The 57671-nt window shown below is 35.1% G+C and carries 58 protein-coding genes and 2 tRNA genes (1 of these 60 running past the window's edge); 34 read left to right on the top strand and 26 right to left on the bottom strand.

Going from position 1 to position 57671, the window contains the following annotated elements:
• Window positions 1-706: the 5' portion of a glycosyltransferase family 4 protein gene (locus Q8L85_09455; GenBank protein MDP1724911.1), read on the bottom strand. 542 nt of this gene lie to the left of the window's left edge; the window shows 706 of its 1248 coding nt (coding positions 1-706); its start codon is at window positions 704-706; the stop codon falls past the left edge of the window.
• A gap of 164 nt (window positions 707-870) precedes the next feature.
• The gene (gene hisC, locus Q8L85_09450) at window positions 871-1983 is read right to left on the bottom strand and encodes a histidinol-phosphate transaminase (GenBank protein ID MDP1724910.1); all 1113 of its coding nucleotides are present in this window, start codon (window positions 1981-1983) and stop codon (window positions 871-873) included.
• Window positions 1984-2307: 324 nt separating this feature from the next.
• Here hisC and Q8L85_09445 point away from each other — a divergent pair, with 324 nt between their 5' ends.
• The 7 genes from Q8L85_09445 to Q8L85_09415 all read left to right on the top strand — a co-directional run bounded on the left by Q8L85_09445 (window position 2308) and on the right by Q8L85_09415 (window position 9493).
• The gene (locus tag Q8L85_09445; GenBank protein MDP1724909.1) at window positions 2308-2811 is read left to right on the top strand and encodes a YbjN domain-containing protein; all 504 of its coding nucleotides are present in this window, start codon (window positions 2308-2310) and stop codon (window positions 2809-2811) included.
• Window positions 2811-3611 carry a pyrroline-5-carboxylate reductase gene (gene proC, locus Q8L85_09440; GenBank protein ID MDP1724908.1) on the top strand — a complete coding sequence of 267 codons (801 nt, stop codon included), beginning with the start codon at window positions 2811-2813 and terminating at the stop codon, window positions 3609-3611. Before Q8L85_09445 ends, proC begins: the two co-directional genes overlap by 1 nt.
• Window positions 3612-3862: 251 nt before the next feature.
• Window positions 3863-4420, top strand: coding sequence for an ankyrin repeat domain-containing protein (locus tag Q8L85_09435; GenBank protein MDP1724907.1), 558 nt, complete (start codon window positions 3863-3865; stop codon window positions 4418-4420).
• Window positions 4421-4940: 520 nt separating this feature from the next.
• Window positions 4941-7550, top strand: coding sequence for a hypothetical protein (locus Q8L85_09430; GenBank protein MDP1724906.1), 2610 nt, complete (start codon window positions 4941-4943; stop codon window positions 7548-7550).
• 394 nt (window positions 7551-7944) lie between these two features.
• Window positions 7945-8538: a hypothetical protein gene (locus Q8L85_09425; GenBank protein MDP1724905.1), complete on the top strand. Its 594-nt coding sequence runs from the start codon at window positions 7945-7947 to the stop codon at window positions 8536-8538.
• Between the two features lie 60 nt (window positions 8539-8598).
• Window positions 8599-8874 carry a hypothetical protein gene (locus Q8L85_09420; GenBank protein MDP1724904.1) on the top strand — a complete coding sequence of 92 codons (276 nt, stop codon included), beginning with the start codon at window positions 8599-8601 and terminating at the stop codon, window positions 8872-8874.
• A gap of 343 nt (window positions 8875-9217) precedes the next feature.
• Window positions 9218-9493, top strand: a complete 276-nt coding sequence (locus Q8L85_09415) for a hypothetical protein (GenBank protein ID MDP1724903.1) — start codon at window positions 9218-9220, stop codon at window positions 9491-9493.
• Window positions 9494-9563: 70 nt separating this feature from the next.
• Here the strand turns inward: Q8L85_09415 and Q8L85_09410 are convergent, their stop codons facing one another.
• The 5 genes from Q8L85_09410 to Q8L85_09390 form a co-directional block, all read right to left on the bottom strand.
• Window positions 9564-10772, bottom strand: a complete 1209-nt coding sequence (locus Q8L85_09410; protein MDP1724902.1) for an MFS transporter — start codon at window positions 10770-10772, stop codon at window positions 9564-9566.
• Window positions 10773-11055: 283 nt separating this feature from the next.
• Complete coding sequence (locus tag Q8L85_09405; protein MDP1724901.1) at window positions 11056-12264, bottom strand: MFS transporter; 1209 nt, start codon at window positions 12262-12264, stop codon at window positions 11056-11058.
• A gap of 658 nt (window positions 12265-12922) precedes the next feature.
• Window positions 12923-13417 (bottom strand): hypothetical protein, encoded by a 495-nt coding sequence (locus Q8L85_09400; protein MDP1724900.1) that lies wholly within the window; start codon window positions 13415-13417, stop codon window positions 12923-12925.
• A 17-nt stretch (window positions 13418-13434) separates the two neighbouring features.
• Window positions 13435-13863, bottom strand: a complete 429-nt coding sequence (locus Q8L85_09395) for a hypothetical protein (GenBank protein MDP1724899.1) — start codon at window positions 13861-13863, stop codon at window positions 13435-13437.
• A gap of 105 nt (window positions 13864-13968) precedes the next feature.
• A complete protein-coding gene (locus Q8L85_09390; protein ID MDP1724898.1) occupies window positions 13969-14448 on the bottom strand; it encodes a hypothetical protein in 480 nt (159 codons plus the stop codon).
• 84 nt (window positions 14449-14532) lie between these two features.
• On the opposite strand from Q8L85_09390, the gene Q8L85_09385 reads away from it, so the two are divergent.
• The 4 genes from Q8L85_09385 (at window position 14533) to Q8L85_09370 (ending at window position 16370) form a co-directional block, all read left to right on the top strand.
• Window positions 14533-14730, top strand: a complete 198-nt coding sequence (locus Q8L85_09385; GenBank protein MDP1724897.1) for a hypothetical protein — start codon at window positions 14533-14535, stop codon at window positions 14728-14730.
• 297 nt (window positions 14731-15027) lie between these two features.
• Entirely contained in the window at window positions 15028-15390 is a 363-nt protein-coding gene (locus Q8L85_09380; protein ID MDP1724896.1) for a hypothetical protein, read from the top strand.
• Between the two features lie 294 nt (window positions 15391-15684).
• Window positions 15685-16002: a hypothetical protein gene (locus Q8L85_09375; GenBank protein MDP1724895.1), complete on the top strand. Its 318-nt coding sequence runs from the start codon at window positions 15685-15687 to the stop codon at window positions 16000-16002.
• Window positions 16003-16019: 17 nt separating this feature from the next.
• Window positions 16020-16370, top strand: a complete 351-nt coding sequence (locus Q8L85_09370; protein ID MDP1724894.1) for a hypothetical protein — start codon at window positions 16020-16022, stop codon at window positions 16368-16370.
• Here the strand turns inward: Q8L85_09370 and Q8L85_09365 are convergent.
• Both Q8L85_09365 and Q8L85_09360 read right to left on the bottom strand, forming a co-directional pair.
• On the bottom strand, window positions 16367-17113 hold the full coding sequence (locus Q8L85_09365) for a pseudouridine synthase (GenBank protein ID MDP1724893.1): 747 nt from the start codon (window positions 17111-17113) through the stop codon (window positions 16367-16369). The genes Q8L85_09370 and Q8L85_09365 overlap by 4 nt on opposite strands.
• Window positions 17103-17804 (bottom strand): gamma-glutamyl-gamma-aminobutyrate hydrolase family protein, encoded by a 702-nt coding sequence (locus tag Q8L85_09360; GenBank protein ID MDP1724892.1) that lies wholly within the window; start codon window positions 17802-17804, stop codon window positions 17103-17105. Before Q8L85_09360 ends, Q8L85_09365 begins: the two co-directional genes overlap by 11 nt.
• 185 nt (window positions 17805-17989) lie before the next feature.
• Here Q8L85_09360 and Q8L85_09355 point away from each other — a divergent pair, with 185 nt between their 5' ends.
• From Q8L85_09355 to Q8L85_09295, 13 genes are all read left to right on the top strand, one after another.
• Window positions 17990-18634 carry a ribonuclease HII gene (locus Q8L85_09355; GenBank protein ID MDP1724891.1) on the top strand — a complete coding sequence of 215 codons (645 nt, stop codon included), beginning with the start codon at window positions 17990-17992 and terminating at the stop codon, window positions 18632-18634.
• Window positions 18628-19287 carry a phosphatidylserine decarboxylase gene (locus Q8L85_09350; protein MDP1724890.1) on the top strand — a complete coding sequence of 220 codons (660 nt, stop codon included), beginning with the start codon at window positions 18628-18630 and terminating at the stop codon, window positions 19285-19287. The genes Q8L85_09355 and Q8L85_09350 overlap by 7 nt, the downstream gene beginning before the upstream one ends.
• Before the next feature lie 23 nt (window positions 19288-19310).
• Window positions 19311-20081, top strand: a complete 771-nt coding sequence (gene pssA, locus Q8L85_09345; GenBank protein ID MDP1724889.1) for a CDP-diacylglycerol--serine O-phosphatidyltransferase — start codon at window positions 19311-19313, stop codon at window positions 20079-20081.
• A 295-nt stretch (window positions 20082-20376) separates the two neighbouring features.
• The gene (locus Q8L85_09340) at window positions 20377-20640 is read left to right on the top strand and encodes a hypothetical protein (protein ID MDP1724888.1); all 264 of its coding nucleotides are present in this window, start codon (window positions 20377-20379) and stop codon (window positions 20638-20640) included.
• Between the two features lie 269 nt (window positions 20641-20909).
• A complete protein-coding gene (locus tag Q8L85_09335; protein MDP1724887.1) occupies window positions 20910-21035 on the top strand; it encodes a hypothetical protein in 126 nt (41 codons plus the stop codon).
• A gap of 133 nt (window positions 21036-21168) precedes the next feature.
• Window positions 21169-22431 carry a tRNA (N(6)-L-threonylcarbamoyladenosine(37)-C(2))-methylthiotransferase MtaB gene (gene mtaB, locus Q8L85_09330; protein MDP1724886.1) on the top strand — a complete coding sequence of 421 codons (1263 nt, stop codon included), beginning with the start codon at window positions 21169-21171 and terminating at the stop codon, window positions 22429-22431.
• Window positions 22424-23359 (top strand): signal recognition particle-docking protein FtsY, encoded by a 936-nt coding sequence (ftsY, locus tag Q8L85_09325; GenBank protein MDP1724885.1) that lies wholly within the window; start codon window positions 22424-22426, stop codon window positions 23357-23359. The genes mtaB and ftsY overlap by 8 nt, the downstream gene beginning before the upstream one ends.
• Window positions 23360-23448: 89 nt before the next feature.
• Window positions 23449-23808, top strand: coding sequence for a hypothetical protein (locus Q8L85_09320; GenBank protein MDP1724884.1), 360 nt, complete (start codon window positions 23449-23451; stop codon window positions 23806-23808).
• 580 nt (window positions 23809-24388) lie between these two features.
• A complete protein-coding gene (locus tag Q8L85_09315; protein ID MDP1724883.1) occupies window positions 24389-26014 on the top strand; it encodes a peptide ABC transporter substrate-binding protein in 1626 nt (541 codons plus the stop codon).
• 52 nt (window positions 26015-26066) lie between these two features.
• Window positions 26067-26990, top strand: coding sequence for an oligopeptide ABC transporter permease OppB (gene oppB, locus Q8L85_09310; protein MDP1724882.1), 924 nt, complete (start codon window positions 26067-26069; stop codon window positions 26988-26990).
• Window positions 26991-26992: 2 nt separating this feature from the next.
• Entirely contained in the window at window positions 26993-27913 is a 921-nt protein-coding gene (locus tag Q8L85_09305) for an ABC transporter permease subunit (protein MDP1724881.1), read from the top strand.
• Window positions 27888-28916, top strand: a complete 1029-nt coding sequence (locus Q8L85_09300) for an ATP-binding cassette domain-containing protein (protein ID MDP1724880.1) — start codon at window positions 27888-27890, stop codon at window positions 28914-28916. The genes Q8L85_09305 and Q8L85_09300 overlap by 26 nt, the downstream gene beginning before the upstream one ends.
• A 4-nt stretch (window positions 28917-28920) precedes the next feature.
• Window positions 28921-29904, top strand: a complete 984-nt coding sequence (locus Q8L85_09295) for a dipeptide ABC transporter ATP-binding protein (protein ID MDP1724879.1) — start codon at window positions 28921-28923, stop codon at window positions 29902-29904.
• A gap of 550 nt (window positions 29905-30454) precedes the next feature.
• On the opposite strand, the gene dapF is transcribed toward Q8L85_09295, so the two are convergent.
• The 3 genes from dapF to Q8L85_09280 all read right to left on the bottom strand — a co-directional run bounded on the left by dapF (window position 30455) and on the right by Q8L85_09280 (window position 32359).
• On the bottom strand, window positions 30455-31291 hold the full coding sequence (gene dapF, locus Q8L85_09290; protein MDP1724878.1) for a diaminopimelate epimerase: 837 nt from the start codon (window positions 31289-31291) through the stop codon (window positions 30455-30457).
• Between the two features lie 432 nt (window positions 31292-31723).
• Window positions 31724-32023 carry a hypothetical protein gene (locus Q8L85_09285; GenBank protein MDP1724877.1) on the bottom strand — a complete coding sequence of 100 codons (300 nt, stop codon included), beginning with the start codon at window positions 32021-32023 and terminating at the stop codon, window positions 31724-31726.
• Between the two features lie 15 nt (window positions 32024-32038).
• The gene (locus Q8L85_09280; protein ID MDP1724876.1) at window positions 32039-32359 is read right to left on the bottom strand and encodes a hypothetical protein; all 321 of its coding nucleotides are present in this window, start codon (window positions 32357-32359) and stop codon (window positions 32039-32041) included.
• A 245-nt stretch (window positions 32360-32604) separates the two neighbouring features.
• Here Q8L85_09280 and Q8L85_09275 point away from each other — a divergent pair, with 245 nt between their 5' ends.
• From Q8L85_09275 to Q8L85_09265, 3 genes are all read left to right on the top strand, one after another.
• A complete protein-coding gene (locus Q8L85_09275; protein MDP1724875.1) occupies window positions 32605-32883 on the top strand; it encodes a hypothetical protein in 279 nt (92 codons plus the stop codon).
• A 30-nt stretch (window positions 32884-32913) separates the two neighbouring features.
• A complete protein-coding gene (locus Q8L85_09270; GenBank protein MDP1724874.1) occupies window positions 32914-34680 on the top strand; it encodes an AAA family ATPase in 1767 nt (588 codons plus the stop codon).
• A gap of 66 nt (window positions 34681-34746) precedes the next feature.
• Entirely contained in the window at window positions 34747-36156 is a 1410-nt protein-coding gene (locus tag Q8L85_09265; protein MDP1724873.1) for a hypothetical protein, read from the top strand.
• A 352-nt stretch (window positions 36157-36508) separates the two neighbouring features.
• Here the strand turns inward: Q8L85_09265 and Q8L85_09260 are convergent, their stop codons facing one another.
• From Q8L85_09260 to Q8L85_09235, 6 genes are all read right to left on the bottom strand, one after another.
• Window positions 36509-37261: a TIGR02186 family protein gene (locus Q8L85_09260; GenBank protein MDP1724872.1), complete on the bottom strand. Its 753-nt coding sequence runs from the start codon at window positions 37259-37261 to the stop codon at window positions 36509-36511.
• A complete protein-coding gene (locus Q8L85_09255; protein MDP1724871.1) occupies window positions 37261-38184 on the bottom strand; it encodes a sulfite exporter TauE/SafE family protein in 924 nt (307 codons plus the stop codon). The genes Q8L85_09260 and Q8L85_09255 overlap by 1 nt, the downstream gene beginning before the upstream one ends.
• Window positions 38185-38420: 236 nt before the next feature.
• A complete protein-coding gene (locus tag Q8L85_09250; GenBank protein ID MDP1724870.1) occupies window positions 38421-39296 on the bottom strand; it encodes a hypothetical protein in 876 nt (291 codons plus the stop codon).
• Window positions 39297-39421: 125 nt separating this feature from the next.
• Window positions 39422-40207 carry a phenylalanine 4-monooxygenase gene (gene phhA / locus Q8L85_09245; protein MDP1724869.1) on the bottom strand — a complete coding sequence of 262 codons (786 nt, stop codon included), beginning with the start codon at window positions 40205-40207 and terminating at the stop codon, window positions 39422-39424.
• A gap of 81 nt (window positions 40208-40288) precedes the next feature.
• Window positions 40289-40978: a lytic transglycosylase domain-containing protein gene (locus tag Q8L85_09240; GenBank protein MDP1724868.1), complete on the bottom strand. Its 690-nt coding sequence runs from the start codon at window positions 40976-40978 to the stop codon at window positions 40289-40291.
• A gap of 294 nt (window positions 40979-41272) precedes the next feature.
• Window positions 41273-44668 (bottom strand): FAD-dependent oxidoreductase, encoded by a 3396-nt coding sequence (locus tag Q8L85_09235; protein MDP1724867.1) that lies wholly within the window; start codon window positions 44666-44668, stop codon window positions 41273-41275.
• Between the two features lie 142 nt (window positions 44669-44810).
• On the opposite strand from Q8L85_09235, the gene Q8L85_09230 reads away from it, so the two are divergent.
• Both Q8L85_09230 and Q8L85_09225 read left to right on the top strand, forming a co-directional pair.
• Window positions 44811-45233: a response regulator gene (locus Q8L85_09230; GenBank protein ID MDP1724866.1), complete on the top strand. Its 423-nt coding sequence runs from the start codon at window positions 44811-44813 to the stop codon at window positions 45231-45233.
• Window positions 45234-45239: 6 nt separating this feature from the next.
• Entirely contained in the window at window positions 45240-46283 is a 1044-nt protein-coding gene (locus Q8L85_09225) for a response regulator (GenBank protein MDP1724865.1), read from the top strand.
• A 416-nt stretch (window positions 46284-46699) separates the two neighbouring features.
• Here the strand turns inward: Q8L85_09225 and Q8L85_09220 are convergent.
• Window positions 46700-46774 (bottom strand) — tRNA-Gln (locus tag Q8L85_09220).
• 195 nt (window positions 46775-46969) lie between these two features.
• On the opposite strand from Q8L85_09220, the gene Q8L85_09215 reads away from it, so the two are divergent.
• Window positions 46970-48280: a hypothetical protein gene (locus Q8L85_09215; GenBank protein ID MDP1724864.1), complete on the top strand. Its 1311-nt coding sequence runs from the start codon at window positions 46970-46972 to the stop codon at window positions 48278-48280.
• A gap of 2 nt (window positions 48281-48282) precedes the next feature.
• Here Q8L85_09215 and Q8L85_09210 read toward each other — a convergent pair.
• From Q8L85_09210 to Q8L85_09190, 5 genes are all read right to left on the bottom strand, one after another.
• Window positions 48283-48357, bottom strand: a tRNA-Gln gene (locus tag Q8L85_09210).
• 190 nt (window positions 48358-48547) lie between these two features.
• A complete protein-coding gene (locus Q8L85_09205) occupies window positions 48548-49027 on the bottom strand; it encodes a copper chaperone PCu(A)C (GenBank protein MDP1724863.1) in 480 nt (159 codons plus the stop codon).
• 273 nt (window positions 49028-49300) lie between these two features.
• Window positions 49301-50071: an exodeoxyribonuclease III gene (gene xth / locus Q8L85_09200; GenBank protein ID MDP1724862.1), complete on the bottom strand. Its 771-nt coding sequence runs from the start codon at window positions 50069-50071 to the stop codon at window positions 49301-49303.
• Window positions 50072-50227: 156 nt separating this feature from the next.
• Window positions 50228-50557 (bottom strand): iron-sulfur cluster insertion protein ErpA, encoded by a 330-nt coding sequence (gene erpA, locus Q8L85_09195; GenBank protein MDP1724861.1) that lies wholly within the window; start codon window positions 50555-50557, stop codon window positions 50228-50230.
• Window positions 50558-50610: 53 nt separating this feature from the next.
• Window positions 50611-51534, bottom strand: coding sequence for a DMT family transporter (locus Q8L85_09190; GenBank protein MDP1724860.1), 924 nt, complete (start codon window positions 51532-51534; stop codon window positions 50611-50613).
• A 63-nt stretch (window positions 51535-51597) separates the two neighbouring features.
• On the opposite strand from Q8L85_09190, the gene Q8L85_09185 reads away from it, so the two are divergent.
• Together Q8L85_09185 and Q8L85_09180 are read left to right on the top strand one after the other, a co-directional pair.
• Window positions 51598-52140 carry a hydrolase gene (locus Q8L85_09185; GenBank protein ID MDP1724859.1) on the top strand — a complete coding sequence of 181 codons (543 nt, stop codon included), beginning with the start codon at window positions 51598-51600 and terminating at the stop codon, window positions 52138-52140.
• Window positions 52140-52832, top strand: a complete 693-nt coding sequence (locus tag Q8L85_09180; GenBank protein MDP1724858.1) for an alpha/beta hydrolase — start codon at window positions 52140-52142, stop codon at window positions 52830-52832. Before Q8L85_09185 ends, Q8L85_09180 begins: the two co-directional genes overlap by 1 nt.
• A gap of 29 nt (window positions 52833-52861) precedes the next feature.
• Here the strand turns inward: Q8L85_09180 and Q8L85_09175 are convergent, their stop codons facing one another.
• Window positions 52862-53704: a class I SAM-dependent methyltransferase gene (locus tag Q8L85_09175; protein ID MDP1724857.1), complete on the bottom strand. Its 843-nt coding sequence runs from the start codon at window positions 53702-53704 to the stop codon at window positions 52862-52864.
• Window positions 53705-53983: 279 nt separating this feature from the next.
• Entirely contained in the window at window positions 53984-54982 is a 999-nt protein-coding gene (locus tag Q8L85_09170; GenBank protein ID MDP1724856.1) for a tryptophan--tRNA ligase, read from the bottom strand.
• A gap of 254 nt (window positions 54983-55236) precedes the next feature.
• Here Q8L85_09170 and Q8L85_09165 point away from each other — a divergent pair, with 254 nt between their 5' ends.
• Entirely contained in the window at window positions 55237-56250 is a 1014-nt protein-coding gene (locus tag Q8L85_09165; protein ID MDP1724855.1) for an RluA family pseudouridine synthase, read from the top strand.
• A 101-nt stretch (window positions 56251-56351) separates the two neighbouring features.
• Complete coding sequence (rpoH, locus tag Q8L85_09160; protein ID MDP1724854.1) at window positions 56352-57239, top strand: RNA polymerase sigma factor RpoH; 888 nt, start codon at window positions 56352-56354, stop codon at window positions 57237-57239.
• The last annotated feature ends 432 nt before the right edge of the window (window positions 57240-57671 follow it).

Genomic DNA, 57671 nt, shown 5'->3' with positions numbered 1-57671 from the left:
GCCTGCCCAATGTAATCAATCGAATTTTTTGATCAGCACTCGATCCATCATGACCATTGAGCACAGGCGGCTTTATAGGAAATCTTTTAAAATCCAACCCATGATGCACAAGTTGAATTTTTTCTGGATTATCCGTTAGATTACGCAAATATTCTGCGGCTTCATGATGACAAGATGCAACCCAGGTCGCCGCTTTTATTTTACGTTCCAAATCCCAAGTTTCTGATTCCCAAATATCTTTTGCATGCGCTGAAATTGTAAGCGTTTTGCCAGACAGCAAATGTGCATAATAGGCAACACTTGTGGGCGCATGAATAAAATGGCCATGAATATGATCAACGTCTTTAGGACATTCATTCAAAAAAACAAGCGCTTGAAAAAATCTTTTCAACGGCTTCATCGATTTCTGACGTTTCATATCCTGCCAAATTAATGGCAATAAATTTGGATAATTTAATTTTTTTTGATAAAAACGAATTGCTTGTATAAGTCTAATCGGTTCTAAAACTGGATGCTCAAGAAGATACGTGATAGGCGCTTCAACCCAGCTATGAAAATGATGTTTTTTACGATCCTTGGGCTGCTTTAATGCAAAAAGATGAATCTGATACCCTTTTTGTTCGAGCGCATAAATTTCTTGTGCGATAAAAGTTTCGGAAAGACGTGGATATCCTTTTAATATATAAGCAATATTTATTTTTTTCACCTTATCTCCCTCCACTTTTTTACTTGCGTATTATTTATTATATTTAAAATGAATTATCCTACGCTTAAATTCATCGTTAGATGTGCATATTCATGTATTCATGTATCTTAAAGCACACAACGTCACAACTCTAAAGACACAGGATCACTTGCTAAGCTATAGAATTAATTTGAGAGTGCTTTTTTACCCTCATGAAAAAAATCTTTCAACCTTAGAACGAGCTCTTCCATAGCCTCTTGCGGCCCAATCGTAATACGTAAACATGACCCTGATAATCCCGGAAGATTTAATGCGCGCGTTAATATATGACGATCAAGCAAATATTCTTGTAAATCTTGTGCCGTAACACCCGAATTTTCTTTAAAAAGCAACAAACTAAAATTCGTATAAGTTTTTTGATATTCTAGCCCAAGTTGATCCAATTCTTTTTCAAACCAATTACGCCAATATAAATTATGCGCAACGCATTTTTGCACAAACATCTGATCAGCAAGTGCTGCAATTGATACTTCTTGCGCAACAGAATTTACATGAAAAGCAAGCCTGATACGATTGATCACGGAAATTATATCAGTTGAGACATAAGCCCAACCAACACGAAGTGCTGCAAGTCCGTAAATTTTTGATAATGTACGCGTCATCACAACGTTAGGATATTGATCCACCAAAGAAGAACCCGTCCCATACTCACCCTCAACCATATATTCAGCATAGGCCGAATCAATAATAATCAAAACGTTAGAAGGAACAGATTCACATAAACGCTTCAATTCAACTAAAGGCACAAAAGTACCTGTAGGATTGTTAGGATTGGCAATACAAATAATACGCGTTTTAGGTGAAATATTTTCTAAAATTGCATCAATCTGTGTTGTCAGATTATTTTCTTTGGCAAGGACAGCTTTTGCCCCTTGTGCTTTTGTTAAAATGGGAAACAAAAAAAAGCCATTTTCAGAAAGAATGACTTCCTCATCAATCCCAACATAGGCTCTAAACAATAAAGACAAAATTTCATCTGAACCATTCCCCAAAAGAATGTTTTCAGACGATAAATGATGAAGATCGGCAATTGCTTTTTTAAGTGCTACAGCACCTTGATCCGGATAACGATTAAGACGCGTATACGCTTTTTGATAGGCGCTTAAAGTGTGTTGTGATGGTCCCAATAAATTTTCATTGCTCGCCAGACCCCAAATTTTAGAATCCTCAGGTAAAAAACCACCTGCTTTATAAGGTGCAATATCTAAAATACCTGGATTGGGGATCAATTTTAACATCTTTACAGCTCTCTATTCGCTGGCCTATAACACCAAAGCAATTTTTTTATACAAAGTTTTCTAATTGTATACTAAATTTTTAAAAATTATAAGTAGGTGGGCCCATTTTTTTCTTGATTTTACCTAGCATATATGGGACCTTCTTGGGAAACGTAACTACCCACCCCCCCTCTAGACTAACAACCAAGCATATGTGGCAAAGTCTAGAAAAGACGAGAACCGACACGGAATGTACTTAAGTACATGAGTACCGGAAGCGCAGACTTGACGACGAATTTGTCCATAGGGTTGGCTGTTACTTGGAAATAATAAATTTGGTGCTACATGTCTTTATCTCTTGCAGAATCACTCTCTGAACTTAACAATCCTTTGGATTGCATTGAAGAAATTTTAGCTTCTCGCGAATGGAGCTTTGAGCGTATTTCAGAAGATGAACTTCATGTAGATGTTACAGGACGTTGGTGCGATTACAGGCTTCATTTTTTATGGCGCGATGAATTAAGCGTTCTGCATTTTACAGTCCTTTTTGACATTAAAGTCCCTAAACCCAAACGAGCCCCCCTTTATGAATTAATGGCAAAAGCCAATGAAAAACTTTGGTTTGGGCATTTTGCGTATATTCAAGAACAAGGCATTCCTTGTTACCGCCATGCTTTACCTTTCCGGGGCATGCTTAAAATGAGCAATGAACAAATTGAAGATCTCGTTGAAATAGCGCTTGATGAATGCGAACGTTTTTATCCAGCCTTCCAAATGGTTATCTTAGATAATAAAACCACGAAAGAAGCCTTTGAAGTTGCCTTATTTGAAACGCTTGGAGAAGCCTAATGCAACGCCTTTTGCTCATTGGTTGTGGCAAAATGGGCGGTGCTATTCTTAAAGGTGTTGTAGAGCAACATGCGGATTTTCATATAGATATTATAGATCATCACGCAAATGCTAGTCTATTTTCTGAAAATAAAAACTTACATTTCTATACATCAATTGAGCAGGTTAAAAGTAAACCAGATTTAACGATTCTTGCTGTTAAGCCACAACATATGACTGAACTTCTTGAAAACTTACCCAAAATCGTTAAAAACTCAAAAACTTTTTTATCTATTGCCGCTGGCAAAACACTTCATTATTTTGAACAATATTTAGGTTCCCATACGCCTATTATCCGCACAATGCCCAATACACCTGCTTCCATCGGCAAAGGTATCATCGCATGCATCGCCAACAAATTTGTTTCCCCAACTATAATAGATGAAGCAAGCATTTTATTGCAATCCACGGGCGATGTTTTATGGATTGAAGATGAATCCCTTATGGATGCGATCTCTGCCGTTTCAGGATCTGGCCCCGCATATCTTTTTTATTTTACAGAAATGCTTGAAAAAGCAGGAATTCAAAATGGATTACCACCCGAGATTGCTAAAATTCTTGCACGCAAAACAATGATTGGTGCAGCACATTTAATGGAGCAAGATGACACCCCCCTTGAAACATTAAGACGCAATGTCACAAGCCCTAATGGCATGACTGAAGCAGGCCTTAAAGTGCTACAGCATGATGATGCGCTTAACGTTTTACTGAAAGAAACATTGAAAGCAGCGAGTAAACGTTCCAAAGAGCTTGGTGCGTAATCTTACACTCAATATATCTCATTTTATTTTTTATTGCAGAACGTACAAAATTATTAACCTATTGAAAAATAAACAAATACTTAAAATCATCCCTCAAAAAAAATCAAAATCTAAGTATTTTATACGTATATTTTAATTTGAATTAATTTGATAAAATGCCAATCATGCTGATTAAGCATTAATCAGCGTGTTAAAATGCAATGGGTTCATCTTGATGTTTCCCGAGTGTAAAATTATAAAGGAAAATACTTATGACAATTAAAAGTTTTAGAACAATTGTTTTGTCGACAATTTTGTCGGTTACTTTTATGGCCACAAATTTTCAAAATCAAGCAATCTCAATGGAAAGAAATATACAGACCCCAGATGAAGAGCTTATCTTAGCCGTCAAAGGGTATAAGAAAACAGGCGCAGCTGTATTGGTTGGGATGATAAATCCGATCGTAGGCGCCATGATTGCGTGCGCTCCCAATGACGAAAAAGACCGTGATCTCGTTAAGATACAAAAGGCGTTAGATAATGGTGCAGACGTTAATTATAGAGATACTTTTACTTGGACTCCTCTTTTATACGCTGCTTATGGCGGATATCCTAAGATTGCTCAATTTTTACTTGAAAATGGTGCTGACAAAACTTTAGCGCCGACTGAAAGAAATATTCAAGATTGGAGGGGATACACACCTGTGAAAGTTGCTGATTATTACTTAAACGACTATACAAAACATAAGCAAACTTGCGAGCCTGACATGATTGAATATTATGATGAACTAATTCAAAGATATGCTCAGCTTGTAGAGATACTTAAGTAAGATAGAAGAGCTACTAACAATAATATAAAAGGTTGTTGTGGTGGCGATTATATGGTGTTGATATATGGATAAAGTCAAAAAAACACCAGACTTTTCTACATATCAACACCCTTACATTCATAAAAAAAGACCACCAGAATAGTTTAGAAATAACAAATTAGTGTTTAATGACAAAAGTTGATTTTTTAACTGAATTTCCACACCCCCTCCAAAAAAAAAAAAGAAGTAGGATGGTTCGCAAAGACGATATCCTTTTATGTTCTTTTTAATGCAGACTCACACATTTTAATTCAACGACATTTTAATTTCCAAATTCGCCTTCATAGAACACAAAACTATCAACCTATTGAAAAATATATAAACATAAAAATTTTCATCCCAACAAAAATAAAAAACCCAGTATTTTTTACGGGTATTTTCAATAAAACAAATGCTGTATTATAAAATTCATTCAGTTTATTATTTAATAAATATAAATTGATGCAAATTAATCAAATTTTAAAATTAACAAGGCATTAAAATGAAAAAAACACTATTAACATTTTCTATTCTACTTTCATCGCCTGTTTTCAATACATTTGCCGTTGGTGGTGATAATATAATTGAAATCGACTCTTTATCCATAGAACAACTTCAAGCTATCACAAACGATGTATCAAAATCTGAATACGAACGATTGGATGCTTGCAAAAAATTGTTAAACCTTTCTGAAGATAGAATAGAGGAGACTCTATTTTTATCTTTAACTCATGTGATTAACCGTCTTGCTATAGATGGACAAGATTTAAATGTTAAATCTGAAGCTTTTCATGTATTTCATAGTGTAATCGAGCCTAGACTTTTGGAGATTTTACAAAACACTAATGATAAAACTGTCAAATTGGAAGCGCTTGCAGAATTCTGGTATAACCCAGAAGTACGCACTTCATGTCGTGATTTATTAAATCCTATATTGTTAGATCTTATGCAAAATGCAAAAGATGAAACGACTAAATACATAGCCATCGTTACGTTGCTCAGCGACCAAAAATCTATATATGAACACCGCAATGCATTAATCCATACGCTTTTGGATCTTGCACAAAATGCAAAAATTGACACACTCAGATTTTATGCAATCACTACACTGCAGAAATTAGACTATTTAGACTATTATGCATTAATTCATAAAATAAATGCACACCATAATACATTAATGCCTACACTTTTGGATCCTACTCAAAATACAAAAGATGAAAAGGATCCACTCATAGCAATCATTACACTGGAAAATGAAACACAAGAAAAAATTATATATTATAATGACTTAAAATTAGACATTGTTCTAAATGGTTCTGATGGAATAATTCGTGACAAAGCAATAGATTCTATATTATTATCTAGTCCAAAAATTATTACACAGCACGAATTAATATTATGCGATACCTTTAAAAAAAGACTTAATGAAGAACCCGACAATATGAACCTAAAGCTTAAAACCTATCTGATGTTTGGGGCTCCCTTCCAAGAAGAATTTGATTGTTTTATAAAAGAACACTGGCCTATTATGAATAATAATGAAAAAAGTTTCCTTTTGAAGGACTTAATCTCTCTTTTTGGTGCTGAAAATCCCCGCGTCAAAGAATTATTATTCTTATGTGCACACGAAAAGGATCATTATGATAGAGCATTAGAGGTCTATATAGATTTACTTTTAAAACTTGAAAAGCCTTTTACACACAATCCAAACGTTTTCGCATTAAAAATCGAAGGAAAAAATGAAAAAACTCTTCGCTTTGCTATCAATTCAGAAATATTTGATTACTTTACAATAAAAAATCAAGAAGCTTTAGCAACCCTTGATGATGTTGATTTTATCCTTGGCGCCGATACAGATATCACTATAAAGACTATTCGAAACGACTCTGATTTTAAAAGCTATTTCACAGCACCTTTTTCAGAAGAATCTATAATACTTCAAGCCATGATTAAAAAATTTAAAAAAATGGGTGAAAATGGTAAGGAAAAGCTGATCTGTTTAATGTATGATATGCATCAAAACGCACATACCAAAAACAAAGCCATTATTGATCATTATTTAATTGAATCAAAATCTCTTCCTTTAGCTAAACTTAAAAATATAACTGATTGGTTGATTCGTCTTAAAGAAAATTCTTATTTATCAGATGAAGATATAAAAACATCTTTTAATATGTCGAGAAATCAATTAATAACACTCGTTTCAGATATGCTGAAACCTAATCATATACTCCGTAGATATTTGACTGATCTTAACACAGAAGAAGTACAGCTTTTTAAAGCATTATTAGGATCTATTATAGAACTTGAAGAACATACCAATCCGAATGATCAAAAAAAATTAGGGGAAACCTTAAAATCAGCACTTAATATTTTGCTGCAACTGTCTAATTCAAAAGTATACATTAAAAGATACAATGTACCATGTAAAAAACATTACATTTATTCGCAATCAACAAACTCAGAAAATTTTACCAACACACTTAATAAACTATGTGAAGCACATCAAATTTATTTACCTGCGAATACATTTGACGAACAATCATATTCATTAACTTTCGAAAATATAAAAAAGATATTCATAAAAGAATTAATTAATATTAAATATGAAAGTATTAATGAATTAAATGAAAAATTAGTAGGAAAAAAATATTTTATAACACCTTATGAAGTCGAATATATTAAAGATATTCTAGGCGGTGCAATTGGATTACGAAATCCTCATAAAGCACCAGATTTTTGGCAGAGAGCCTCTCTGTTCGATTTAACATCAAAATCTTTGCAAGAAATTTTAGATTTATTTCATGAGGATTTCACCGTAGATAAAATCATTAATTATATTGAGATGCTTATCTCAGATAAATTCCATACTTTTGATTCTGAAACTGGCATAGACACAACTTGGAATGAGATAAGTATTATTGCAAAAGAAGAATTACGCATCAAAGGAATAGATGAATCAATCGTTGATTTGTATATGTTTTACTACAGTGAAAATGGACAATGGAGAAAAAAACTCGCCATGGCTTTGTTTTTAACAAAACTTGGTATTTTAAACGAAGTTGATGAAAACGGTAACCCTGTTGCGGATAATAACGTTATCCTCGATTAGATTTTTACACTTGTTTCCTGGATCTGACTTGACCCAATGGGTTCTGTCCGATTCAGGAAGACAATGATAACACGAACACGGAAATTAACTTCATAGGAAATCTAAGGTTTCCGTCGTTGCGATGAGCCGAAGGTGAAGAAGCAATCCAGAAAAAATGTTCGAAAAACTCAAAATATCGATTTTTAACTGGATTGCCACACCCCCTGCAGGGGTTCGCAACGACGATATCCTTTTATGTTCTTTTTAATTCAAACGGACACACTTTAATTCAGCTATGTTTTAATTTCCAAATTTGCGTTATATAGTCGATAGAGCTGAGATTCATACAAAAAATGATCGTGTATCAATCCGACTCAATCGGCTATAATCAAAACCAAATATCTGGAGAGCCCCTATGAACAACACATCTTTAGCTAAAATCTTAAAGCCGATTTTTGAATTTATAGGTGTTCATGGTTGGAATAATACGTCCCTTTACGCCCTTTCCCAAACAACAGATTTAGGCCTTGCTGATTTTCATGCATTTTTTCCTAACAAAGCAGAAATTCTTAAAAAATTTGGCAATATGATCGACAACGAAATTCTATCGCAATTTGCTGATGACATAAGCAATGATCCCCATGATGCCTTATTCGATATGCTCATGACACGATTTGAACTCATGGCGCCCTATAAAAAAGGTATTCTTGCGATTTACAATGATACAATTGGTCACTTAAGCGTTGATCTTATCAAGACACTCCCCCATATCCTGCAATCCCTTACTTGGATGGGATCTTTGATCCCAAAACAAAATTATGATGCCTTTAAAAAATTTCCCACGCTGAAACTTTCGTATTTATATTTTCAAACAACGCGCACCTGGCTTTGGGACGAAACCGACGAACTAAGTCTTACCATGGTTGAAATTGATGAACGGCTAAAAGAAATCGAACAATTCTCAACGCGCCCAAGTATTTTTTCATTTGTCACAAAATTTTTCAAATAGAACTTTTATTTAAAAATATGATACAATGAATCAAATACAACAAAACACAGGGAGAATATAATGAAAAAAACTTTTATTGCTATGACGCTTGCATTATTTGCAACTCATGCAGCCTATAGCGCGTCAATACTAGCAGTAGATCCAGTACCACCAGCAGATGGATATCAAGCAGCAAAAAATAGCGAAATTTGTTCACAAGACTGGACAACGAACTCAAAAGGTAACACTTCTGTACTTTTTGACGATGGCAAGGGTTATAAGCGTAGTTTTAAAAAAATGGAATACATTGAAGCTTGCAAAAAGGGCAAATTACCCGTCCTTAGCAGCATGAAATAAGTTTTATTTTACAAAAGCTGAGATAATTATATTATCTCAGCTTTATTGTTATATTTACATAAGAATGCATTCCCTTATGCTTTGACAAAATTATGATGCTTTTAAAAAATTTCCCACGCTGAAACTTTCGTATTTATATTTTCAAACAACGCGCACCTAGCTTTGGGACGAAACCGACGAACTAAGTCTTACCATGGTTGAAATTGATGAACGGCTAAAAGAAATCGAACAATTCTCAGCGCGCCCAAGTATTTTTTCATTTGTCACAAAATTTTTCAAATAGATTGTTTAATAAAACATATGATATAATTAATTGAATGAAACAAAATACAGGGAGAATATCATGAAAAAAGTTTTTATTGCTATGACGCTTGCATTTTTTGTAACTCAAGCAGCCTATAGCGCACCATTATCATCTGTACAGCCAGCACCCGTTAAAGGCGTTCAAACGGCAAAGGATGATGCGACTTGCCAAAGTGATTGGACAAAATACTCAAAAGGCAAAGACTATGTCAAATTTGCTGTAGGCGGATTTGTAGGTGTACGCAGCTTTACAAAAGACAATTACATCAAAGCGTGCAAAGAAGGTACATTACCTGCCACTAAACCTATGTCGTAAAATATATTTTACAAAGCTGATTAGACACTCTATATCAGCTTTGTTATTATTCAAGATCACTATACGTAAATTAAACTCTTTTAGCCTTCATACGTTCTCTAAAAGCTATATAAAGAAATCCCCCAACACCAACACTCAATGCGATCGGAATAATAGAGATCCCATATGAAAATGCTTCAGCAGCATCTACATCATCCATAAAATCAATAATATATCCAATAATTGTATGAAAGAAATAGCCAAAGCTCATAATAATCATGTTGGAAATGGCTGTTGTAAGCCCCACAATTTCTTCTCGTACATAGGTTGAGGCTTTATACAAAGCAAGAATTTGATAAGCACAACATATGCCAATAAGAATAAAAACAATATTCATTATTAAAGGTGACATTTCACCTGAGAGCAATGCAATAAAACCAATAGCCATCACAAAACCCGCAACAATAAGTGTCATCATATATTGTCCTGTTTTTTCTGCGATTAAACTTAAAATTGGTCCCCCAAAGCACATCCCCATAAAAATGCGAGACGGTAATGTTGATGCTATTGCATCGTCATAAGAATATACCTCTTTCAAGAATTGCGTCCCCCAAGCATCTGCAAAACCTTCTAATGGACCAACCATTAAACCAGCAAACAATGATAAAAAAATAACTTTAGGCTGCGATAAAACTTCTTTAATATCAGATACAATACTTGCCCGAGACGTTTTTTCAATATAAGGCATGATTAAATAGGTAACAACAGCAAGCGCAACACCCATTATTGCAAATATGCCCACAACTTTTTGATATCCCATAAGCGCGCATAAATCGCTTAAAGGTCCACCTGCATAAATAGCACCAATCAAACCAATCGTGACTGAAAAACTAAGCATACGCGAAAAATGCTTCTCGGCAAAAATCATACGTATAATTTTAAACAGACAAATCGCTGCAGCTGAAGATCCAACACCCATTAAGGCACGCCCTATTAGGGGGTAAATCCAATTTTCAGCAAATAATATTGGCAAAAGACCAATAACCATAAGCAAAATACAAATAGGCATCACTCTTTTAGGTCCAAAACGATCGAGCATAATACCAATAGGCAAATGAACTAAAGCATATGTAATATAATAAATACCTGACAATTGACCAAATATTGTTGCATCAATTTGAAACTGATTCATAATATCATCATACATGATATTTGGCATTACCCTTAAAATATATTGATAGGCATAGAATATTGATGCCAAAAGCCAAACTATCCATACAATAAAACGTGATGCAGACATTTATTATCTCTTTTTTTAAATTGTTTAACTTTTTGTAGATCAAAATTAGAACGAGGCTTTTTTAGGAACATTAAAAAAATACTATAAAAATGAAAAAAAATACAAACATTAATTTACAGTTTTTTAATTAAGCCTTTTCTGCTCTGTTATTATAAAAAATAAATAGATAATGAATTATACTAAAAATTAATTTATAAATCAATAATAAGTTAACTATATTTACATTAACATAAATAATGAATTATAAAAAACATCCAAAGAACAATTATCTTAATACTATCGATTAAGCTTTTTTTAGTCTCATACGTTCTTTTAAGGCAAGCAAAACGAAACCAACAACACCTATACTCAACATAACAGGGATAATGCCAACGCCATAAACAAAGGATTTAGAAGGACCTTCATTTTCCATTAAATTAATAATAAGCCCAATAAAAGTATGAAAGACATACCCAAAACTCATAATAATCATATTAGCAACAGCTGTTGTAAGCCCTACAACGCCCTCACGTACATAAGTTGACGCTTTGTAAATAGCAATAATTTGATAGGCACAACAAATACCTACAAGAATAAAACTAAACCCAATAATTGTGGGGGTCATTTGACCTGAAATCAAAATGAAGAAACAAACGGCCATCAAAAGCCCAGCACCTATAACTGTCGCCAAATAATGACCCGTTTTTTCAGCAATCAAGCTTAATATTGGCCCTCCAAAGCACATCCCAATAAAAATCATTGATGACAAACTTGAAGAAACAACACTGTCAAAGGAATACACATTCTTCAAAAATTCTGTTCCCCAAACATCTGCAAAACCTTCTAATGGACCAACCATGAAACCAGCGAAAAGACACAAATAAATAACACGAGGTTCCGACAAAACTTCTTTAACATCTGAAAGAATTGCAGTTTTGGGCGTTTTAGCCATTTCAGGCACAATAAAATAGGTAACAATTGCAAGCACAACACCTATAAAGGCTAAAATAGTTACAACCATTTTATACCCTAAAACAACACACATGGAACTTATCGGTGCACCACCATAAATGGCACCAATGAGACCAATTGTGACTGAAAAACTAAGCATACGCGTAAAATGCTTTTCAGTAAAAGTCATACGAATGATTTTAAACAATCCAAGAATAGCGGCTGACGACCCCATACCAATAAGCGCACGCCCTAAAAGAGGATAAATCCAATTTTCAGCAAATAAAATTGGTGTCAAACCAATCACCGTCAATAATGTACAAATGGGCATGATCTTTTTAGGTCCAAAACGATCAAGCATTATACCCATTGGCAAATGCATTAATGAATAGGTAATATAATACACACCTGAAAGCTGTCCAAAAATTGTCGTATCTATCTGAAATTGATTCATAATATCATTGAACATGATATTAGGCATAACGCGCAAAATATATTGATATGCATAAAATATTGAAGCGACAAGCCACACGGCCCAAATAATAAAACGTGAAGGAGACATTTCGATACCTACTCACAAAAAATATTTAATTTCCAGACGTCTAAACCAAAAAGACTTGATCATATGATCACTTATAAATTCCACAAAGTAAAAGCCACCACCTTCGCAAAAAAAATGCCTACGAACGTACAAACAGTAATTAATAGTGTATTTTACGATCCATCCAACGAAATTTACATTACCATGGGTTAATGTAAATTTATTAATGACTTTCAATAAGTCTAAAAAAGCTAAGCAAAAATGTCAAATAAAAACCATTACTGATTAGATTAAAATACATAATATTTTGTACATTACTTTGACACCCGCTACACATAAGACATAAAAATGCAAGAAAATCTTATAGGCTATTTTAAAAAAATATAAAATTTTTTACCTTTTGTAAAAAAAAACAATATTAACAAAATACAAATTATTTAAATTAGTTAATATTATTAATTTTACTCTTATTTGTTCGTGTAATTCTACTATCTAGGGAATCAGAAGCTAATGAAAACAAAAAGCATTCTAACGCCCCTTCATACCAAGCTATTAAAAAACGAAACTAAAGTAGAACTAACTAATATTTTAATAAAAATTCAGTCAATTCACTCAAACACACTGCCCCCTTATTACAAACAATCTCAAGAAATATCTTAGATATAAACAAGCTCTCAATTTACAAAAAAGCAAGAAGGTTTTTGGCCAATCCAATAACAACGTCGGCAGCACCCGCGATTTTTGGTATAACAAAAGTGGCAACTTTTACGACCGGCTCTACAAGTCCAGCGCCCGTACCTACAAGATCACCTAAATCTGCACCCACACCAAGTGTAACTGCATCACCTTGTTTTAGATCATGATCATCAAAGGCTTTCTTAAGCATAACCTTCAATTTATCATCATCAATTTTAACACTTGGATCTTTTATAATGCCAGGCTCAACGATTTTATGTATTTCCTTAATTACAAAAGACTTATTGTCATCTGTTGGCGTAAGCTCAACGACGTTAATCGTTGTTCTGGTGACAATAACGGCTTTTCGACCTTCTTCTTGACTAGTGGCTGCTCCTGGGTGTACTTGATCCAATTTTACGCTAGAATTTTCAAGTGCATACGCAATTGGATATGTTATAAAAGCTATAACTAAAAATACATATATTTTTTTTAACATCATGTTCACCTTATTGTTTATGGCACAAGAATACCTGCGACAACACCAACAGCCTCATCAGCAATAAGTCCCGTAACAAAACCTACACCACTGTTTACAAGACCGCCTACACCTTTTTTCGCATGATCAATGAAATCTGCAACCTCATCAAAAAGACCAAGTGTTTCAGTGTCAGAGGGATTTCTTTTTGCTATTTGTTCTTGCTTAGCAATATTAGCGAGCCTTACGATTTCCTTTTTATCAACAGATTCACCAGGTTTATTATGTGGAATAATTTTCTTACCTGTTACTTTTCGCTCCCTTGTAATTTTTCCGTCTTTATCAACGTTTGTAAAATTCACCGTTGTTTCGATGAGTGTGAACTTTTCACCGGGAAGTGATTCCGCTTGAACAAAAAAGTTAAAGCCTAGTACCAAAGATATTACCAACAAGGATGTTCTTTTCATTTTTTTTTGACCTCTTTTTTATTTTTTCTGAATGTGTACGCATAAACTCAATTTGTTCTTTTTAAGGGTAAAAACTTTTCTGGCACTCAATAAAGAACCACAGAATTAAAATATTGCTCCAACAACACCACTAACTACACCTGATAAAGCATCACCGCCTATAGAAGTAACAGCACCTAAAATGCTTGTAATGAGATGGCCAAAACCACCATCATTAGAAGTACCACCTAAGGTAGTTGCACCATCAGGATTTTGAGCTATTTTTGCTTGCGGATGTCTATTTATTGCATCGATTGCTTTTGTTTGATGTTCAGTACTATTAGATATAACAGTTGAATTAGGCTTACCAGGCAAAAAAAGACTTACATTGCCATCATTACCAACAATAGAAAAATCAACTTTATGCGTAACAACAAGAGATTGAGAATTTTTTTTAATTTCATCTGCCAATGATGCTATATCAGTCTGAATGTTTTGTCCTGAGGCTGCTTTTGTTCTTAGTACTTCAATTTCTTTTGTTAGGTCTAATGCAATTGAATTTGTAGCAAAAAAACTTAAAATACTTGAGATAAGAATGAAACGCACTTTTTCCTCCAATTATCTTATTTATTTATTTTTTCTAGGCTAAAAAATTGTGACATAAAATAAAAATGATTGCAAATAGTCGTAATGAATGACTATGTTTTTAGTATTGATATAGAAAAAACTCATCTCAAAATGGCGTTAAAAACAGAAAAATGTGGTTTTAAGCTTGAGTCAAAATGCGTTGGTAGCGTTTTTAAGCCACTTTCGGATGATTTAAGAATAGATCGTCACTATGTGAGGCTTAATACAGATCACATTAAATCAAAAGATGTTTCTTGGTAAAGTATTTTTTTTGAATAAATGTATTTTTAATTGCTTTTATTTTTAAAAATTCAATTCATTATAAGTATTATATAAATAAAAAAAACATAATTATTTGTAAAAATATTTTCTTCAGCATTAACATTTTTAACTATAAAAATCATTTTCATTAGCATAAACAATAAAATAAAAACTATGTAATATTTATTTTTTATTATGATAATTACTTTTCTTTACTTGCAGTTTAATAATTTTTTAACCAATAAGTACTTATACTTTAGTTATGGACTAAAACTAGAATCAAACAAGGAGGAAATCATGACAAAGTTCTTTAAATTAGTTTCCCTTACAGCATTCTTAAGTGTTGGTGCAGCAGGAATGGCATCAGCTGATCCTTTATCAGTTACTGGAAATAACTTTACACAAAATAGAATTGGTACAAGTTTGTCCAATCAAAATCTAAACACAATTGTAAGCTCTACAGTTGCCAACGGATCTGCTGGTAACACTTTTACAGTTGCTGAAGCAAAAAGTGGCGATGGTTTTGCGACCTTTGTTGGTAATAATGTACTTCAACAAGAGATTGGTACAACAACTGCAAACCAAATCGGCGTTAACATAATATCATCTTCTGTCGCTAACAATGCAGCAGGAAATGCTATTACTTTCTCCGGTCAGTAAAAACCTAAACTTCTCGTCTCATCCTAAGAAACTGCGCGGCCAAAATCCGCGCTTTTTTTTATCTAAAAATAAAAATTAACCTTTTCTTAACCTTTATTAAACTAGACTATAATTAAGGAACATGTTTTGTCTATGTTTCTTCCTTAAATTCTAATAAAACTTAAAGCTAGAGCCATTATTAATAAAAAAATGTGTTCTAGCTTTTTTTTGAAAAAAAAGAAAAAATCTTAACCAAAAATTAATAACTTATCTTCTATACTTGAATTATGAACAAAGATGGAAGGAATTTTGGATATGTTTAGATACACATTGTTTTTTTTAGCCCTTCTAGCGAATGTAGGTGTTAATGCACTTACAGTGCAAAATACAGAAATACAACAAAACAATGTTGGTAATGTTGAAGCGAAGCTTGAAGCGAATAATGTGATAAATTCTACCATCCAAAACAATGTAGCGGGTAATAGTTTTAGTGCTAATCCTAACGCGAATATTAAAGGGGGCACCTTTAAGCAAGAAAATATTGGAAATGTTTTCTCTGATCTTTCGGTGAGTAATGTTGTAGGTGAAGTTGTTCAGCGTAATGTCGGCGGTACAGTTATAGTTGTTAACTAGAAGACAAGGGGATAAAAATGTTTAAAGTAACTTTAGCTTTGGTTTTTGGTTTAGGATTTGTTTCTCAACTGCAAGCCGCAGATTTTGTTGGATTGGGTGCTAATATGGGTTCAGGTGCTTCATTTTCTCCAACAGCCTCTATGCCTGATCTGTTATTAAATCCTTATGGCACAGCTACAACGAGTGCAACGAGCGGCACAAGTACGACGAGTGTTCCTGGCGCTGCGCCTGGGACTACAACACCAACAAAGCAATGTAATATCGGTGGTGCCGTTCTTGTTATTAATCCAGCACCAAATTCACCTGTTACTGTACAAGCAACAATTTCCAACGTTGGCAATGTTACAGCAACTGCTGGCGGTTGCTAAAGGTCAAAATGCTTCATAAGATCCGCTACAGTTTTTGGATTTACTTCTTTAACCTCTCCAGGTTTAAGATCATCTAATTCAAAAGGTCCATAGGCTGTGCGGATTAATTTGTTAATGCGAAGATGAAAATAGCCTAAAACGTTTCGAATTTCACGATTTTTCCCTTCAGTTAAAATCATTTCAATCCACTGATTACTACCTTCGCCTTTCACTTGAGTCACTTCAATGGGCGCATAAGAAACACCATCAACTTCTAACCCTTTTGCAAGCATATCGCACATAATATCAGTCAAAGCGCCATAAACACGCACATGATACGTTCGGGTTAAATTTGAGGAAGGGTGTTCAAATTTGCGTGCCAAAGGGCCAAAATTTGTTAAAAGAAGCAAGCCTTCTGTGTGAAGATCAAGACGTCCTACTGAAATCACATGTGGTAAATGCGCAGGCAAACTTTCAAACACAGTAGGTCGTCCCTCTGGATCAGCATGCGTTGTCACAAGTCCAGATGGTTTATGATAAAGCCATAATTGCACCTTATTTTTGCGCAATACATTGCCTTCAACGATAATAACGTTATCGTCTGAAACGGGTGTTTGTGGGATCAAAACAACTTCACCATCAACACTCACAAGACCATCCTGGATAAGGCGTTCAGCGTGACGTCTAGAACAATATCCAGCATGGGCGATCCATTTAGCAAGCCGTTCTGTTGTATTAATGGGCATTTTTATATTAGATTGCATTCATAAAGGCCTTAAATAATAGATTGTCCTCTGGCGTTAAAAGGAATTCTGGATGCCATTGAACACCGATGCAAAAAGGGTAATTTTTAAGCTCAATGGCTTCAACGACATTGTCTTCAGCAATTGCTGAAACGATCAGATCTTTGCCTGACAAATTGATGGCTTGATGATGAGAACTATTCACCATCAGCGTATTTTTGCTAAAAATTTCTGAAAGCATAGATTCTTTTTCAATTTTAATAGGGTGCGATGAAAGAGCGCCCGTTTGATGATTCAAGGCATTTGGAATTTCATCAGGAATATGCTGAATAAGTGTCCCACCTAAACAAACATTAATAATCTGTGCACCGCCGCAAATGCCCAATATAGGCATGTTTTTAGCTAAAGCCATCGTACAAAGAAGCATTTCAAATTCTGTGCGGATGGGTTTTGTTTTAACTTCTGGATGAATTTCTGTTGCGCCAAATAATGTAGGGTCAATATCAAAATCGCCACCCGTTATAATAAGTCCATCAATTAATGAAAGATAATGAGCCATCATATCCATAATTGGTGGTATAGGCATTGGCACGCCACCTAAATCTGAAATGGGCGTGCAATAATTTTCACGTAACGCATAATAGGGTCTTTGCGAATAATGACCTGGCTCGTTTCGATCCAACGTAATGCCTATTTTGGGTAGATTCTTCATGATATTTTTCCATCAGCATTTTTCATGATCCGTGGGCTTGACTGCTGCTCAGATTATGAGGCAAAGTCTAGAAAAGGCGAGAACCGAAACTGCATGTACTTAAGGTACATGAGTATTGGAAGCGCAGCCTTGACGACGAATTTGCCCATAGGGTGAGTAGCATTATTTCTAAGGGGCAGAGTACCATACCAGACTTTTCTTATGAAGCTAAATTTCCAGGCATCGTTGTGGGGATAGATGAAGTCGGCAGAGGACCATTAGCAGGTCCTGTGATGGCAGCCGCCTATGTATTTAAAACATATGATATTCCGAAAGATCTTTTCGAAAAAATTGATGATTCAAAAAAATTGACTCCCCTAAAACGTCAAAATCTTATTGAAGCACTTAAAATGTACGGATATTATGCAATAGGATCGGCGAGCGTTAAAGAAATTGACGATATAAACATATTGCAAGCAAGTTTTTTGGCGATGCGACGCGCACTAATGGGGTTAAGGATAATTCCAACACAAATATTGGTCGATGGTAAAATGAACCCCCTTTTCCCTTATCCAACTTTGCCTATTATACAGGGAGATTCTAAAAGCCTTAGCATTGCAGCGGCGTCTATACTTGCAAAAGTGAAACGTGATGAATTAATGATGCGTTTAAGTCACCGATATCCACATTATGCCTGGCAAAAAAATGCTGGATATGGCACAAAGGAACATCGAGAAGCAATTAATGCTTATGGGATTACAAAACATCATCGATTAAGTTTTGCGCCCATGAAAAATATGCTTGCAAATGAAACAAACCAGGAAAGTACAAGGTTACTTATAGAATGTTAAAAGATGTTTTCGTGCCCATTCACCCAGATGGCTATAAATTTATTGGAATTTTTGCAGCAATAACGCTTGTTTTGTGGTTTATTGCACAACCTTTAGGGTTTTTAGGGCTTATCTTAACAGTTTGGTGCGTTTATTTTTTTAGAAATCCTAATCGTGTAACACCTCAAGATAAAAATTTTGTGATCAGTGCAGCTGATGGAAAAGTGGTTCATATTGATGAAGTTTCATTGCCTAAAGAACTTCAACTTGAAGATCGTCCTTATAGACGTATCAGCGTTTTTTTGAATGTTTTTGATGTTCATGTGAATAAAATGCCTTTGTCAGGTATTATTCAAAAAATGAATTACATTAAAGGTAAATTCATTAATGCAAGCTTAGATAAAGCAAGTGAAGATAATGAACGTTTAGCTATTGCACTTAAAACAGATATTGGTGCTATGATAGGTGTCGTTCAAATCGCAGGACTGGTCGCGCGTCGTATTTGTTGGGACGTGGAAGAAGGTGATCGTGCTGAAGTTGGAAAAAATTACGGACTCATTCGCTTTGGCAGTCGTGTTGACATCTATATTCCTGCAGAATGGCCTGTAAAAGTGATACTAGGTCAAACAATGATTGCCGGCGAAACTGTGCTAGCTATCGCTGAAACAAACTAATATTTACACGTAAGGCTGACAAAATGAAGAAATTACGCGAAGAAAGATCAAAAATTTTATCTTTCAATCAGATGCTTCCAAATATAATAAGTTTAGGTGCTCTTTGCTCTGGATTAACGGCCTTACGTTTTGCCCTTAATGATAAATTTCATTGGGCGGTGATTTTAGTTGTTTTTGCAGCTTTTCTTGACAATTTAGACGGCCGTGTTGCACGTATGGTAGGTGTGAATGATTCTGGTTTTGGCGCAGAACTTGATTCACTCTGTGATTTGGTTAATTTTGGTGTAGCACCAGCTTTAGTTCTCTATTTATGGACCCTTAAAACGGTACCAAGCATTGGATGGCTAGTCGTTCTTATTTATTGCATTTGTGGTGCGCTTCGCCTTGCACGTTTTAATACACAACCTTCTAAAACACCTCAGGGCCCTAGTGCGTATTTTTCAGGAACGCCTATTCCCGCAGGTGCAGGTTTTGTTCTTTTTCCAATCATGTTGTCTTATGCACTTAATACAGAATGGACACGCACACCTTGGCTTGTGATTCCCATTATGCTTATATCATCGGCTCTTATGGTCAGTCGCGTTCCATGTTATTCATTTAAACGCTTAAGAATTCCCGTTAAATTTGTTTTACCTATTTTGATTGGTATTGGAGCTTTTGTTGCTTTTATTTCTTCCTCTCCTTGGTTTGCACTGATTGCAATTGTTGTTTTATATGCAGGGTCTATACCTTTTGCAATGCATTCTGCAAAACATACGCATAAAAGGAAAGAACTAGACATAATAAAAGAGTAGACTTCTTTCGAAACCCTACTACTGTGATCGATTGATACGTCGTTTCGGTACTCAGATCCTCATGTATGAAGAATACACTGTGGTCTTCCGTGCTGAACCTCCTATCACTCGTCTCACATTAACGAGTTTCGAAGAAAGTCTAATAAGTAAAGAAGAGATTAACTATTTTTAATAACATTGTAATTCTATATTAAAAATAGTTAATTATCTTAATGAAATCTTAATAATTGTTTAATTTCTGTAATATTTGTTTTATAATTAAAGTATAGTTAAAATTTACGTATGGAGATTGGCGATGAAAATAGTCATATTATTGTTTTTTGTTTTTGCTGGGTTTCAAGTAATGGCCCATCGTGAATATGCAAAACTTGATCCCATTGAATTAAACAAAAAAGACTATAGACCCACTGTCAGAAATATAGAAGCCTCACCTTATTTTCAAAGATGCTTTACAAGGCTTGAGTCTAAGTCTTTTATGTTTCGAACGCCTAGAAATACCGAACGTTTTACACTTGAACAATGTGTGAACTTTGAGGAAAAATTTAATGGCATTCGATAAAATGTGCCCATTTTACGATTTTTGTTAAACATACACATCTATCCAATTTTTAGACACATCAATATCAACAAAATGTTTGAAAGTAGCGTGTTTCATGATATTATCACCATCTATGTTGATCCATAACGCAGGATTGTAAATCGAACTCAGGTCCGTTCTACCGTTCACGTTTAAGATCGTGGGCAGAAGCTTTGGGATCCAACAGACCTTTTAGGTCTGCCCTGAAACACAAAGTCTTCTGCCATTATCATGACCAATTTCACTCAATCATGTTAGATTTAAGATACAACCCTGAATCTGCTTATGAATATTCACATCAAGGCGTTCAGGAAAACAAAAAGTTAACGGCAAGTTTTAAAAATAAAATTGAAAATGAATATGAATACGAAAACTAGACTTCATTCGAAACACGCTAATGTGAGACGCGTGACAGGAGATTCAGCACAGAAGGACGAAGTGTATCCTTATACACATGAGGATCTGAGTACTGAAACGACACATCAATCAGCCACGTTAGTAGAGTTTGAGATGAAGTCTATTGAAATACAGACGTTTGGATGTCGTCTCAATACATATGAATCTGAAGTGATGCGTTCTTTGGCGCAAGACGCAGGACTTGAAAATGCTATTATTTTTAACACCTGTTCTGTCACCAATGAAGCCGAACGTCAAGCGCGTCAAGCGATTCGTAAAGCACGCAAAGAAAATCCCAATGTTCAAATTTTTGTAACAGGATGTGCTGCCCAAATTAAGCCTGAATTTTTTGCTGCCATGCCAGAAGTAGACCGTGTCATTGGCAATCACGAAAAAATGACGATTGAAAGTTTTATGCCATTGCAAGAGCGTGTGCTTGTGAACGATATTATGTCCGTTAAAGAAACGGCGACGCATTTAATTTCGGGTTTTGAAGGACATGCACGTGCTTTTATTCAAGTGCAGAATGGTTGCGATCACCGATGCACTTTTTGCTCGATTCCTTATGGTCGTGGCAATTCGCGTTCGGTGCCCATTCCCACAATCGTCACCCAAATTCAAAAACTATTATCCGAAAATTATAATGAAATCGTTTTGACAGGCGTTGATATAACGTCTTATGGAAGTGATTTGCCAGGAACGCCAAATCTTGGTCAAATGATTCGTCGTGTTCTTAATTTAGTCCCAGATTTAAAACGGTTGCGTTTATCGTCTTTGGATCCTGTTGAAGTTGATGATGATTTATTTGATTTAATTGGAACGAATGATAGATTATTACCCCATTTGCACTTAAGTTTACAAGCAGGCGACGATCTTATTCTTAAACGAATGAAAAGACGTCATTTGCGTCAAGATGTCATTAATTTTGTCGAAAAAACCCGTCAATTGAGACCTGATATTGTTTTTGGCGCAGATGTGATTGCAGGCTTTCCAACAGAAAATGACGAGATGTTTGAAAATACCTATAATTTAATCAAAGATCTTCATATCCCGCTTTTACATATTTTCCCTTATTCTCCAAGACCTGGCACGCCCGCTGCAAAAATGCCGCAAGTCGTATCATCACTCCGTAAAGAGCGAGCGCAGAAATTACGCGACTTAGGCGATACATTATTAAATCAAGAGCTTAATGCTCATATTGGTAAAAAAGCCATCATGATTTTAGAAAAAGGTAATGAGGGTAAAGAAGAGCATTTTCTCCCTGTTCAATTGCTTGATAATTCGCTAAATTTCAATCTTGGTCAGGAAGTACATATTGACCTTATTGCACAAGAAAATCAAAAACTTATTGGAAAAGTGATCAACGTCCATGTCTGATGCACCTAAAAAATCGTGGTTTACCCGTCTGAAAGAAGGCCTTGCGAAAACTTCACGGCCTTTAACGCAAGGAATTAAAGATCTTTTTACCAAAAAAAAATTAGATCAGGCAAGCATTGAAGAATTAGAAGATTTGCTGATTCAGGCTGATTTAGGTGTTAAAACATCTCATAAAATTGTGTCCTTGATTGCTAAATCACGTTTCGACAAAGATGTTGATGAAGAAGAGGTGCGCGTAGCACTCGCTCAAGAAATTGCAATCATATTAGATCCCATTGCGAAACCCCTGGTGATCGATAATACCCAAAAGCCGCATGTCATTCTTGTGGTCGGTGTGAATGGCACGGGTAAAACAACAACAATTGCCAAATTAACTAAAGAATTCAAAGAAGCAGGCCACAGCATTATGCTTGGTGCTGCCGATACCTTTAGGGCAGCAGCGATTGAGCAATTACAAATCTGGGGTGATCGTCTTAAAATACCTGTTATTACAAAGCAAGCAGGTGCTGATCCTGCAGCCGTTGCATTCGAAGCCTATGAAAAAGCACGTAAAGACAATATCGATATATTAATGATCGATACAGCAGGACGCCTTCAAAATAAAACGCATTTAATGGCTGAGCTTGAAAAAATTATCAGAACACTTAAAAAAATTGATCCTTCTGCCCCTCATAGTGTTTTGCTTATTTTAGATGCGACAACTGGTCAAAATGCCTATAATCAAGTTGAGATTTTTCAGCAATTAACGGGTGTTACAGGCCTTATCATGACCAAATTAGATGGTACAGCTAAAGGCGGCATCATCGTGGGGCTTGCCGAAAAATTTAACCTTCCCATTCATGCGATTGGTGTTGGCGAAACATCAGAGGATTTAAAACCCTTCAAAGCAAAAGATTTCGCGAATCATTTGATGGGGATTGGGGACTAAAAAGCCTCTCTCCTCCCAAATAAATTTTACTATTTTTTAATTACTTTAATGCTATCTTTTATAAGAATAACTTATGAGAGGCGCTTAATATGATAAAACTTAAATTACTTAAATTTGTGCCTTTGTGCATTGTTTTTTCTATGTTTACATTTGTTGTGGCAAATGCTGTATGTCCTAGTGCTAGTGTTGTTCATGATAAATTGAAAAGAATGTCAGTAAAAACGATTTCTGTTGGAGATATTATCCTTGGTCGTAAAGTTGTAAAAATACAAAACAAAGATCAACTTATAACAGGTCCCAACGTACATCCGGTAGGATCCTTCTTGCCCGTCGTAACAGAAAGCGAATTAAAATCTTATGGCATAAAAGATAATCCTAAAAATTTATCAAGAATTTGTGATTATAGCATAGGTGAAAATGGCTCATTTCGACTTTTAGGGAAATATTAATATCAATTAAAATTGTTTCAGAGTAAATTAAAACGTTTTATTTAAAATTCTGTTTAATCGAATTATAGTCGATCAATCTGCGGGACAAAAATTTAGTTTTAGATGGAAAGCCACAAAACAGCAGCCGTTTCCCTGAACAGGTGAGAAGCAAAGCTTCGAGTAGGATTCAGGGTCCAATTAGCAATCATGATCGTAGATCATGACGTTATTTAAATAATTTTGCCATGCTCTTTGAGCATGTATTTCGTTATGGATCCTGAATCTGCCTTCGAAGCTTCGCTTCAAGGCGTTCAGGAAAACAAAGGTGTGTGGAAAAATTTCTAGCCTAAAAATAAAAATTGTCCCGTAGATTGATAATCGATAGACATTAGAAAGAAATATCGTTATGCTTCACACGCGTTTATTAAGGATATGCTTCGCCGTCAAACGCCTCTCAGATTACACTTGTTCTTCATTCAAAAGCAAAACCCTATATTATGCAATTCCAAAACAAAAATGATACAAACTTAATGACATAGTCGCAAAAATAAGGTATTTCTAATCCCTTAAAGAAACACTAAGAAATTATTTGGAGAAAAATGTGAAGAAATCATTTGCAATTTTAACAGCTCTTACAGCCTTAAGCGTTTTTCAGGTAAACGCCGATGTTAAGACACCACAAAAAAATGAACAAATTTTAAAACGTGATTTGGATTCAGAACCAGATTCTCTTCACGTTGCCAAAGCTATAGGTTTCCCCTCTTATTTTATTACACGGGATATTTATGAAGGTCTTGTGATCTGCAATCAAGATGGCAAGCTCATCCCAGCGACTGCCGAAAAATGGGATATTGAAAACGACGGAAAATTATACCGTTTCCATTTACGTAAAAATGCTAAATGGTCCAATGGCGATCCGGTTACGGCACATGATTTTGTTTTTGCTTGGCAGCATATTCTTGATCCAAAAACCGCCTCTAATTATGCCTTTACGCATTACCCTATTTTAAATGCAGAACAAATTAACAAAGGCGAAATCAAAGATTTTTCACAATTAGGCGTTAAAGCAATTGATGATTACACACTTGAAGTGAACCTAAAATCTACAACACCTTATTTCTTAAATGGCCTTTTACACCATTCATTCTTCCCTTTTCATAAAGCATCCTATGAAAAATTAGGCGACCAGGACTTTGTTAAACCTGGCAATCTCGTGTCAAACGGCGCTTTCGTTCTTTCTGAAAGACGCGTCAATGAATTTATTATGCTGTCGAAGAATCCTTATTATTGGGATCAAGAACATGTAAAGCTTGATAAGGTTCAATATTTTCCAATGGAAGATACAAATGCATCCTTGAAAAAATATAGAGCAGGCGAATTAGATTTAACGTTTGCGGTTCCCTCTGATCGTTTCAAACAAGTTAAGGATGATCCAATTCTTAGCAAAGATTTAAGAACGCACCCATATCTTTCAACTTTTTACTATGGCATTAATCTAGCCAAAGAGCCTTTAGGCAAAAACAAAGATGTTCGCGAAGCTCTTTCTCTTGTTATTGATCGTGAAATATTGGCTGAAAAAATAATTGCAGCAGGCGAAATACCCGCTTATGGATTAGTACCACCAAATACAGCAAATGCAAAACCACAATGCGTTCCATTTAAAGACATGCCAATGAATGAGCGTATTGAACGTGCTAAAACTTTATACAAAGAAGCGGGATATTCAGAAAAAAACCCTCTTAAACTAACATTTTCATATAACACAAATGAAAATCATAAAAAAATCGCCATTGCAGTCGTTGATATGTGGAAACAACATTTACCTGGTATTCAGATAGCGTTTCATAATATGGAAATGAAGATATATTTACAAGAACGCTACGAGAAGAAAAACTTTGAAATCTGTAGATCTGGTTGGGTTGGCGATTACAATGATCCATATTCTTTTTCAGAAACGATGATTTCTAATGCACCAATGAATGATTTAGGGTATAGTTCTCCTGATTATGATAATCTTGTAAAAAAGGCATCGATGACTAATAATTTGGATGAACGTGCAACTCTTTTAGGTGAAGCTGAAATCCATCTTTTAAACCATCATGCACTTATTCCGTTATATCACACGGTTAGGTCGCGTTTAGTTAAACCTAATGTTGGTGGATATAAAGTAACAGAGAACAATGTTCTTGACATTTTTTACTCAAAGGACTTAGAAATCATAAGATAGGTTTTAATTTCGTCTTTTATTTATAGTTATGGAGATAGGGTGAAGTGACCCAATGTTAATTTATTCTTTAAAACGAATTTTAGGGTCAATCCCCACGCTTCTTGCGATCATCGTCATAGCATTTTTTATGATGCGCTTGACACCAGGTGGACCTTTTGACACGGAACAACCACTTCAGCCTGAAATACGCGAAAATCTTATGAAGGCTTATCATCTTGATGAGCCTCTCTATATGCAGTTTAAGCGTTATTTATTCAATGTCCTCCAAGGTGATTTTGGCCCCTCCTTCAAATATAAGGATTGGAGCGTCAATGATCTCATTTGGATGGGTTTCCCTGTTTCCCTTAAACTAGGCCTTTCAGCTATTGGACTTGCCATGCTTTTTGGTATTTTCTTTGGATCGCTTGCCGCTTTAAAACAAAATACATGGATTGATTACACGGTTATGGGCACAGCGATGGTCGGGATCACCATTCCCAACTTTGTCGTCGCCCCCCTTTTAAGTCTGGTCTTGGGGGTCTATTTTAAGTTACTGCCTGTCTCGGGCTGGGGTGATGGCGACTTTAGCCATGTTATATTACCTATTATATCACTAGCACTTCCTCAAATCGCCTATATTGCACGTTTAACACGCGGCAGTATGATTGAAGTTTTGCGGAGTAACTTTATTCGAACAGCGCGCGCCAAAGGCCTACCTGAACGATTAATTGTGACGCGTCATGCATTGCGTGCAGCCTTATTGCCAGTCATTTCATATCTGGGACCAGCAACGGCCAACATTATTACGGGCTCTGTTGTTATTGAAAAGATTTTCCAAATTCCTGGTATTGGATCTCATTTTGTGACAGGTGCCATTAATCGAGATTACACGCTTGTTATGGGTGTTGTTGTCTTCTTTGGCATCATTATTATTCTTTTTAATCTATTCGTTGACCTTCTTTATGGTCTTCTGGATCCACGCGTACGTTATGATTGATCATGCCAAATAGTAAAACATTAAATACGAAAAGAGATTTCGACGTTATCATTAAAGGTAGAAGTCTTTGGGCTGATGCTGGACATCGTCTTATGCGCAATAAGATGGCCGTTGTCGGCATGTCCATCCTGGGTTTTATCATTCTACTTTCGGTGATAGCACCTTATTTACAAATGATAAGTCCTGATCTTTTCCCTTTTACTTTTGATGAAGTTGATTGGGATAATATCAGCACTGACCCAAGTTTTGAAAATCACCATTATTTTGGCACAGATGGAAATGGACGCGATCTATTCATCAGAACCCTTTATGGTGGCCGTATTTCAATCATGGTTGGATTTGTGGCAACACTTGTAAGTCTTGTCATTGGTGTCACTTATGGGGCGACGGCTGGATTTTTAGGTGGAAAAACTGATTCTTTCATGATGCGCTTTGTCGACGTCTTGTATTCACTGCCCTTCATGTTTTTCGTTATTATCTTAATGGTCTTTTTTGGACGTAATATCTTTTTGATTTTTATAGCCCTTGGTGCTGTCGAATGGCTAGATATGGCTCGTATTGTTCGCGGTCAAACACTCAGTATCAAAAAGAAAGAATTCGTGGAAGCAGCACATGCTCAAGGTGTTTCAACCTATAATATTTTAAAACGTCACATCATTCCTAATACACTTGGCCCTGTTGCTGTTTACATAACGCTTACAATACCGCGTGTTATTATGATTGAATCTTTTTTAAGCTTTTTAGGTCTTGGTGTTCAAGAACCCATGGCAAGTTGGGGCGTTCTTATTAGTGAGGGATCGCCCGAAATTGAAACAGCTTGGTGGCGTTTGATCTTCCCAGCTATTTTTCTTGCCTTTTCTTTATTTTCATTAAATTTTATAGGTGATGGTATCCGCGATGCGCTCGACCCAAAAGATCGATAGAAAAAAACCGTCAACAGTTGGCAAAGCCAGTCGTGATGCCAATGCACTTCTTACAGTGCAAGGACTTAACGTACAATTTAAAATACGTGAAGGCATTGTTAAGGCCGCTAATGATATTAATTTTCAAATTCAAAAGGGTGAATGTATTGGTATCGTAGGCGAATCAGGTTCTGGTAAAAGCCAAGTTTTTATGAGCATTATGGGCCTACTCGCCAATAATGGTAAAGCCAAAGGAAGCGTCAAATTCTTTGATAAAGAAATTTTGGGCATGCCTGTCGATCAGTTAAATGATATTCGTGGCTCTCATATTTCGATGATCTTCCAGGATCCCATGACTTCATTGAATCCTTATATGACCATCGGGAAGCAATTAACAGAAGTCTTGCACGCCCATAAAACAATGAGCAATAAAGAAGCGACTGATACGGCGCTTGAAATGCTTGATCATGTACGCATTCCTGAAGCAGAACGTCGTTTCCATATGTACCCACATGAATTTTCTGGTGGTATGCGTCAACGTGTTATGATTGCCATGGCATTGTTATGTTCCCCAGAACTTTTAATTGCTGACGAACCCACAACTGCTTTAGATGTAACTGTTCAAGCGCAAGTTATCGACCTTATTAAAAACTTACGTACTGAACTTAATACATCGATTATTATGATCACCCATGATTTAGGCGTTGTTGCAGGATTATGTGATCGCGTTCTTGTCATGTATGCTGGTCGCATTGTTGAATCGGGACCTGTTCGCGATATTTTTTATACACCGCAGCATCCTTATACGAAATGCCTATTAAAAGCGATGCCACGTATTGACGAAGGTCGCACAGATAAACTGGAAACAATCCCTGGTCGTCCGCCAAATCTGATGAAATTGCCACATGGTTGTTCTTTTGAGCCACGTTGTCCTTATAAGATGCCTATCTGTAAAGAGATACGACCAGAATTATTACCGATTTCTGACACACGCGCTAAAGCGTGTCATTTAACTGAGATTTAAACCCATGCCAATATTAAAAGTTACTGATCTCAAAGTTTATTTTAACGTTCGAAAAAAATTCTTTTGGTCAAAAAATAACGCTGACACAGTTAAAGCTGTTGATGGTATAAGTCTAGATCTTAATGAAGGCGAAACGATTGGTATTGTAGGTGAATCTGGTTGTGGCAAATCAACTTTAGGACGTGCCATCTTAAATCTTATTAAACCTACGGATGGTCAAGTTTTATGGATGGGCAAGAACCTTGCCAACCTTGAAAAAAATGAGATGCGTAATTTGCGCAAAGATCTTCAGATTATTTTTCAAGATCCTTTGGCATCGCTCAATCCACGTATGACTGTCGGACAAATTATTACAGAACCTTTAAAAACATTTTTTCCAAATCTATCAAAAGCTGAACGTAGCGAACGCGTTGAAGAAATAATGTTAAAAGTGGGTTTAAGCCCGCATCAAATCAATCGTTATCCTCATGAATTTTCAGGCGGTCAATGCCAACGTATTGGTATTGCGCGTTCCATGATTTTACAACCTAAACTTTTGGTCTGTGATGAACCTGTGAGTGCTTTAGACGTCTCTATTCAAGCACAAATCTTAAACTTACTAATGGATCTTCAAAAAGAGACCAATATTTCGTTAATTTTCATCTCTCATGATTTAGGCGTTGTGCGGCATATCAGCCATAAAATAGCTGTTTTATATTTGGGCCGTGTTGCTGAAATTGCTGAAAATGAAGATCTATACAAAAACCCTAGACATCCTTATACACAAGCTTTGATTTCAGCGGTGCCCATTCCAGATCCGGATCTTGAGCAAAAAAAGCAACGTATGATTATTAAAGGTGATCTCCCCTCCCCACTTAATCCCCCATCAGGCTGTCGTTTTAGAACACGTTGTCCTAAAGCACAGGCTGTTTGTGCTGAAGTAACACCCTTGCTTGAGCACATAAGCCCAACACATATTGTTGCGTGTCATTTTTGGCGTGAACCTTAAGTAGGTCTTTTCTCAATCTACGGGACGAAAATATAGTTTGCAGCAAAATCTACCAACAACCAATCTACGGGACAAAAAACTAAATTGCTTCGGATTCACCTCTCCACTTGTGGGAGAGGTCGGCGCGTAGCGACGGGTGAGGGGTCTAAAGCGTTTACAAAGAGCAACACCATCACGCCATAATCTAAGCATTGCCAAACAAATACTCATCTCCCCAAAATTGTAAAATACCCCTCACCCGCTCCCTTTGGTCGCGACCTCTCCCACAAGGGGAGAGGTAAAAAAACCCCTTATTTTGAAGAGCTTTTGGTAAAAAATTGTTTTCGCTTCTTAGAAATAAGTTGCGGAATGTGAGAGCGGGATAGTTAAAAATGGGCTTATTTTCATTTTTTGCCCCGTAGACTGACACACCTTTGTTTTCCTGAAGGCCTTCAAGCGAAGCAACGAATGCAGATTCAGGAAACCTGTTGATATTTGGTAGGTTTCTATCCAAAATTAAATTTTTGTCCGGTAGATTGATTCTACATACATGAGGATCTAAGTAGTTAACTTATTGCTCTATTTGAGGATCCAGAATAATCGTCCCACAAAAAGTTAATGTTGCAGGTCCTGACATGAAGATAGTGTCTGTTTCATCAATTTCAATCTTAAGGTTACCACCTTGCATATATACAATAACATCATTTTTGGTTTTACCCATTTTATAACTCGCCATGGCGACAGCACAAGCCCCAGATCCACAGGCATCCGTTATACCAACGCCACGTTCCCAAACACGCATCAAAATAGTGTGTTGGTCTAAAATTTGAGCAATTTCTATATTAATACCTTCTGGAAAAAAATCATGATGCTCAAGCTTTTCACCCAAATCTGTTAGATTTATTTGATTGGCGTCTTCAACCCAGAATACAAGATGTGGATTACCCATTGAAATTGCATAAGGTTTTTCAAATTGATCCACTTGTAAATCAAGCGGCATCGTGTTCATTTCATGTGACAAAGGAATATCTTGCCATCCAAAACGGGCTTTCCCCATATTGACTTTAATTAATTGGTCGTCGCTGTAACTGACATGATGAATGCCCGTAATAAGTTCAATTTGACATTCTTCTTTTTGATCATGGCTCATGATTAGTGCGCCCACACAACGCAGAGCATTCCCACACATGCCTACTTCTTCGCCATTAGCATTGTGGATACGCATCAAAAGGTCAGCTTCTTTTGATGGCTCTAAAATAATGACTTGATCACAGCCCACACCTTCTTTGCGATGTGCTATTAAGCGAATTTGATTTGATTGCAGTGGCATTAATTTTTCACGTGCATCAATGATCACAAAATCATTACCAAGTCCATGCATTTTATAAAAAGGAATATTGTCTAACATATTTAAAGTCCACCTTTGCCGTCTGCCTTTACTTATGTATTAAAGTAATCTACGAGACAAAAAATAAAATTAAGTTCATTAAAAGGGTACAGGGGAAAACTAATGGCTTCGTCATTGCGAGGATAGCCGAGCGTTAACACGGGCTGTACGTGGCAATCCATACTTCTATTTATCCAAGGATTCAAGTGTGGATTGCCACAAACACCTTCGTGCTAAAGCACTTAGGCATTTTCGCAATGACGTAATCTGTTGGTTTTAAATTATCCCAATCCATAACCCAGGTTAAATAAGTACCATAAATCATGCAACAGACCAACTTATTATACATTATATTTTGTTGCAAATCCCAGAGGAGGTCTTTTTTTTCTGGATTTTTTAATGCCGCGAACAAATCGCGGCACGCAGATGATAATGATGAATTGTTAAAACGTCTTAATCGAATGTATGACTGCCGCCTACTTTAACATTAGTACCTTTGCCATTATTTTGTTCACATTTTTTTAAACTTTCTTTCATAAGATTAATGTTTTCTACGATAAATTCCGTGTCAAAGTTATTTAGCAAACACGTAACATAGGCATCACATAATTTTACAATAGAATTAACATAATACTGACATCCTTCGTATTTTGTTGTTCTTTTACTATCTACCTCTATATTGATAGTCGTACCACCATGCGCTTGATTGAACATCCCTAAGCATATAATCATGGATAAAAATATTTTTTTCATATTGATTTCTTTCATTTAAAAGATAAAGTCCGTGCCTATTGTTCCACCATCTATTCTATACCATTTATTTTTTTCTTTTTTTTCACATTTTTGTAATTTTTGTTGATGTTTTTTATTTTTTTGCACTTCTTCTGCTGCTATTTCAAATGCTCCTGCTTCCAAATATGCTGTGTATGCATTAGCAGTTTTTATAATTCTACCAATGTGTTTTTTACATTTTTCATAATTTGCCTTTCCCCCCACGGCAATACTTCCGTTCATTGTTAAATTAGATGCGTAAAGCTCTGCCATTGTTACATAAGTAAACAAAGATAATAGCAACAGTCTTTTTTTCATTTGGTAAATCCTTTTATTTCATATGGTTGAGCATGTTAATAAAGGTTTAAAAAAATATGTCAATAATAATTTTTTAATATTTGTTATTCAACAATACAAAAAAAAAATTGAACAAGGCAAAAACACAACCGTTTGAAAAACATACAATAATATTTTTTAAAATCTACAAAAAAACATTGACCATGTCATTTAAATCAGATAGAAAATCATTTCTATTGTTGACCTAATTATTGAGGAATATTAAAATGAAGAGAACGATCTTTCTAAGTATAGCATTGTTTAGTCTTTCATCTGCAATATATGCAGGTAAAACAAAAACAGAATATGATACTAATGGTCGTATGGCTGTAAATCAACATAATTGTGATTTGGCATTACATCTATTAGTTTCAAACACTCTCCGTATAGAAGAATTTCGAAAAAGTTCAATATGGACATCAAGCGAAGAAAAACAAGCTGAAAAAGAAATAGACGCTATACGACCATTCTTAAAACTTTGTGTTGAGAAAGAATTTATAAACTAATATACACCCAAAAAATAGGAACAAACCACAATGAAATTTTTTAAATTTTTCATATGCTTTTTCATATCCACATCTTTTTATCCTGCGTCTTCATATGCGGACCCCATAAGCGATGTTAATACGGCATATCCATTTGAAAATTTGTTCACGCATGACCTCTATCGGTTAGACGTTGCTAATCACTATGATACGGATCCATTGGATCTAAAAAATCGGGCATTGTTTGAAAAATTATTTGGTGAAACTTTTGCACAAATGCGCATAAATGCACAAGTAAATGTGCAACCCACAACAGACCCAACACTCCAAAAACTTCAACAACGTAAAATAAATAAATTAATTGAAGCTAAAATAATACCGATTTTAACATATGTTAATGAATTATCAACAATAAGTTGGAAAGATCTTGGTATCAAAGCTCTACGTACTACCGGAACAACTTTTGTAAGCGCTTATTGTTCTGGTGGTCGAAATACTGACGGTGAAAAAATATTCAATTACAAAGTAGCGGGTGGCGTCATGGCTGCCCATGTTGCTTTAGAAGTGGGGCTTACTGTTTTTGCGGAAGATGGTTCTCATCAAAAAAGGATCGAGGCAAAAGCACTTATTGCGACGTTGCTGAATAAAATCGAAAATGAAAACATTAAAGATCTTGAAGCTTTATATGTAGAAAGCCAATCAATATATAATGATGATTGGAAAGAAGTCATAGAAAATAAACTTATCGCTTGCCGCAAAGCGCCAGGTGGTTTAGGGAATAATGATCCTTTGGAAGCCTTACAAGACTTACTTAATTTTCCAACAGAAACAATTTCTTTGCCGCCTAATTATAAAGAGGGTGATGAACTTGTTGAGGAAACTAACGATTTTATAAAAGAAATATTTGCAGAAGAAACCATTCATGGAAATGATCAAAAATTATGTTTCTATAAGGAAGATGTAAAAGAATCTTTAGAGCAAATGGTTCGTGATATTTGTGACTGCTCTCAAAATGCTATTGCTGAAGAAAATGGCGACAAACGTAAAGCTTATTTATTTTTTGGCAAACCGGGTGCTGGTAAGTCGGTTGCAGCAAAATTAATTGCTCAAGCCCTTAATTTACCGACTTATTATTTGGATATTGCTAATGAAGATGATTTCAAAACATCTTCTCTTTATGGAAGCAGCTCAATTCTATCAAGTAATAAAGGGCATTTCCCTAAGGCTTTTCTAGCTCAAAATGCTGACGGCAAAAGATCAAAAAATATCATTATTATTATTGATGATGTAGATCGCGCTTTTACAAAAGATGCTGCAACTGGGAAAGTTCTTGATATGAAAGGGTTAATGAAATGTTTGCTTAAAAATTCGGATAAAGAAACATTGTATTTTGACGCTGGGTATTATGGCATTAAAAAGTTTGATATGAGTCAAGTTCATCTTATTTGCACGACAAATACAGATTTTAGTGTTGGTCTCGATAAAGAACAATTTGAAGCTTTGAATAGTAGGTTTGAATTAATCAAATTTCTTCCAGCAGATATTGAATCTAAGAAAAAACACATACGTGATTATTTGAGTGATAGAAAACTTAAAATGTCTAGAATCTTTTACAACAAACAAAATGAATGGCTTATTATCCGTAATACAATGGCTGATTTTATCATCGATTATTATGACGTAGACGATAATCGTACAGTAGGACAGCGTATTGACGCTTTATTGCAACAACCTCAAGATAAATGGAAAGAAACAGCCACAAAGAAAAAATGGGCAAAGACCGATATAATTGTTGAAGCTGAAATCCAAGCGGATTAGTTAAACAAAAATTAAGATTATAAAAGGCACTTGAGAGTGTCTTTTACTTATATTGAGGCCATACAAATGAAATTTTTAAATGTACTGTTTTTATCCTTATTTTTTTGCACAAAATCTTACGCAATGAAGGGACTAGAAAATATATTTACGCGTGATATTTACGATCAATCTGAGCTGTCCTTTTCTGCAACAAGCACAGCAAAAATAGCATTACTGAAAGCTAAAAAACAAAAACTATTAGATGAAAAAATAATCAATTTCAAAACAATAGAAATTGAAACATTGCAAAAACTATTAGATGAAATGAATGAAAAAAGAAACATAGCAACATATTTTGTTCTTCCATCTTCTTATTTATTGGAAGCGTTACCCTATATCATTTCAGTTAGCATTCTCTCATCAGCCCCTTTTTCATATGCGCCTGCCAATGGTTCATCTCAAAAATATTATGAAACTTCTATTATCGAATTCATTAGATATATGAGTAGTGTCATAGCTCAGCCTGGAATTGCAGAACATCTTTATAATGATTGTGTCGCATATTGTAAAAAGCGTATCAAAAAATTAATGCGTGAATTGATGATTCCTTCAAGAAAGGCAATCATGATGTTGGAACAGATTGCGCCTGTACGCGAAGTTGAACATCAATTATCTACTCAATCTAATCTTATTAACTCCCTTAAACGTCAAACAAGTTCCGGCAAAATTTTCGATTTAGAATGTTTGTATGTTAGTAACAAATCGAAAATTTTAGCAAATTGGCAAGATAAAATTGAATCAACTTTTATGTCTTATTATAATCAAGATGTTTTTCATGATAAAGAGTTTCTTGACTCTATGATTTCACACCCAACTGAAACAAAAACTTTGTCCCAAGAAACAAATAATGAGTATTTTGAAATACTTGAAGCAATAATTACCAATTTAAAAACAGAACTCACCCAAAAAAATATATCAGATAATATCCAAAGTGATTGCGAAGAAATTTTAACGTCTTTTGCAAATTACGCACAAGAGACACTCGATGAAAACATTACAGAATCAACACGATATTTAGCATATTGTCATTTAGATTCCATAGGTAATGCTGATTTTCAGGAATCATCCATTTTAATTGCGCGCGCGTTTGGTGTGCCCTACTACATTGTGGATGCTCAAAATGCTGTGCCTGATGACGTGTTCTTATATGGTTCTTATAAAATTAAAAAGGGATTGTTTTTAGAAGCATTACAAGCTGGAACCCAAAAACATTTAAACTCCCTATTAATTATTAAAAATATTGATCATTGGGTAAAAGATATAACTAACATTCTTTGGCTTTTAAAGCTTTTTGATAATACAACAAAAAAATTTGATTGCAAATATTTAGGTTTTAAAGTGGATTGGAGCAAACTTAACATCATATGCTCAGGTAAAACACCTTTAGATCAACTTGATAATGCCTTTCAAAGTCGCGTTGTAGGTTTTAGTTTTTAAAGAATTAAGCGGAACAGCGTGTATTCTTCATACATGAGTACCTGAAGTGCAGTTCTGACGACGCGACGAATTTACCCATAATCTGAGCATCATACTCAGCTATGTGTAAATGTTCAGAGTATGAGGCAAAGTCTAGGAAGAACGAGAACCGGAACGGAGTGTATTCTTCATACATGAGTACTGGAAGTGCAGTTCTGAAGACGGATTTGTCCATAATCTGAGCATCATACTCGATTATTTCAAAATATGGGTAGGAAGATGAGTGGTGAAGCACGCGGAGTGTATCTCTTTATACATGAGCATGCTGAATTCCGAAATCTGACGCCCTCCATAGTTTGAAAGAGTTAGAGTATTAGGTAGCGTGGCGACCACGTCGAAGGACAATGCCCCCCACTGCACCCAACATCAAAGCACACAAAATCGCCGTAATGCCATATATAAATGAATTGTTATGAGCAAATGCAAATAAATCTGCACTAAGACCTACTTTATTAACACTTAAGGGGGTGCTTTGGGCTGCAATCACTTGATTATCTTTAATAAGATAGACATGAACTGTATAAATACCAGGTGGAACGTTGGAGGGAAAATGCAGAATTGTTCTAAAAAGATGCGGTCCCAAAAACTTAATACGCTCTATATCGCGTCCATAAAAATTGTTGGTGCGTAATTTTTCAATTAACTCTTCTTTGTAAAAACGATATTTATTTGAAAAAAAATCTTTAGATGATTCAATATCTAATGTTTCGGGCGTAAATTCATATCGTGTAATCATATTAGGGGTTAAAATTTCATCAAGTGGGACGTCACTTGCAATGCGAAAAAAAGAGGGCATGTTGTGATATTTAATCCCCGTGCGATTCAACCAAACGCCCATTGTTTTTTCTTTTCGTTGAACAACAAAATTTTTGCGCGGCCCCTTTACCGTCACAACAATATGCCCGCCTTCGTCTACTGAACCAAATAATACGACATCAGTCCCTTTAAAATCGGTATGAATGGCTATTAAATGATGGGATAGATCAGCAACAAGCGCGTTTGGGTCAGCATGAACTGAAAACGGTATCGAAAGCATGAAAAACAAAAAGATAAATATCCTCTTCATTAGTCATCAACTCCATAGGTAACGACCGTATAAAGCGATTTTGGTTGTGCGACAAGATCATAAACAAGCTTACTGCAAAACCCTAACAATATCAGTGCTAAAAACAATCTTAAATATTCTGAACGAAAGCGATGGCTCATTTGACTACCCAAAGGTGTTCCAATGATACCGCCTAAAAGTAAAAAAAGTGCTAAAACAACGTCAACCGTTTGGTTCGTGATTGCGTGAAGCAATGTAACGGAAGACGCAATGAACACAGCTTGAAAAAGGGACGTACCCGGTACTAAAAGAATAGGAATGCGTAAAATATAAATTAAAGCGGGCACCATAATGATGCTACCAACACCTATCATCGCTAAGAAAAAACTAACGACAAAACCTGTTACAAGAAGGGCAATTAAACTTATTTCCATGCGGGCACGTGGAAAATATTTTTGATAAGGAAGATTTTTAATCCAAGGATGTTGTTCTTTTTGTAATATGGCTTCTGGTAGTAAATTGTTTACCTTTAAAACTGTCTTGATGCTTTCGAATAACATCGACGCACCAATAATGCCCAAAAGAATAACATAACTAAAGGAAATAAAGATATCAATTTGACCAATGCGTTTTAAAACACTAAAGATCCAAACGCCGAAAAGCGATCCTAATAAACCGCCTGCTAGTAGCCCAACGCCAATACGATAGTCAACGCGTCCTAGTCTGCCATAAGCAATCACACCTGAAATGGAAGACGCTATAAGTTGGTTAGATTGACTTGCCACAGCAACAGGTGCCGGAATACCTATAAAAATTAAAATGGGGGTCATTAAAAACCCACCTGTTATCCCTAGTAAACCTGATAAAAATCCAACAATAGCACCCAACCCAAAAAGAACGGATACATCAACAGACATTTCAGCAATAGGAAGATAGACTTCCATAGAAGGATACCTCTGGTATTTGATGTTACAATTTTTTTTCAAATTGTGGAGAACATAAATTTAAGAATACGCAATTTGAAAGATATATATGTTTACTACCCTACCTTAAAATTGATTTTTTTTCTAGCTTTTCTTATGCTTTCTACGCATTTGTTTTAAGGTCATGAAGATTTTAGAGAAGGTGGAGAAAATACAAAAAGATGAGTAGGCAAACCCACCCATCTTATTTGAAAAGCTTATTTTTTCATTGCAACAACGTTTGTAAAACGGCTTAGTTTTTGTTCATCAACATAAAGTTGTCCTGTCACATAATTAACTGGATTGCAATAGTTGTGATCATATGTGTGATGTTCATATGCACCATAAGGACATTTTGTCCAGATGTTGAATCTAAAATCCGCCTTATTTTTATTAAGCAATGTAATCATATCTCTATCTTTATCATTCTGTAAAAAATAGAGGTAATTACCATGGTTAGCACCATTTTTATTATAAATTTTATCATAAGCGGTTAATAAATCGTCAATCTTAGAGTTAAAAACACATTTCTTAGTTGAAAAAGTTGGATAATGATACATAACATCGATTAATAGAACATCTTCAAATAAGTTTTCACCTACCATTATGTTGTAAGTAGTTTCTACTACACCATTATCGAGTATATTTGAACTTGAAAATATTAATTTAACTTGAATATCATTTTCAATTAAATTCCCAAGTGATTTTAAAATAGATTCTTGTCCTTTTTTTGCTTTATATCTATAAATTTTACCTTCTACCGATTTCATTGCACATACTCTAACTAAAAGATCATAAATGAAATCCCTGTCTGTTTTACTGTTAAACTCAACAAAAGCTTTTTTTTCTTCTTCTGTAAATTGATCTTCGCCATTTAAATCAACTTGATTTTCATCATCGATTTGATTGTTGTTATTATTATTTATTTCTGGGTTTGGCTGTGGTCCATGAACTGCTTCTTCTTGACTATTTTCAACGGAGGTAAAAGTTGGTGTTTCATCGCCAGAGATAGTTGTTACCGCAAACAATGGTGATGTCGCGAAATTTAATGAAAGTATGGTTAACAAGGCTATAAAATATAGTCTTTTTTTCATGATAGAAATTCCTATGTAAAGTTGATGTTTAAGATTTGATTACTATAGACAATGGATAAAATTAGGTCAATATAGCTGATTGAATAATAATCACATGTGACCAAATAGTTGCAAATTATTAATTATCAATAAGTTAATTTATCTTCAGTAATCAAGATATAATCTTTAATATCTCCAAGAAATTGAGCTTTATCATAAAATGGTTTTAAATCATTTTGAATAATATTGAAAAGTTCTTGAAGATTGGGAATAACGTAATAAATTTTTTGATATTCATCGATTCGAAAATCCGTGCGCATAACACGAACGATGTCGAATGCTAAACGATGCGGTTCTGGTGATTCAAGGCAATATATGGACTCACCTTTTGACGAGACAATACCAGATCCGTAAATGCGTAAACCTTTTGGAGATTGGATAAGCCCAAATTCAACCGTAAACCAATAAAGACGTGTTACATAATCGATATAGCCTAATCTTAACCCTTCGACTCCCTTTTTACCAAATTCATGCATATAACCTGCAAAAACAGGATTTGCAAGAAGTGGGATATGACCAAAAATATCATGAAAAATATCGGGCTCTTGAAGATAATCAAGATGATCTTTGTCTCTAATAAAGGTTGTTGAGGGAAATTTTTTATCGGCCAAAAAACTAAAAAAATCTTCGCTAGGGATAAAACCATTAACGGGTAATATTTCCCATCCTGTTTTTGATTTAAGAAGTGTGTTGATTTTATCAAAATCAGGCATTGCTTTTTCATTGATATCAAGGGCTTCTAGGCAATCCAGAAATAAATCAAAAGCACGATCTTTAAGAACTTTTTCTTGTCTTTTAAACAAAAATGACCAAGTTTTGTGCTGATCTTTTGTATAGAGACTATAATCTTGTTGAATAAGATAATCCTGCATAGCAGATTCCTCACTTATCTTTTTATGATCTTATCATACCATAAAATTAATTAAATTTTGATAAATGAGGAATTTTTATTTCTAAGCGTGACGTCTATAAATACGCACGATCTGTCTTTTTTTAGAATTGCTTTTAGGTGAGACTGCAAAATTTTTAGCAAGTGATGCTTTTTTGTAAAGCTTCATTTTAGGATAAAGTCTTTCATAATTTGTGGTTTTGACTTTTCCCCAAGCTGTTAAAACGCGTTTGCAATAAGCTTGATTATATTTGGGATTGTATGAGTGGTAACATGCAATGGCCTTAGTCCATGATTTATGTTTATGAAACAAATCTTTAAGAAATTTAGCGCCATAAGCAATATTCGTTTCAGGATCAAGCGCTTCTTCAGCGGATGCAAAAGCATCTTTATGCCAATAATTATTGATTTGCATCAACCCAACGTCGAAATCGTGAATACCATTACTTTTCAAGCGTTTGATTTCTTTGATTGCTTCAGCTTTTGTGTTGAAATATTGCCCTTTGCCTTTAACTGTAACAGTCCATGGCCAAGCGCCTTGCGATTTAGATGTGGGATCCCAGCGACCAGATTCAACATGAGCAACTGCTTTTAAAAGCTGTGGCAATATGCCGTGTTCTTTTTCGGCTTTATCAAAAAGGACATGGCAATGATCTGTTTTCTTTTCAGAAACGTCCAAAGTGAATTTGTTCTGTTGCAAGGGTGCTGACAATTGCAAGCTTAAAGACAAAACGATGTTTATAAGTAAGTTCATTCAAACCTCAGTTTTTTAGATGTTAATAATAAAGCAAAATCTATGCCAACTTTTTTCAATGTTATAATTTTATGTTTTTAATAACGTTTTTATTTTATATCATTAATTGATGAATTTTTCAATATAAAAATTAATTATGGTTTACTTGTACTGTACTTATACTGAGTTCTTTTTATTTTAATTCAGTAAAATATATTTACATTTATTTGTTATCACTTTGTTTTTAGCAATAAAAAATTTTATCAAATAATTTTGATATTAACGATGATTTTGATAATAGAAATTACGTTTATTTTATGAAATTGTTTTAAGATGTTCAATCCATGATGACGTCAATTTTTCTTGCGTTGCATTTTGTACTAGACGTTGATTTAAAAAATTAAAATCAACATTATCTAAAGCTTGATCTTGATTGTTGCAGGAAAAGACGAATTTTTCTTTGCCTGTGATGGGATCAATCTGACGTTGTAAACATTGGGCACAAATTTCTTTCATCATACATTGCATCGGTGAATTAATGCTGCCGATAGCTGTGTGTTCTTTAAGATAGGGTTTTAATATTGTATAGCGGGCTTTTTGAACGGCTGCCATCATACGATCAGATCCAATAACAATGATATGATCAATGTCATTTAACTTTATCTGTTGGTCGCCTAAATCGCCTTTTGCGTAAGAAAGCATGGCTTCTACAATATTGCCAACAAAAGTAAAATCTTGCGGACGATCAATTTCAAATCCAGGTTGCGCGTCACAGCACCATAAAATATGATCAGCTGCATCTTCTATTTCTTGAACTTTATAACGATCTTCAATTTTTTTATAACCCGCAACATATAAAACTTTTGATCCTTTTTGCTTCAGTTCTTTACCAATAGAAAAAAGAACGGCATTACCTAAGCCACCACCAACTAATAATACATTTTTACCTGAGGGTAATTCTGTCGGTGTACCGGTTGGACCCATCAACAAGACTTCTTCATTGGGTTGAAGATAGGTGCATAATGACGATGATCCACCCATTTCAAGAATGATTAAGCCCAGCAACCCTTTTGATGCATCAACCCAAGACCCTGTTAAGGCAATACCTTCCATGGAGAAATTTGCTTCACTATTTTTACGAGCACTCATTTCGAAATTTTGAAGTCTATAAAATTGTCCTGGCTTAAAATTTTCGCAAGCCAACGGCGCTTTTAAAACAATTTCAACAATATTTGGTGTTAGACGATTCACCTCAGTAATAATTGCGGTGAGTTTTTCATTTATGTCATTAAAAAGTTCCTGAAAAGGTATGTCTTTTGGTTTAAGCATCTCTAAATGTTTTGAAATATAAGGATAGCCTTGTTTAGCGCTTGCCATAGCTTTAACAACATTGCCTGCAAAACTAGGATGCAAATCACCAAAATAGGATATTTTTCTATTATCATGATGCGTATATGTAAAAATGCCTATTTCGCTAGGTTTACTTGATTTTTCTGGATTTATTGTTATGCCTGCAAGGTTTTGTGCTTCAAAATATTTACCATCTGTTTTTAAAAAAGAGGTTTCGTCTTTTAACGTAATATTAGGTTGAGTTCCAGCTGCAATTAAAATTGTTTTAGCAGGTAAAATTAAATCAACATCATGATGTTTTACTTTAAGACCTTTTGTCGCTTGATATTGATCAAGCTCAATTTCAATGGGGGTGATATTTTCGATGAAATAAATACCTTCTTCGAATGCTTTTGAAACTTCTTCATGGTTTAACGTATAAGAAGGGGACTCTTGTAAGGTTTTACGATAGGCAATACTTACGCCACCCCAAGATCTAAGTAATTTAATAATATTGGGTTGACGGTCTTCAAGAATCGCTGTTTCATTTTCATGTTTAATGGCGCGTGCATGATCAAGCCAAATTTGCGCGTCTTCTTTTTCTTGAAAAGACCAATTTTGATCAACATCAATATTTTTTTGTTTTAATGTTTCATAAATATGCAAAAATTTTTCGACTTGGCGCGGATAATAAGCAAGCGCTTCTGTTGCCGTATCAATAGCTGTTAATCCACCACCAATAACAATAACTGGCAAACGTAATTCCAGATTGGCAAGATTACTTTTTTGAAATGCCCCTGTTAATTGCAAAGCCATCAAAAAATCTGAAGCCATACGAACACCTTTGGCAAGATTGTTTTTAATGGGCACAAGATTTGGTTTACCAGCACCTAAAGCAAGCGCTATATGATCAAAACCATATAAAAAGGCCTGCTCAATAGTGATGTTACTGCCTAAACGGATACCCCCTTTTAGATGAAAATGATCACGTCTCTCCAAAATGATACGCACTAATTTTAGAAAATTCTTGTCCCATCTGATGGTGATCCCATATTCAGCAACACCACCAAAACCGCCAATGACACGTTCGTCTAAATTTTCTTGAATCTCTTTAAAATAACGAATGGGTTTAAAACCGGCACCAACCAATACATTGGATAAAGGTTCAATTTTTAACCCATCAATTGCAAAAACAGCAAAACCCTCATTCAGCAAATGATGACTTAAATTAATACCAGCGGGCCCCGTCCCTGCTACCAATATTTTATGATTCGTCAAATCTTTGGGGAGCGGTCTTTCAAAATTCAGTGGATTCCAACGCGTAAGCAAAGAATATATTTCAACGCCCCAGGGCAGAGACAAAATATCGCGCAATATCTTTGTTTCAATGGCTGGAATATTAACGGGTTCTTGTTTCTGGTAAATACAAGCCTTCATACATTCATTGCAAATGCGGTGACCAGTTAATGGTAAAAGCGGATTATCAATCATGGCAATGGCTAATGCGCCCAAAATAAAACCTTCAGAAACGGATTGATTCATTTCTGAAATTTTTTCTTCTAAAGGGCACCCAGTCAGCGAAATGCTAAGTGAATTGGCTTGAAATTCTTGTGTTGTTTTAGATTTTAGGCCTTTAGAACATGAATCCTTGCCTTGATGATGACAAAAAATACAATAATGTGCTTGATCAAAAGATTGTTCTTTTGAGCATCCTTGATCTGTAAGCGAAAAGCCATTCCGTTGTCTTAACGCCGAATCATCATATTGTAATTGATTGTTTTTTTGTTGCAGATGATGAATTAAATGCTCAAAATCCAGTTTTTCGGGTAGTTTAAAAAAAGAAGATTCTTTATGCTTTTGAATGCCTTCTAATGAATATATAGCCCATCCAGCATAGTCACTTAGCAGCTTGATCTCTTTTGCATATTTTTCTTCATCTTCTAAAAAATCTAATATTCTTACTGCAAATTTTAAGTCAGACCAATCAGGTCCTAATATATCGATGACGTCTTTTTCTAAGGACGTTGCATCAATGGATTGAATTTTTTCGTTATTATAATTTTTGCCAATACGCCTTTGTATAAATATTTTTTTGGCACGTATAAGTGGTAAATAACTTAAATAATGCTCTTTTAATTGAATACTATTTTGATGCACATCAAAAAACGATCCAATAAAATCTTCAACAAAAGGCACAAGTTCTAAAAAAAACGAAGATTGTTCTTTGGTTGTAAAGTTTTTAGGATGTTCGCGCATAGCGATAAGTAATTTTTTATGCTCAGGGTTTTTGCTATTGAGTTTTTCAAGAAATAATGTGTCTAAACGTTTCAAACCTTCTAATGTGTAAAGATCTTGAAATTGAAAACCATACTGTAAATGCAATTTATTAAAATCCTAATGTATTTAACCTGTGCTTACCTAATTTAAGAAGTTTTAAAAAATATGCAATCTTTTTGTTTTTGCTTGACCCATCCTTCATTACAGTGAACAATTAGGTAGATAAACAAGAAAAATAAGAAGTTTCATGATGATGATAGACGATTTAACGCTACTTGTGGTTGAAGATAATATCTCAACACAATTTTTAATGAATGCACTTTTGTCACGCATGAAATCAGCTAAAATCATTTTTGCCAAAAACGGCAAAGAAGCGATCGATATAATTAAATCAAGATATCGTCAAAACTCCCCGATCCATTTGATGATAACAGATTGGTATATGACACCTATTGATGGTGGAGAACTTACAAAATGGGTGCGTACTTCATCAGATAGTCCCAATAAAAACCTACCTGTCATTATGGTGAGTGATTTCAATGCATCTCAACTTGAAAGTAAAATGGGTAATTTAACAATCCAAGGTTACATTACTAAACCATTTACATTTGAAGCAATTTCAAAGCAAATTGCCAATGCCATTGGACTGACGAACGCAATTGCAAGGTAATATAAAATGATTAAAAGCTTTCAAGATATCAGGATACTTCTTGTTGAAGATAGTGATCAAGTTAGGGGGCTTATTACATCGATTTTGCGTTGTTTAGGTATTGGGGATGTATTGAAGGCACGCGATGGTGGAGAGGCTATTGAGGTGTTAAAAACATACCCTCAAGATCATAGCAAACCTGGTAGTTGCGGCATAGATTTAATCATATCAGATTGGTTAATGTCGCCCGTTGATGGTATCTCACTTTTAAGATGGGTTCGTCAACATCAGGCATCACCCAATCCCTTTATTCCTTTTATTATGATTAGTGGTATTTGTGATGTTGAAAAAATAACCAGGGCACGCGATCTTGGTGGCAATGGATTTTTGTCAAAGCCTTTTTCTGTTGACGCCGTAACGGGACATTTACAACGTCTTTTAACGAATGAAAATACTTTTGTTAAAACGGATAATTTTTTTGGTCCAGACAGACGTAAAAAAGCCCGTGAAGCTTATACAATCGATCGACGCGGCCCACTCGATAAACCCGAACAGGTAAAAAAATATCGCATCTTAAGTGTGATGCCAAAAAAAAATCAAAAAACTTCAAATGAATCATCTGATGAATACCCTATTGTTGATCCACAGATTATGCGTGAGATTCGAAAAGAGCTTACTAAACAAACGCAAGGTTTTCTTGATGTCGTATTAAAGTATATCCATCTTTTAGAAAGTGATTGCAAATCCTCTGAAAACTTAGAAGAATCTAAACGTAAGCCCTTTTTTGAAAGATTGAATTCAACCTCACATGAATTGCGAGGCTTAGGAGGGATTTTTGATTACCCGCTTGTCGCTATTGTTGCGCAATCTCTTTACGATTTAACATCGATTCACGATTTATCAGATGATTGTTTAGGACTTATTAAAGATCATATAAATTCATTTAAAGCGATCCTACGTTTAAAAATCAATGGAATGGGTGGCAATATTGGCCGCGAACTGATTGATGCGCTTGATGCTGCTAATCAACGCTTTATTCATAGGAATGATCAAAAAATTATTTATAATTAAAATCAATCTACAAAACAAAAAATGAAATTGCTTCGGTTTTACCTCTCCCCTTGTGGGAGAGGTCGACGCGCAGCGACGGGTGAGGGGTGTATAAAGCGTTTACAAAGAGCAACGCCATCACGCCATAATCTAAGCATTGCCAAACAAATACGCATCTCTCCAAAATTGTAAAATACCCCTCACCCGCTCCCTTTGGTCGCGACCTCTCCCACAAGGGGAGAGGTAAAAAACTCTTCTTTTAGAGGGCTTTTGGTAAAAAATTGTTTTCACTTCTTAGAAATAAGTTGCGGAGTGTGAGAGCTGGATAGTTAAAAATGGGCTTAATTTCATTCTTTGTCATGTAAATTGAATTATTTTGTAGCGTTTTTTAAAAATATAATTAAGAAAAAAAAGTGAAATGAGCTAATGAATAAAATTGGCTGGGGCGGGAGGATTCGAACCCACGAATGGCGGTACCAAAAACCGCTGCCTTACCACTTGGCGACGCCCCAAAAGAATAATGACAAGATACAGCCTTTTTACATCTTACACAACCCCTTTTGTAGGCTTCTGCTATTAATTGATTGTTTTTATAAAGATCAAAATAAATTGTAAAATAAATTTACTAAAGTAGAAATATAAAATATTTTTTAACTTTATTTTAATCTTTTTTACAAATAATAGAACATGTACAGGTGGAGGTTGTTATGAATAATTTTATAGGCGTTCTCTATTTTATAGGCGTTTTTTTTACATCAAATGTTTTATATGCTTTTGAAGAAATATTTGTCACCAATGATGAGATATCTGAAAATGGTCTTAAGATTGAATCTATTGCGGATTGGCTTAGTAAAAAAAATATTGAACAAGATGAAAATGGTGAAGAATATTTTGATTTTTTAGACAATAGTTTATATTTAGATCCAAATGAAAGGGGCGATCGTTTGATAAATCCAAATTGTGTTCAATTAAGAAATCCATCTGATTCAGAACGTGATTTAAAAATTACACTTATTAGTATTAATCAGCAATGCTTAAACCCAATAGCATCAAATGAATGGAAATTAACCTATGTTATTAAAAATTTAGAGGATTATGATATTGAGGTCAATAATTTAAGAATTGTTCAGTCAAATCATAAAATTCAATGGCTTTTAGACAATCCAACTGATTTTCCAAAACCATTATTTGCACTACCTTTTTCATTTGATTATATGGATAGTAATGATAAAAATAGATATTTTATTATCTTAAATGCAGCCCAAGGAAAACCATTTCATGATATTATCGAGAATGAATCTATTAATAATATTATCAAAGCTTACGAAAAATTAGGTCAAGCTTTTGGAAATATGCATGTTACATTTATGGATCAATCAACATTGCTTAGTAAAGATTTATTGCAAGATGATACATTTGAAAACAATCCAATTACGCGCTACGAAAAAAAACTAACCGATTATTATAAAACAATTACCCATGGGGATGCGCATGGCGGGAATATTTATTTTGATTTTACAAAAAACCAAGTTGAAACTATTGATAATGACAGCTACGTATCGAAAACAACTGATAGCAATCCAGTTGAGGGTGATTTGTTTTCAATTTTTATTTCTTTTTTTGATGCTATGAACGAAACCGAAATATGCGCAACAACTATTTCGAACATATGCACAAACGCTAGTATTGCAATGCAAAGTTTTTTTAAAAATTATTTTTTAGCCTATCCTGAAACTGAACGTGCTGCAATAAGAATATATATTGAGCTCTTTTTAAAAGATATGTCAACTTCTACAATTGCAAATATAAAAGAAAAACAAAACATACCTTATTTTATGCCTTTTATCATATTTTCTATGGATAACGCACTTCAAATACCAGTGATTATAGAACCAAGTAAAAAAGATAAGAAATTGCCGAACGTATTAAAAATTCAGAAAAAAATTAAAAAGCCAAAACCAAAATCTAAAAGTAATCGTTATCAGGTAGATTTTAAAAAAAGGCATACGATAAACTGAATTGGCTGGGGCGGGAGGATTCGAACCCACGAATGGCGGTACCAAAAACCGCTGCCTTACCACTTGGCGACGCCCCAAAAGAATAGAGAAAATATACAGTCTTTTTATAGCCCATGCAAGCCTTTTTAAACATTTTTGTGTTGGTGTGTATTAACTTTATAATGTTTTTTGATATGCTTACCAAAAGAATGGAGCCATCTTGTTAAAGTTTTAACACCATAAAAAAACAGCTCAATTATATAAAATGACGATATTTATTTAGTGATTTTAGCCACAACAATTATGGCTTTGATCTTTGACTTCAACTTGAACTTCATGCGTGCCCGCTATTTCAAAAGTAAGCTTCATATGTAGTCTGTCGCCAACATTAAATTGTTTTTTAAGACCAAAAAGCATGACGTGACGTCCGCGTGGCTTGAGCATTACTTTTTCATTGGCTCTCAATTCAATTGCTTTTGTTTCAACCATTTTTGCAACGCCCTGCGCGTCCACGATATGATCGTGAAGTTCAATACGATCAGCAAGATCTAGTGCTTCAGCCTTAATTAATTTATCGTTAGTTCCTGAAATTAATTCCATATAAATGGCAGCATTTTTTTGATCTTTAGCCGTGTTTTTTGCCCAGGGATTAGTGATTGTTACGGTTCCGATATAGTATTTTACATTTGGTTCTTCAGCTTTATTTTCGGCAAAAAGTGGAGATGCAGCAATAAGAAGAGAAAGACAGAAAATTACGTTTTTAATCATGATGTTAACCCTTAAGATATAGTTAATGCAAACTCGGAAATTAATTTTATAGGAAACCTATAGTTTCCGTCGTTGCGATGAGCCCCAAATAAAAAGGGGCGAAGAAGCAATCCAGAAAATAGCCTTTCAAAGGCTAACATGTTGATTTTAGGACTGGATTGCTGCACCCCCTATGGGGGTTCGCAACGACGAAGCCATTTGGTTTTTTTTAATTCAATTGGTTATGCTTTAGTTCGTCTGTTTTTTAATTTCCAAGTTCACGTCGTTAGTAATTTAAACTAACTTACACCAAACAGGCGCATGATCAGATGCTTTTGTTGCAGCACGCATTTCTTTGTCAATACCTGTGTCTAAAAGGCCATCGGTGGCTTTTGGAGAGAGTAAAAGATGATCTATCCGTAAACCTTCATTTTTAGGCCAAGCACCAGCCCTATAATCCCACCACGAAAAGGATTGTTCGTTGGGGTAGATTGCTCTGAAACTGTCATAATAACCCAAATGTAGTAATTTTCGAAAGGCATTACGTTCAGCTGTTGAGCAAAGAATTTGATTTCCCAAAGCTTCCGGATCATAAACATCAATATCGTAAGGCGCCACGTTATAATCGCCACCAATGATCGTTTGATCATTATTGCGTAAAAGTTGTTGTAGATGTGTGTAAAGTCGTTCATAGAATTTCAGTTTATATTGGTATTTTTCACTGCCTACTTCTTGACCATTGGGCACATAAACGGATGCTACATGATACGGTCCGCAAAGCGCTTCTATATAACGCGCCTCTAGATCTTCATCATCACCTGGCAAACCTTTTACAACATTACTAATGGGTAATTTTGAAAGAATGGCGACACCGTTATAAGTTTTTTGTCCATGTATTGCGGCGTTATAGCCTAGATTTTGGATTTCATCATAAGGAAAAACGTCATCTTGCGCTTTAAGCTCTTGCAATAACATAATATCTGGCTGACGATTTTTTAAAAACTGTACTAAATGCTCTAAACGAACACGGATGGAATTAACATTCCAGGAAACAATAAGGGTCATAATAACTCTCTAGTGCATCTAAATTAAACTACCCAGATTATGAGGAAAAATCTAGGAAAGGTGAGAACCATAGCTACATGTACTAAAGTACATGAGCACTGCCAGTTTATATATTTTGGGCAAACTTGACGACGAATTTACCCATAGGATGGGTAGTTATATCGCAAATGAATTGCCACATCCGCAAGAGGCGGTAGCATTAGGGTTTTTAATTTGAAAGGATGCGCCAATAAGTTCTTCCACATAATCCAAGGTCATCCCTTCAAGAAGACCTAAAGACGTTTCATCAACAACAAGTTTAATATTATTTTGATCGAAGATTTTATCGTCGTCATTAAGCTGATCATCGAGTTCAATCTTATATTGAAATCCCGAGCATCCGCCACCTAAAACGATAATGCGCAGCATCAAATTTGGCTTATTGCGCTTTGCAATAAGCGTTAAGATACGTTTGGCTGCATTTTCAGTAACTGTGACATGGGACATAATTTAAACTCCATAGGCCTATATCCTACTATTTGGTGATTGTTGCTTAAAAGTCAAATGCTCTTTTGGCGTAATCGAACAGGCAATTTAATAAGAATCAGAGACAATGAAATAAAAATAAAAATCCCTCCTTCTAATTGAGCTGCATTGATAGGTTCGTCGTAAAATAAATAGATCCATAAAAGCGCAAAAGACGGTGATAAAAGACAAGGGATAAGGCAATAATATCCTGGCAAACGTGACATAGAAAAAGAATTCAAACCCTGTCCCATAAGTTGCACCAAAAAAGCTGTAAGGATGACGCCTATCCAATTATTTAAAGAAATTGTCCATAACGACACATCAGAAATAATAAAAAGAGGTAATGCAAAAAGAGTCGCTGAAAAAGTAATCAAGGGAATTGACTGATTGCTGCTCATTTTATTGGATAATTGACGAATGCCTATAAAATAGAGTGCATAAAAAACGGAACATCCTAAGCTAATAAGATCACCTATCCATAAATCGGCTGAAAGATCAAAATTATCGTAAAACAATAGATAGATTCCAAAAGTGGCAAAAAGAAGACCAAACCAAGCAGATATATCCAAATGTTCTTTCAAGAAAAAATAGGCTAAAAAAACAACAATGATGGGCGATAAATTGCCTAAAAAGATAACATTGGCGTGGCTTGTATAATTGAAAGCTGTGTACCAACAAAAAAGACTTGCTGTGAAATTAAACCCTGTGAACAATATCCAAAAAATAGTGGATCTTGGTCTTGTTTTCGTTGGTGTTATAAAAGAATTTGGGAAATAAATACTTAAAAAAGTTGATGCAAAAATCAAACGCATAAAAAGAAGAATTGTAGGATCAATTTCAGAAAATCGTCCTAAAATGGCACTTGTGGACAGAAAAAATGATGCCAGAATCAATACGAGGATCGAAATCGTCTTTTGTTCAAAAAAATTTAAGAAGGTTGATTTTGTATCATTCATTCTTTAGGCTTTATGATTGGGCCAAGATGACATTTTACATGTGAATAGGATTTAAATCAAACCATGCTTCTCAATGCTTCAAAATCGCTTCTTTTGGTGATCGATATTCAAGAAAAGTTGTTTCCTCTACAGGCTGAAAAAGAACTTATTCTAAAGGGAACAGAATTTCTTCTTGATGTTGCACAAATTTTAACTGTTCCATCTATTTTATCAGAACAATATCCGAAAGGACTTGGTAAAACAATTTCTGAAATTGATGTTTATAATTTGAAATCGTTTGAAAAAACATGCTTTTCCTGCGCAGAAGATGAACCTATTGTTGAGTATCTTAAAAGCACAAAAAGATCACAAATTGTAATTGTAGGCATGGAAGCTCATATTTGTGTATTACAAACGGCCATAGGCTTACAGATGCAAGGGTTTCAAGTTTTCGTTGTTGAAGACGCTATTTCATCGCGTCAATTATCGGATAAAAAAGCTGCTTTAAAACGTATGACGCATTGTGCTGTTCAGATCGTTACAAAAGAAATGGTAACCTATGAATGGCTTCACAGATCAGGCACAGATGCATTTAACGAGATCAATCATATGATCAAAAATCAATAATGTATCCCGTTGTTTTACTTTCTGGCTTGTTATGTGATGCTGAATTATGGATTCACCAAAAGCAAGCCCTTGAAAATGAATTCGACTTTATTATTCCGGATTTAACGCAACACGAAAATATTATTGAAATGGTTTCAACACTTTTGAGTGTTTTACCTGAAAAATTTGCACTTTGTGGTTTTTCAATGGGCGGCTATGTTGCATTTGAAATTTTAAGACAAGCGCCAGATCGCGTTCAAAAAATAGCTTTTATCAACACGACCCATCGTATCGACGAGCCTGCTATTCGCCAAAGACGTCTTGATTTTATTGAACTTGCGTCACGAGGCAAATTTAAGGGTGTAACACCCCAATTAATGAAAAGTCTTGTAGATAAAAGCAATATTCATAACCAATCTATACGTGATACTGTTTTCGGTATGGCCAAACGTGTGGGCCAAGAAGGTTTCATTCGTCAAGAAAAAGCGATTCTTTCACGTATTGATAGCACATCTTTATTACACCAGATTAATGTGCCGACATTGATTATTGGGGGACAGAATGATCAGTTGATTTCTGTTGAGCATCAAGTAGACATGCATCGGTTGATTCCAAAAGCATGCTTAAGATTAATCGAAAATGCGGGTCACATAACACCGTTAGAAGCACCTGATCTTGTAACGGAATATTTAAAAGAATGGCTACATAGCTAAAGGCCATGCAGCCGTGAATAATTCTATAACTACATCCCATTAAGCGGTTTGCGACCAATAAAAGCTAATGCTTCAATGCCATTTGCTGAATTTACTTTTTCAAGGCTTTTTTCTAACAATGAGATTTCTTCAAAATACTCCAGAATGAAACCAGTTTCACATATGGCCTTTGATAAAACATCAAAATCAAGCATGTGAAATTCAGGTTGAATTATATCTGCCATGAACGGCGAAAATGACCATACGTTCTTAGTGTAACCTGGCCATTTTTCGCCTTTTTGTTTTCCTTCCTCCATTGCTTTACGCAAGCCTTCTAATTGCCGAACATAAGGCGCGCTCACAAGGATAAATATTTTGCCACCAGGTTTTAATTTTTCGAATGAAATTTTGAGCGCACGCTCAATTTGAGGACCATCAAAAAAATGAAGAACACGTGCTATGAGGATGCCATCTAAATGATCACTATCTTTGGGCCAAGTGACTTTATCTGGAAAACTACCCGGCATAAACGCCATTTTTGATCTGAGTTCGGGATCAATGCGGTTTTCTAAAATTTTTATTTGTTTTTCATCGATATCATTGGCAATACCATAGCTTGCACCGGCTTTTAGCGCTTGAATGCTTGCTTCGCCGAAAGCTGCACCTACATCTAAAAATCGTCCTTTTGTTTGACCCATAAAATCAAGAAATCTTTTAATAAGTATATCTGGTTTTGTAACCATATAACCCATATTATTGAGGGTCTTAACCAATCCTACAACATTTGGTTCTGGCATTTTAAGTGTTTCAGAGGCAGGTTCAGATTTATCTTCAGCATGGATAGGCTGCATATAGCATAATGTAAAAATAAATGTTGTTAGTTTTTTAAGCATTTTTTCCTCTTTTTCTTTTTATACATTAGTCGTCGACATTTAGTGTTTCAGTAATAAATGCTCAGATTATGCAGCAAAGTTTAGAAAAGTCGAGAACCGCACGGAATGTACCTCTTTGTACAGAATACCAGAAGTGCAGACTTGACGACGAATTTGTCCATAATACGCCATTTATAGTCGATAGATTTGAGAAGTAGACAAGGAACAACGAGCGAAGTGTATCCTAATATACATGAGTGAGACGTGACGATGTATCCTTCCAATGTCTATCGACTATAATTAGTCTATGCCGATTTCTTTTCTTATGTAGGCTATCTTTTGTTGTGCTATGGGTCGTATTCTTGCAGCACCTGTTTTTAGAATTGCTTCAATTTTTGATGGATCTGCCATCAATTCCAAGTATTTTTGACGTGGTTGTTCTAAGCGCTCTTCAAGAGCTTTCAACAATTCTTTTTTAGCGTCTCCCCAGCCAATGCCTTTTTGATAGCCCTCTGAAAAAGCAGCAATTTCAGCATCAGTGCCAAAATGTGTATATAATTGAAATATAGTTGAGCTTTTGGGATCTTTAGGCTCATGCGGCAAGGTTGAATCTGTAACAATGCGCATGACTAGTTTTTTCAGCTGAGAAGGTTCAGCAAAAATAGGAATCGTATTATCGTAGCTTTTACTCATTTTTCTGCCATCAAGGCCAGGAATGATTGTGGCATCTTTAGCGAGGGATGCAATGGGCAATTTTAAAAGAGGTTTACCGTAATGCGTATTAATGCGTAACGCTATATCACGTGCAATTTCAATATGTTGAACTTGGTCTTGACCAACAGGCACAACATCAACATCAAATATTAAAATATCTGCAGCCATAAGAATGGGATATGTATAAATGCCCATATTAATATTGATATCATTATCTTGTTTTTGAGCTGCTTCATTTTCGGCAACTAAAGATTTATAAGCATGTGCGCGATTCATCAGCCCTTTAGCAGTATAACAAGACAAAATCCAAGATAGTTCAGTGATTTCAGGCACATCCGATTGACAATAAAAATGCACTTTTTCGGGATCTAAACCTAAAGCAAGCCAAGTCGCTGCGACTTCATAAATATAATTTTTAAGAATCTTGGGGGCTAGATTAATGGTGAGTGAATGGTAATCAGCAATAAAGTAATAAGCTTTGGCGTGCGCATTTTCAGCAAGCGTTAAAGCGGGTTTAATGGTGCCTATGTAATTCCCTAGATGGGGTGCGCCTGTAGGTTTAATGCCTGTTAAGTACGTTTTCATTATACTCTTTCTGTTTCAAGCTGTGGAGGGCGTCAGACTTGGGATTCGAAATGCTCATGTATGAAGAAATACACTCCGCATATCTCACCGCGCGCCTTCCTACCCACATTTTGAAACCGTTTGAGTATAATAACAAATTGGTGTCATCAGTGGGGTATTTCCAATTTAACGAGTATAAACACAAACGAAAGATAAATCATCTGTTTCGTGTGTAGCCTCTTGAATTATTTTCATATGCTTCCCAAATCTAGGAAATGGTTATTATAGAAAAAATTTCTTCTTTTTGCGATCCTGAAACAGGTTTAGAGGGAATTTTTTTCAAACTTCAGCCAATACCTTCTCAAGATTTAATGCGCTTAGATCGATTTTTAGTAGAAGCCTTGCCTGATTTATCGCGTTCTCGGGTACAAGATCTCATTCAGCACAATCACGTTAAATGTTTAAAGGCTTTTAAGCTAACAGCATCGACTAAAGTCAGATCCGCTTATGTATATGATCTATTTATTCCCAATCCTGAATCAGCAATCCCCTTACCTCAAGATATAGAATTATCGATTGTTTATGAAGATGATGATTTAATTGTGCTTGATAAGCCTGCGGGCCTTGTTATGCATCCAGCACCAGGCAATCAGGATTACACCTTGGTCAATGCGTTGTTGCATCATTGTGGAGATTCTTTGTCAGGTATTGGTGGGGTGAAAAGACCTGGTATTGTTCATCGATTAGACAAGGATACCTCGGGTCTTATTGTCGTTGCTAAAAATGATCTAACACACCAGGATTTAACACGACAATTTTCGGAAAGATCTATAGATCGCGCTTATAAAGCGCTCGTTTGGGGCGTTCCAAGTCCCAAAGAAGGTGATATCGAAGGTGATATTGGACGGCACCCCACAAATCGTAAAAAAATGGCTATTGTTCAAAAAAATGGTCGTTATGCATTGACACATTATAAAGTTGATCAAACTTTTGCCATGATTGCATCTTTAGTGGACTGCAAATTGGCGACAGGTAGAACACATCAAATCCGCGTGCATTTAGCGTCAAAAGGGCATTCAATCATTGGTGATCCCGTTTATGGGGGGCTTAAAATACCAAGCGTTCTTAAAAATGATGAAATAAAACAAGAGATTCAGAAATGTAACAGGCAAATGTTACATGCGTATCGTTTGGGTTTTATTCACCCCTCAAGTAAAAAACATTTGTTTTTTGAATCTAATATTACGGATGATTACAAATTTATTATAAATTTGTTTGATAAATTGTAGACGTAGTGTGATAATTATAGTAGTATTAATTATTATTTAAACAGATTGAAAATCATGTTTCTTACGGTTATGCTCTGAGAAACATAAAAGGGAGTTTATAGATGGCTAGTACAAGTCTCATTCCTGTTCTTGATAGTGATTCTGGATTAACGCGCTATTTGCGCGAAATCCGACGTATACCCCTTTTAGAGCCACAGGAAGAGCAAGATTTAGCAAAATTATGGCGTGACGAACAAGACCTTGATGCTGCACATCGCTTGGTTACAAGTCATTTACGTCTAGTTGCTAAAATTGCAATGGGTTTCAGAGGGTATGGTTTACCTGTTAATGAACTTATTTCTGAAGGCAATATTGGTCTTATGCAAGCTGTAAAAAAATTCGATCCTGAAAAAGGTTTTCGTCTTGCAACCTATGCAATGTGGTGGATTAGAGCTTCTATTCAAGAATATATTTTGCGTTCTTGGTCTTTGGTTAAAATGGGCACAACGTCCGCTCAAAAAAAATTATTCTTTAATTTAAGACGATTAAAAGGCGAGATTCAAGCCATTGAAGAAGGTGATTTAACCCCTGAACATTTAAAACACATTGCAACCAAACTTGACGTCACAGAACGTGAAGTGATCGATATGAATAGACGTATGCTCAGCCATGATTATTCTACAAATTCACCCCTAAAGATTGATGGGGATGGTGAATGGCAAGATTTTATGCCGGATGATACAATTGATCAAGAAACAGCGCTTGGTGAACAGCAAGAGCTTCAAAAAAGAAGCGCTCTTTTGGGTGAAGCCATGAGCATTTTAAACGATCGTGAAAAACAAATCATTATAAGCCGCAGACTTAACGATACCCCTGAAACACTTGAAGAATTGAGCGTAAAATACGGTATTTCACGCGAACGCATTCGTCAAATAGAAGTCAGGGCATATGAAAAAATTCGTGATTATGTTTTGAATGCAGCTGAAGACGATTTGAAAGCTGCTTCTTAATATTTTGTTCACTCCATAAAGAACAATAAAAAATTTTGTCTAATTTTATTGAAATTGTTTTTGTTGTTTTTACTTATTATTTTTTATATATAAATACAAAATTGCATTTAAAATTGTAAAAAAAATATTTTATAGCACAATTATAATAGAACGATAAATAATTTAAAAGCACCTACAACACGTATGTGTTTTTAGAAAAAATGTAAAGGAGGAATGAAATGTATAGTGAAATGAGTTGAAAATCTTACAAAGTTGCTATAAAACAATGTGTTATGAGTTATTCAGTAGATTTAAGAGAGAAAGTGCTCTCTTACATTGAAGAAGGAGGAAAAAAATCTGCAGCAAGTAAATTGTTTAAGATTTCTCGTTCAGCAATAGATGAATGGTTGTTAAGAAAAAAAGTGAGAGGACATTTAAATCCTGATGAATATT

The organism is Alphaproteobacteria bacterium (assembly GCA_030680745.1).
Lineage (GTDB): Bacteria > Pseudomonadota > Alphaproteobacteria > JAUXUR01 > JAUXUR01 > JAUXUR01.
Note: the sequence above shows the minus strand (reverse complement) of the source record. Positions and strands in the feature narration are given on the sequence as shown.

What these genes read in the sequence shown, in the direction of transcription:
- Q8L85_09425 (MDP1724905.1), top strand. Translation starts at nt 7,945, where the DNA reads ATGAACAACACATCTTTAGCTAAAATCTTAAAGCCGATTTTTGAATTT.
- Q8L85_09335 (MDP1724887.1), top strand. Translation starts at nt 20,910, where the DNA reads ATGTTAGATTTAAGATACAACCCTGAATCTGCTTATGAATATTCACAT.
- Q8L85_09305 (MDP1724881.1), top strand. Translation starts at nt 26,993, where the DNA reads ATGCCAAATAGTAAAACATTAAATACGAAAAGAGATTTCGACGTTATC.
- Q8L85_09185 (MDP1724859.1), top strand. Translation starts at nt 51,598, where the DNA reads ATGCTTCTCAATGCTTCAAAATCGCTTCTTTTGGTGATCGATATTCAA.
- phhA (MDP1724869.1), bottom strand. Translation starts at nt 40,207, where the DNA reads ATGCAGGATTATCTTATTCAACAAGATTATAGTCTCTATACAAAAGAT.
- Q8L85_09360 (MDP1724892.1), bottom strand. Translation starts at nt 17,804, where the DNA reads ATGAAGAATCTACCCAAAATAGGCATTACGTTGGATCGAAACGAGCCA.
- Q8L85_09255 (MDP1724871.1), bottom strand. Translation starts at nt 38,184, where the DNA reads ATGGAAGTCTATCTTCCTATTGCTGAAATGTCTGTTGATGTATCCGTT.
- pssA (MDP1724889.1), top strand. Translation starts at nt 19,311, where the DNA reads ATGAAGAAATTACGCGAAGAAAGATCAAAAATTTTATCTTTCAATCAG.
- Q8L85_09435 (MDP1724907.1), top strand. Translation starts at nt 3,863, where the DNA reads ATGACAATTAAAAGTTTTAGAACAATTGTTTTGTCGACAATTTTGTCG.
- Q8L85_09295 (MDP1724879.1), top strand. Translation starts at nt 28,921, where the DNA reads ATGCCAATATTAAAAGTTACTGATCTCAAAGTTTATTTTAACGTTCGA.
- oppB (MDP1724882.1), top strand. Translation starts at nt 26,067, where the DNA reads ATGTTAATTTATTCTTTAAAACGAATTTTAGGGTCAATCCCCACGCTT.
- Q8L85_09375 (MDP1724895.1), top strand. Translation starts at nt 15,685, where the DNA reads ATGTTTAGATACACATTGTTTTTTTTAGCCCTTCTAGCGAATGTAGGT.
- mtaB (MDP1724886.1), top strand. Translation starts at nt 21,169, where the DNA reads ATGAAGTCTATTGAAATACAGACGTTTGGATGTCGTCTCAATACATAT.
- Q8L85_09405 (MDP1724901.1), bottom strand. Translation starts at nt 12,264, where the DNA reads ATGTCTCCTTCACGTTTTATTATTTGGGCCGTGTGGCTTGTCGCTTCA.
- Q8L85_09410 (MDP1724902.1), bottom strand. Translation starts at nt 10,772, where the DNA reads ATGTCTGCATCACGTTTTATTGTATGGATAGTTTGGCTTTTGGCATCA.
- Q8L85_09270 (MDP1724874.1), top strand. Translation starts at nt 32,914, where the DNA reads ATGAAATTTTTTAAATTTTTCATATGCTTTTTCATATCCACATCTTTT.
- Q8L85_09320 (MDP1724884.1), top strand. Translation starts at nt 23,449, where the DNA reads ATGATAAAACTTAAATTACTTAAATTTGTGCCTTTGTGCATTGTTTTT.
- Q8L85_09215 (MDP1724864.1), top strand. Translation starts at nt 46,970, where the DNA reads ATGAATAATTTTATAGGCGTTCTCTATTTTATAGGCGTTTTTTTTACA.
- Q8L85_09370 (MDP1724894.1), top strand. Translation starts at nt 16,020, where the DNA reads ATGTTTAAAGTAACTTTAGCTTTGGTTTTTGGTTTAGGATTTGTTTCT.
- Q8L85_09250 (MDP1724870.1), bottom strand. Translation starts at nt 39,296, where the DNA reads ATGAAAAAAAGACTATATTTTATAGCCTTGTTAACCATACTTTCATTA.
- ftsY (MDP1724885.1), top strand. Translation starts at nt 22,424, where the DNA reads ATGTCTGATGCACCTAAAAAATCGTGGTTTACCCGTCTGAAAGAAGGC.
- Q8L85_09190 (MDP1724860.1), bottom strand. Translation starts at nt 51,534, where the DNA reads ATGAATGATACAAAATCAACCTTCTTAAATTTTTTTGAACAAAAGACG.
- Q8L85_09170 (MDP1724856.1), bottom strand. Translation starts at nt 54,982, where the DNA reads ATGAAAACGTACTTAACAGGCATTAAACCTACAGGCGCACCCCATCTA.
- Q8L85_09225 (MDP1724865.1), top strand. Translation starts at nt 45,240, where the DNA reads ATGATTAAAAGCTTTCAAGATATCAGGATACTTCTTGTTGAAGATAGT.
- dapF (MDP1724878.1), bottom strand. Translation starts at nt 31,291, where the DNA reads ATGTTAGACAATATTCCTTTTTATAAAATGCATGGACTTGGTAATGAT.
- Q8L85_09395 (MDP1724899.1), bottom strand. Translation starts at nt 13,863, where the DNA reads ATGAAAAGAACATCCTTGTTGGTAATATCTTTGGTACTAGGCTTTAAC.
- Q8L85_09285 (MDP1724877.1), bottom strand. Translation starts at nt 32,023, where the DNA reads ATGAAAAAAATATTTTTATCCATGATTATATGCTTAGGGATGTTCAAT.
- Q8L85_09350 (MDP1724890.1), top strand. Translation starts at nt 18,628, where the DNA reads ATGTTAAAAGATGTTTTCGTGCCCATTCACCCAGATGGCTATAAATTT.
- Q8L85_09430 (MDP1724906.1), top strand. Translation starts at nt 4,941, where the DNA reads ATGAAAAAAACACTATTAACATTTTCTATTCTACTTTCATCGCCTGTT.
- Q8L85_09275 (MDP1724875.1), top strand. Translation starts at nt 32,605, where the DNA reads ATGAAGAGAACGATCTTTCTAAGTATAGCATTGTTTAGTCTTTCATCT.
- Q8L85_09420 (MDP1724904.1), top strand. Translation starts at nt 8,599, where the DNA reads ATGAAAAAAACTTTTATTGCTATGACGCTTGCATTATTTGCAACTCAT.
- rpoH (MDP1724854.1), top strand. Translation starts at nt 56,352, where the DNA reads ATGGCTAGTACAAGTCTCATTCCTGTTCTTGATAGTGATTCTGGATTA.
- erpA (MDP1724861.1), bottom strand. Translation starts at nt 50,557, where the DNA reads ATGTCCCATGTCACAGTTACTGAAAATGCAGCCAAACGTATCTTAACG.
- Q8L85_09300 (MDP1724880.1), top strand. Translation starts at nt 27,888, where the DNA reads ATGCGCTCGACCCAAAAGATCGATAGAAAAAAACCGTCAACAGTTGGC.
- Q8L85_09365 (MDP1724893.1), bottom strand. Translation starts at nt 17,113, where the DNA reads ATGCAATCTAATATAAAAATGCCCATTAATACAACAGAACGGCTTGCT.
- Q8L85_09230 (MDP1724866.1), top strand. Translation starts at nt 44,811, where the DNA reads ATGATGATGATAGACGATTTAACGCTACTTGTGGTTGAAGATAATATC.
- Q8L85_09205 (MDP1724863.1), bottom strand. Translation starts at nt 49,027, where the DNA reads ATGATTAAAAACGTAATTTTCTGTCTTTCTCTTCTTATTGCTGCATCT.
- Q8L85_09280 (MDP1724876.1), bottom strand. Translation starts at nt 32,359, where the DNA reads ATGAAAAAAAGACTGTTGCTATTATCTTTGTTTACTTATGTAACAATG.
- Q8L85_09385 (MDP1724897.1), top strand. Translation starts at nt 14,533, where the DNA reads ATGAATGACTATGTTTTTAGTATTGATATAGAAAAAACTCATCTCAAA.
- Q8L85_09340 (MDP1724888.1), top strand. Translation starts at nt 20,377, where the DNA reads ATGAAAATAGTCATATTATTGTTTTTTGTTTTTGCTGGGTTTCAAGTA.
- Q8L85_09175 (MDP1724857.1), bottom strand. Translation starts at nt 53,704, where the DNA reads ATGCTTAAAAAACTAACAACATTTATTTTTACATTATGCTATATGCAG.
- Q8L85_09445 (MDP1724909.1), top strand. Translation starts at nt 2,308, where the DNA reads ATGTCTTTATCTCTTGCAGAATCACTCTCTGAACTTAACAATCCTTTG.
- Q8L85_09240 (MDP1724868.1), bottom strand. Translation starts at nt 40,978, where the DNA reads ATGAACTTACTTATAAACATCGTTTTGTCTTTAAGCTTGCAATTGTCA.
- Q8L85_09180 (MDP1724858.1), top strand. Translation starts at nt 52,140, where the DNA reads ATGTATCCCGTTGTTTTACTTTCTGGCTTGTTATGTGATGCTGAATTA.
- hisC (MDP1724910.1), bottom strand. Translation starts at nt 1,983, where the DNA reads ATGTTAAAATTGATCCCCAATCCAGGTATTTTAGATATTGCACCTTAT.
- xth (MDP1724862.1), bottom strand. Translation starts at nt 50,071, where the DNA reads ATGACCCTTATTGTTTCCTGGAATGTTAATTCCATCCGTGTTCGTTTA.
- proC (MDP1724908.1), top strand. Translation starts at nt 2,811, where the DNA reads ATGCAACGCCTTTTGCTCATTGGTTGTGGCAAAATGGGCGGTGCTATT.
- Q8L85_09400 (MDP1724900.1), bottom strand. Translation starts at nt 13,417, where the DNA reads ATGTTAAAAAAAATATATGTATTTTTAGTTATAGCTTTTATAACATAT.
- Q8L85_09415 (MDP1724903.1), top strand. Translation starts at nt 9,218, where the DNA reads ATGAAAAAAGTTTTTATTGCTATGACGCTTGCATTTTTTGTAACTCAA.
- Q8L85_09265 (MDP1724873.1), top strand. Translation starts at nt 34,747, where the DNA reads ATGAAATTTTTAAATGTACTGTTTTTATCCTTATTTTTTTGCACAAAA.
- Q8L85_09165 (MDP1724855.1), top strand. Translation starts at nt 55,237, where the DNA reads ATGGTTATTATAGAAAAAATTTCTTCTTTTTGCGATCCTGAAACAGGT.
- Q8L85_09380 (MDP1724896.1), top strand. Translation starts at nt 15,028, where the DNA reads ATGACAAAGTTCTTTAAATTAGTTTCCCTTACAGCATTCTTAAGTGTT.
- Q8L85_09260 (MDP1724872.1), bottom strand. Translation starts at nt 37,261, where the DNA reads ATGAAGAGGATATTTATCTTTTTGTTTTTCATGCTTTCGATACCGTTT.